Below are 56,714 nucleotides of genomic sequence, written 5' to 3' on the forward strand. Positions count from 1 at the left end.
CTCGAATTTGATGGCGATCACCGGACTATCGATGGCGGGACATGCGCGGGCGGTGGAAAGCCGGGCAGAGGCAGAAAAGATATTGGCCATGATGCCGCTGAAGTATCCCGACAGTCCGCCTCTGCCGATGAAAATGCCTGACCCTGATGAGGTCCGGCTGTTCTGCGTCACTCCGACCGTGATCTCCGTGCTCGACTACTCCAAGGGCTTCGGACACACCGATCTCGTCGCCTGCTGAGCAATTTTTCCAAAAAGGGCCAGGTGCTGCCCTGCCATCATCCGGCAAACCCTCGTAAGGAGCTTTCATGCGCCGTAGATTTGGAGCCGCCGCGGTTTTTCTCGGCGCGTTCGTCATCTGCCAGCCGGGTTTCGCGGCCGAAAACTGGCCCGACTCCGTGGACCAGTATGTCGCGCAGGTTCGCAAGACGATCGACACCACGGACATGGAGGGGTACCTGGCGGTGGTCAATCATCCGAACGGCGCACTGCTGGTCGACGTGCGCGAGGAAACCGAGTTCAAGGCCGGACACGTGCCTGGCACGGTCAACGTTTCGCGTGGGCGTCTCGAGTTCCGGATCTGGAAGCCGCTCGGCTATCCAGGCAAGGTAGAGATGAACCGCAAGATCTATGTGCAGTGCGCGACCGGCGGCCGCGCCACGCTGGCGGCCAAGCAACTGAGGGATATCGGCTTCACCAACGTTACCGCCGTCGTGATGGAATTGGCCGAGTGGCAGAAGAAGGGATATCCCTTCGTCAAGGACGAGTCCAAATAGGACCAGGTGACGTTGCTGGGCGCGAAACCCACCTCGGCGTGTGGCATGACGATGCCTGCGCCCGGGCGCGTGTGAGCGCGGTCGGTAACGTCCGAAAAGTGCCGACAAGCCCCCAACGGGCGTGATGCGCGTCACATTATTGCAGCACTTTATCGCGGTATATTTTCCTTCGAAAACCCGCCGGGACGAAGAAAGGCGAGATCGCCGGTCGTCTCGCCTCTCATCCCCGGCCAGCTGAACTGAATTCGAGCAGAACGCCTGACCAAAGCGGTTCGAACGGCATGACGAGATTGATCGGAGGCGGCGAAAAACGTAAAGATAGGCGGCTGGCGTGCCGCGGCATTTCACGGCCGGCCGCCGGCGATCGATTGCTTTTGGTGTTTTTTGAAGGTGCGAAAGGAGCTGTGCGGTTGAGGATTTAATACCGCGCGGGAACGAGCATGATCAGGCGTCAGGTCTCATGGGCGGCAGTGATCGGAGGGGCCATCCTGTCGATGGTTCTCGCGCCCGGCTGCGCCCTGGCCGAGAAGCGCGTGGCGCTGATCGTGGGAAACTCGACCTACCAGAGCGTTCCGCAGCTTCCCAACCCTTCGCGGGATGCGAGCGCGGTCGCCAGGATGTTCAAGGATGCGGGCTTTGATTCCGTCGACGTCCAACTCGACGTCGGCAACCTCGAATTCAAGCGGTCGATCCGCAAGTTCGAGGCGATGGCGGACCAGGCCGATATCGCGGTGATCTATTACGCCGGCCACGGCCTTGAAATCGGCGGCACCAATTATCTCATTCCGATCGATGCGCGGCTGGCCAGTGACCGCGATGCCGATGATGAGGCGATCCCGCTGGAGCGGCTGGTGGCGACGACCGACGGCGCCAAGCGGTTGCGGCTCGTCATTCTCGATGCCTGCCGCGACAATCCCTTTGTCACCAAGATGCGCAGGGAACGCGCCAATCGTGCGATCACGTCCGGCCTGAGCAAGGTCGAACCCACCAGCACGGATACCCTGATCGCCTATGCCGCCAAGGCCGGCTCGACGGCGGATGATGGCGACGGGCAGCACAGCCCGTTCACCTCGGCGCTGCTGAAAAACCTCACGGTCCCCGGCCTCGATGTCCGGCTGGCGTTCGGCCGCGTTCGCGACGACGTGCTGAAGAGCACCGGCAATCGCCAGGAGCCGTTCGTCTATGGATCGCTCGGCGGCGAAACCATGGCGCTGGTTCCGCAAATTGCAAAACCGGTCGATGCCGAAGCCGGAGCGCGTGTCGACTACGAGCTCGCCGCGCAGATCGGCACAAAAGAAGCGTGGGATTCGTTTCTCGCAAGCCACCCCAGCGGCCTCTATGCGAACCTTGCGCGCGCGCAGAATAATAAATTATCCGCGGCGCAGGAGTCCCACAGCAAGGCCGACGATGCCCGGCGGGAGGCCGAGGAGCAGGCGGCGCTGAAGGCCGAGGAGCTGCGCCGGCAAACCGAGGAGCAAAGCACGCGCCAGACCGCCGAGGCCAGGCAGAAGCTCTCCGAGCAGGCCAAGAAGGAACTGGAAGAGGCCAAGAAGCAGGTCGAGCTTGCACAGCAGCAGGCCGAGGCCGCCCGGCAGCAGGTCGCGGAAGCCAAACGCCAGGCGGTTGCGGAGGCCCAGCTTCAGGTCGAACAGGCCAGCCGCGCCGCCAGGGAAGATGCCGAGAAGGTCGCGACGCTGACGCCGGGCCAGACCACCCCGCAGACGCCGCCGCCTGTGCCACAACTCGGTCAGGCCGACCTCACGCGACTGCTGCAGGCCCATTTGAAGCGCGTCGGCTGCAACACGGGAAACGTCGACGGCCATTGGGACGACAGCTCGAGCAAGGCGCTCGATCTTTTTAACAAGAATGCCAAAACCCAATTCGATATCAAGCTGGCGAGCCTCGATGCCCTCGATGCCGTCCGCAACAAATCCGATCGCGTGTGCCCGCTGATCTGCGGCAAGGGACAGCGCGCGGAGGGTGATCGCTGCGTTCAAATCGAGTGCGGCAGCGGCTATTTTCTGAATTCCGGCGGATCATGCAAGAAGCGCCGCGAGCCGGCGCCGCGCGCGAGGACCGCGAGGAGGTACCCCGCGCCTCAACCATTTGCGCCTCCACCACAGTCCGGTTCGTCCGGTGCTTGCGGGCTCGATTCTTCCGGTCATCGTCAAGCGAATGTGCGCACCTGCTGACATCAGGCGGGTTTTGCCGACCTGTTCTGTAGCGGACTAGGTCCAATAGCGCCCGACAATATCGCCGGTCAGACCAACCTTTTGGCCTTGAACGCAACCATCGAAGCCGCGCGCGCCGGCGAGGCGGGCCGCGGCTTCGCGGTCGTGGCGTCCGAGGTGAAAGCCCTGGCCGAGCAGACCGCGAAAGCGACCGGCGAGATCGGCCAGCAGATCAGCAGCATCCAGGCGGCGACCCAGGAATCGGTGGGCGCGATCAGGGAAATCAGCGGCACCATCGAGAAGCTGTCGGAGATCTCATCGACCATCGCCGCCGCGGTGGAAGAGCAGGGTGCGGCGACGCAGGAGATTTCCCGCAACGTGCAGCAGGCCGCGCAGGGCACGCAGCAGGTTTCCTCCAACATCACCGACGTCCAGCGCGGCGCGAGCGAGACCGGCTCAGCCTCGTCGCAGGTGCTCTCGGCCGCGCAGTCGCTGTCCAGCGACTCTAACCGGCTCAAGCTCGAAGTCGGCAAATTCCTCAACACGGTGCGCGCCGCTTAGACCCCTCGCGCCGGGTTCAGTCGATCAAGCAAACGAGAAGCCGCCTTCGGGCGGCTTTTTCTTTTGGGCGACGGCGCCGGCCGCCATTGGCTTTTCCCCGCATTGCCGGATATGAGGATGTCAACGACGCTGACCGGCTCGGTCGCGATCCAGCGATGGATGGCCGGCGGTCGCGCCGCAGCGCAGCAGGCAGCCTCCGCCAGCCAGATGACAAGAGCTGGAAGTTTTGGGGAAGAAGCATCATGCAATTGCACCGCAGATTTGTCCTGAGCGGCATGTCCTTTCTGTCAATGGCAACCGTGTTGGCCCTGCCGTTTTCCCCGGCTGTCAATCCGGCCGGCGCGGCCGACAAGATCAGAATCGGCTTCCTGCTCAAGACCATGCAGGAGGAGCGCTACCAGCGCGACAAGGCTGCGTTCCTCGCCAGGGCCAAGGCGTTGGGCGCCGAAGTGATCTTCGACTCCGCCAACAACGACGAACAGACCCAGCTCGCGGCGTTCGAAAACATGCTGTCGCAGGGCGCGCGGGTCATCGTCTTGCAGCCGGTCAACACCGGCACCGCCGGAAGCATGGTCACCTCCGCCCACAAAGCCAATGTGAAGGTGGTCGGCTATGATGCGATGCTGGTCAACGGTCCGCTCGACGCCATGGTGATGCAGGACAGTTGGGCCGTCGGCAAGCTTCAGGCCGAGGCGATGGTGGCCTGGCTCAAGGCCAAAAACGGATCAGTTAACGGATCGGTCAAGGGCAATGTCGCGCTGATCCGGGGGCAGCCGGGCGATTCCAACGCCAATGCGATGAGCAGCGGGGTTCTCGAGGTTCTCAAGGCCAACCCCGATCTCAGGCTGGTCGCCGATCAATCGCACGAGGGCTGGTTGCCCGACAAGGCGATGGCGACCATGGAAAACCTGCTGACCAAGTTCGGCAACAGGATCGACGCCGTGATTTGCAACAACAGCGGCATGGCGCGCGGCGTCATCGCCGCCCTCGACGCCCAGGGCCTGGCCAGCGCGGAGAAGGTTTTCGTCGCCGGCTCGGACGCCGATTTCGTCAACATCCAATATGTCGCGCAGGGCAAGGAAGCCGCCGAAATCTGGAAGAAGATCGCCCCGCTCGCCGAAACGGCGGTCGAGGTGGCCGTGACACTCGCGCAGAATCCGGACAAGGATCCCAGCGCGCTGCTCAAGGCCGACAGGGTGATCAACAATGGCGCCGTCGACGTGCCGACCATCGTCACCCCGGTGGTGCTCGTTGACAGGCAGAACCTCGACAGCACGATCATCGCCGAGGGCTTTTACACCCACCAGCAGGTGTACGGAAAATAGATCCGAACGCGCATGTCCGAAGTCGTTCTGAAGATGGAGCAGATCGTCAAGGAATTCCCGGGGGTCAGGGCGCTCGACAACGTCAACTTCGAGGCGCGCGCCGGCGAGGTTCTCGCGCTGGTGGGCGAGAACGGTGCGGGGAAATCGACCCTGATGAAAGTGCTCGGCGGGGTGTGGCCCTATCCCAGCTATCAGGGCGACATTTTCATCAAGGGCGAAAACAGGCGATTTTACACCACCCGCGAAGCCGAGGAATCCGGCGTCGCGATCATCTATCAGGAATTAAATCTGATTCCCGAACTCTCCGTCGCCGAGAACATCTTCCTCGACCGTCAGCCGACCAACCGCCTCGGCGCGATCGATTGGCGCAAGCTGAATTCAGACACCCAGACCCTGCTGGACGAACTCGGGATCCGGGACTTCAAACCCGCCGATCAGGTCAAGCACCTCACGGTCGGCAAGCAGCAGATGGTCGAGATCGCCAAGGCGCTGTCGAAGCGCGCGCGCATCCTGGTGCTCGATGAGCCGACCTCCGCGTTGACCGACCGCGAAGTGGCTGAGCTGTTTCGGATCATCCGCAAGCTGAAGCAGGACGGCGTCTGCATGTGCTACATCTCCCACAAGATGGAGGAGATCAAGCAGATCGCGGACCGGGTCGTGGTGTTGCGGGACGGACAGACCATCGGGGATGTCACCGCCATCACCGACATCACCCTCGACCAGATCATCGCCCGAATGGTCGGCCGTGACATCAAGGACATGTTTCCGGCGCCCGCGCGCCAGCGTGGCGAAAAAATCCTCGAGGTCAGGAATCTCGAAGTCGACCATCCTGACCTGGCCGGCGAAAAGCGGGTCAGGAAAGCCTCATTCTCGGCCTATCGCGGCGAAATTCTCGGCATCGCCGGATTGATGGGGGCCGGGCGAACCGAACTCGTCTCCGCCATCTTCGGCGCCTGTCCGGACGCGACGCATGGCGAGGTGCTGGTCGCGGGCAACAGGATCGACATTCGCTCGCCCGCCGACGCCATTGACCATGGCATCGCGCTCCTGACCGAGGACCGCAAGGCGTTTGGTCTGTTCCTGGGCCAGTCGATCGCCTTCAACACGACGATAGCGTCATTGCCAACCATCAGCTCGCGGTCGATCGGCGTGATCGACGCTGCCCGGGAACGCGCGCTGGTCGAGAAATACGTCGCGCAGCTCGGTGTCAAAACGCACGATATCGACAGCATCGTCGGGACGCTCAGCGGCGGCAATCAGCAAAAGGTCATCCTGGGAAGATGGCTCAATGCGGGCCCGAAGATTTTCATCCTGGACGAGCCGACCCGCGGCATCGACATCGGCGCGAAGGTCGAAATCTACAAGCTGCTGGATCGGCTGGCCGGGGAGGGCGTGGCGATCGTCATGATCTCCTCGGAATTGCCGGAGGTTCTCGGGATGAGCGACAGAATCCTGGTGATGCGGGAAGGCGCCATCGTCGCCGAGTTCACGCGCAAGCAGGCCACCAAGGAAGCGATCATGGAATATGCGACCGGCGCGCGCCGGACGGGGCAGTGACAGGTCATGCGGCAGAACCAGGCGCTCCAGTTCATCAAGACCAACGCCACGCTGATCGCCCTTGTGGTTCTCTCGGTCGCTCTCGCGCTTGCCGATCCCACCTTTTCCACCGCGCGCAATCTGAGCAACGTCGCCCGCCAGGTCACGATCGTCGGCATCGTCGGGGTCGGGATGACGATGGTCATTCTGATCGCCGGTATCGATTTGTCGGTCGGTTCCGTGGTCGGGGTCGCGGCCGTGGTCGTGACGCTGCTGATGCAGGCGGGCATTGCCGCATGGATCGCGGTTCCGCTCACGCTGGTGGTGGTCGGCGGCGTCATCGGAATGTGGAACGGTTTCTGGATCGCGCGTTACCGTATTCCGCCGTTCATCATCACGCTGGGCATGCTGACGATTGCCCGCGGTGTCGCGCTGACGCTGTCCGGCGGCAGTTCGGTTGCGGTCGCCGACCCCCGATTTGCCAGCCTTGGCGGCGGCTACATTCCGCCGGTGCCGACGCTGGTCATCCTTGCGGTGTCAGCGGCGCTCTACGGCACCATGTTGATCCGCGGCCTTGGCGAGCGCTGGAAATCAGGCGGCCGCGGCAAGCTTGACCGGCTGGCGGCGGGTGCCATCATCGCAGCCGTCGGGTTCGCACTCGCCGTCTATGTTTTCGGCAGGGGTGACGGCCTTCCGGTTCCGGTAGCGATCTTTGTCATCATCGCGGCGGCCGCGATATTCGTTCTGGGTCATACCAGGTTTGGCCGGCGTCTTTACGCGCTCGGCGGCAACGAGGAAGCGGCGCGGCTGTCGGGCATCAACGTCACACGGACCAAGATGATCGTCTACGTGACCGTGTCGCTGCTGGCGGCGCTGTCGGGGATCCTGCTGGCCTCACGCCTCAACGGCGCGTCACCCAATCTTGGCACCATGTTCGAACTCGACGCGATTGCCGCCGTGGTGATCGGCGGCACCAGCCTGGCCGGCGGCTCCGGCACGATCGGCGGCACGATCATCGGCGCGCTGATCATCGGCGTTCTGAACAATGGCATGAGCCTGCTTGGCGTCTCCTCGTTCTACCAACTGATCATCAAGGGCCTCATCATCAGTCTGGCGGTCTGGTTCGACGTTCTGCAAAAAAGAAAGTAATGGCCGGCATCCACCCAACGGTGGGGCGGCGTGCGGCGGCCTAACCCGACGGGTCCGCGCAAGGCGCGGCCGATTGACAGGCTCCGGCGTCATCCGCCGGATGCGCGCGCCTAAAGGCTGTGGCGCGGCATTACCTGGTGCTGCTTGCCAACCACTGCCGAGGCGTCGGACGACACGCTCGTGACCACCGGTTCGGTACGATAGCGCGGCAGATGACCCTCGAGCGAGTAGCAAACGCACAGCGCGAGGCTGGCCCAGACCGCCGCACTGAAATACAGCGACATCCAGGCAATCTCGTCTTTCCACTCGGCAAGGTCGTGGGTCACGATCCAGCGCGTGCTGACGTCACGGAGACCCTCGAGAGGCCGCAGACGCGGCTTGCCGCCATCAGCAAGGTCGGCCCGCCACCGGCTCAGATACATCGGAACATCGACGGTCATGAGAAACACCAGATAGGCGGCGATCCCGATGATCGTGATGGCGAGGACGATGCGAACCGCACCGTCGAACTCCGGCAGCAGCCGGCAAAGGCCAATTCCGACCGCGGAGAAGGCCACGGCCCAAATCGAATTTTCGATGGCGTTGCCCAGATAGTGCGTGGTCAGCACCGCATACCACGAGAAACCTTCCGCGATCAGGATCAGCGGCACGATCACCCAGGCGGCGTTCAAGGTGGTGTCCGACCCCGTCATGGTGCCGAGCTGGTGCAGGATAATCGCCCACTGCGCCGCGAAGCAGATCTCGGCCACGGTGGCGACCGAACGGCCGACGACAACGCTCGACAGCCAGGTGTCGAACAGGCAGATCCGCTGAACATCCGCGCGCGGCAGGAACGACCTGAAGGCGCAGCCAAAAACATAGGCCGCGCAGAGCAGCAGCATGAGCTGGATGTCGGACGCGCTGCCGAGGCTGCCGGTCCGCAGAAAGGTGAGCTCGATGCCGGAGCTGCTGCCGAGACCACCGGCCGGCTGTTCGTGGAGCTGGCGGTACAGCAAGAACCAGATCGCGATATTTACGCCGCTGACCGCGGTCAACAGACTCCACCACCAGGCCAGTGGATTCGACCACGCCAGGGAACTTGACTGCGCCCGCCATTCCAGACTCATCGAATGCTCCAACTTTTATCGAGCCGACATTTGAATGTAATAATTCTGTCATAAATCTGCCCGTAGCAATTCTGTCACGAATCGCCGGCGATCACGACACAAATATGTGTGTTGCGGGCGCTTGCGGGATGACGACGGGGTGGTGGCGAGCGCGTCCCAGCTTCGCGCAGGGGTCTGTATGAGTGAAAGGCTCCGCTGCCGAGGCTGACGCAGCCAGGCTCATGACTTCCAAATTGCATGCGCTCGCGACGGTGCGGCGCTGAGTTGACGCGTCACGGCCGCCTGGCAAAATATCGCGCCGCGGCCTCGACGCAGGTCTCGAACACGTCGAGCGCATCGAGGCCGCGCGTTTTGCCGTCGGCCGGAACAAACACCGGGCATCCGCCGCTCTGGACCGCTCCGACAATCATGAGATTGTCCGGCAGGTGGAAGCCCTCGATGTCGAGATCGGCATGGTTTGCGCCAAGCTGTCTGCGCATCCGGGATTCGAAGTTTTCGGCCGTGTTCGAATAGCCAAAGATCGGCTTGCCCTTTCCGAGAAACCAGCCGACCTCGATCAACGTGCCGGCATCGGCGGATGCGCCTGCGAACGGCGTCAGGTTGGCAATGATGAGGTCGCTTCGCTCCATCATCGCGACGTCTTTTTGATAGATTGCCTGCCAGACCTCCAGCTCCGTGGCGGCTGTCCCGGCATCTTCGTTGAGCGGCGGCAAACCGCGCAAACCGAATCGCCGGCATATCTCCACCTTCGTTGCGGCGTGCGCGACCGCATTGGGAAGAAACACGTCGGGCCCCGCCAGATAGGCTGTTGCTGTCATGACCAGTCTCACCACTTCGGATCGGAACGGGCCAGCATAAGCGAAAATCCGGCGGTTCGGCAGCAGAACTGCGCCGCCGGCGGACGCGCAGATATTGCGCGTCGGTCAGCTCATCCAGCAGCTCCTTCAGGAAAAACCGGTGGTCAGTACCTAGCCGGCATGCCGCACCAGCACGCGCATTATCATCCCTAAAACCCTATTGTTCGAAGATCTCGTTGACCGAAACCACCGACAACGTGCCGCCACCGCCGGCATTGTTGACTCCCGATACGGCGTAGATGGTCTTGTCGACCAACGCTGCCGCAAAGCCATGTCGGGGCGTGATCATGCGCGCCGCGCGCGACCACGAATTGGTCTCGGGATCATAGACTTCGTGCGCACGAAATACGCCGCCGAAATCATCGATCCAACCTTCACCGCCGAGAACGTGGATCTTGCCGCCAACCGCCGCGATGCCGGTTCCTGACCGCGCAGTCGGCATCGGCGCCCGCGTAGCCCAGCTGTTGGTTGCGATGTCGTAGGCCTCATTCATCCAGACGTTGGATGACCACCCACCGGAAAAGCAGGAGCCGACGCGCCCGCCGATCGCGTAGATCTTGCCGTCCGCATAAGCGACGCTGTGGTGATTGCGTGGGGTCGGCATCGGCGCCAGACTCGACCAGGTATTGGTATCGGTGTCCAACACCTCCATGGTGCCGAGCAATTCAACATCTCCGCCAGGGGTAAGACCGTTCGGCAGCTGCTTGCCCTGCGGAATGGTTCCACCTCCGATCACGTAGATTTTCTTGCCGACCGCAACTGCGGCAAGCGCGCCACGCGCTGTCGGCATATTCGGGAGTGCCGACCAGGTTTGCGTCTCGGTATCGAAGGCCCACGCCTTGTTTTCCGGGTACCAGCCGCCCTTGCCGCTGTCCGGCAGCCGAAATCCGCCAATGACATAAAACTTGTGACCGATGCTCACGGCTGCACCGTGGTGGACCGGGACAGGATTTGCAGGCAGTTGCGTCCAATCGTTCTTGCCGGGGTCGTACTTGTAGAAAATACCCTGCGGTTTGTTTAGCGGATCCTGTCCGCCGTAGACGAATATCTGCCCGTCGATGGAAGCGCCGAGTACTTCGTTGGCTCCTTGTGGGATTGGCGCGCCGAGCCGCCATTTACCCTGAGCCTGGGCGACAGTCGCAGCACCGGTAAATATTACAGCGAGCAGGATAGCAAAAGCTGTTGCACGGCACATAGATCGTTTGATCACGGTCGCCCCCCTATTTCGCCCGCAATTCACCAGATGGCTCCCAATCCGGGTTACGGTGATTTTGTAAAATTGCGATTTTATTGCCGGAGCCGCGGTAATTTAGGCAGATTCACGGGATCGGCGCCAGCGCTAAAGATCGTGAGGTGCGAAAAGTGCCGATAGCGGTAGCGGCCCGTTAGAGAACCTCGTCGGCAGTAGCGAGCCGCGTCGGCGCGAGATAGGCTGGTTCTTCCGTGCCTATAGATGTGAAAACATAGGCTTGCCTGGCACATCCATTTCCGCCTTGAGGATCGAGCCACTGCCGGACTCGGTGATGAACAGAGTCTTGTTGTCCGTGCCGCCGAAAGCCATGTTCGTGGTGTGGGGCTCGGCGCAGCTTCGAATGCGATAGACCGGCTCTCCCAACGCGTCGACCACCCATACGGCGCCCATGCCGACATGTGCAATGAACAACCTGCCGTCTGCGTCGAGTGCGAGACCGTCCGGTCCGCCCCAGCCGCCGGAAAGCTGAATATAGATGCCGACCTTGGCGACCCCGCCGTCGGGGCTGAGCGGCACACGCCAGACGCAGTTGCCGCGTGTGACGGCAAGAAAGATCATGTTCTCGGCGAGATTCATCACGAGACCATTCGGGCTCGGTACGTTGTCGAGCAGACAATCGAGTTGCCCGCGTGCGGTCAGGCGGAACAGCCGGCCTGTCGGGTCGTGCAGGCCGGTGAGGCCCTGGTCGGTGAAATAAAGATCGCCATTGGCGGCGAAGAAGAGGTCGTTGCACCCTTTAAAGGGCGAAAGGCTTGCACGAACGAGATACGGCCTGACCTTGCCGTTCACCGGATCCATTTCCATGATGCCGTTCTTGTAGTCGGCGATGAAGATCCGGCCGTCCCGGTGGAATTTCAGTCCGTTCGGCCAGCCGTCGTACTCGGCGGCGACATGAAAATCGCCGTCCTGCGTGATTCTATAGATGCGGCCGTTGGGAAGATCCACGCACCACAGATTGCCGCCGCGGTCGAAAGACGGCCCTTCGAGCAGGGAGCGGGTGGGGCCGCCTTTCGGCTGGTAGCGTGCCCAGTCGTTGTTCGGATCGGCCTTGCGAAATTCATTCGGCAAAGTTGCGAAAACGCTGGTTGCGAGGTCCCTGGGCGGATGGAAGAACAAGGGTCGGTCCTTTCTCAGGCAACGCTGGTGGCCATCGCGGCCGTTCCGTCGACCGGTCCAATCGGCGTACGCGCCAGCAGGAACACGGCCAGTGCGCCGAGCACAAGCAGCGTGCCCGCGACGACGAAGGCCATGTTGAAGCTGCCGGTCGCCTGCACGACATAGCCGGTGACGATCGGGGCCGATATCCCGAAGGTGTTTCCGCCAAGGATGAGCAATCCGGTCGCCCGTCCCGAGTCTGCCGGGGTTCTCAGGAGGTCGCCGATCATGGCGATGTTGAGGGCCACAGCCGACGCCACGCCGCCGAGCGCGATGGTGATAAGCACAAGTACGAGATAGACGTTATTAACCAGCGGCGTTAGCAGGATCACCGAACCGAACAGCATCAGCAGCGCCCCCAGGCGCCTCCGACCGCCGCTACGCGCGCTTTCCTCCGTGAGCAGGCTGTCGCTCAGCTTGCCAAACAGCACGGTCAGGATCACCGCGCCGATAAAGGGAAGCGACATCAGCGCGCCGCTCTTCAACATCGACATGCCACGTTCGGTCTGAAGATAATTGGGCAGCCAGGTCAGAAAGAAATACTGGGTGTAGACCGCGCAGCCCTGCGCCAACATCAGACCCAGCATGGAAGTTGATCCGAGCAGGCCGCGCAAGCCGATCGAGGTGCCATCGGTCGCCGCACCCTTTGCACCGCCGTCGCGTTCCCGCAATATGAACGACCGCTCCTCGTTGCTGAGCCAGTTCACCTCTTCGGGTTTTCGGAACCAGATCATCCAGGCCAGCAGCCAGACGAAGCCGACGGCCGCGCAGACAAGGAAGGTCGCGCGCCAGCCGGCAGCGCCGACCAACCAGGCCAAAACCAGACCGCCGATCGCCGGGCCGAAATAGGCACCGCTGTTGAAGAAGGCCGCAAACAGCGCCCGCTCCTTGAGCGGAATCCATTCACGGATGACGCGGCCCGAGGCCGGATAGGTCGTCGACTCGCCGATGCCCATCACCACCCGGGTCGCGATGAGCATGCCAAAGCCGGTCGCCAATCCGGTCAGGGCAGTCGCGATCGACCAGATGCCAATTCCTGCCGCGTTGACCCGCCTTGCTCCGAATTTGTCGACGATCATGCCCATCGGCACCAGGCAGACGACGTAGAGCCAGAGAAAGGAGGAGAAGAGATAGCCGAGTTCAACCTTGGTGATGCCGAACTCTTCGGCAATCGGCGTGCTGGAGACGGACAGCACGATCCGATCGACATAATTGATCGTCGCCAACAAGAACATGAAAAGGTAGACCCAGTATCGACGATGTTTCACGTTTTCCCCCTGTCCGCACTCTGCCGATCGATGGCTTGCTCCACCATCTGTTTGCTCAAGTGTTGTTGCGCTGCTCGCGGGCACGCAGGTTACCCGACAGAGCGCCAATGCTTTCCGGCGTGATCAGGCCAAGGGCACCGGCGACATGCCACCAGCCATGATCGGCCTGACGGATGATCATGCACTCGGCGCTGACGCCCATATACTGGCCCTCGAACGAGTGGCCGACCGCGATGTGCGCCACTTCCTCCGGCAAGCCGACCGTCAGGCAAACATGCATGCCGAACACCGAATGACGAAAGGTCGGAGCGCCGCTGTCGGCCGGAGCAGCCTGCCACCGGTTTCGATTGCCAGGATCAAACTCGTAGGGCTTCCCGACGTCATGACATACCGCCCCGGCGATCAGGATGTCCCAGTCGACTGCGACCGACGGATAGGATTGCGCGAACTCCTCAGCGATCAGCCTGCTCAGACGCACCACACCGCGCACGTGATCGGCCTGCGTTCCCCGGCGCAGCGCCGGCGCGCCCGGATTGCCTTCCGGAGGAAGGTCCGTGATCCGCAGGAAGTCGGAGCAGCATAGCGCATAACTCCAGGCCTCGACGGCGCGCGCCCTGAGGACTTCATTCGGAATCAGAGCGATCTCGGGAAAGTCCTCTGCGACACTTGCCCGCGTTTCGTCGGTAATCGGGCGGCGTAGCCCGGCGTAGTGGTGTTTCATCTTTTTCACCATGATCCGCCTGTGCCCGGGGCCTTTACGCGTATTGCGGCTTGATCGGCCGACGAGTCAGTCCCAGCGTGGCAAGACTGCCGCAGAACAGCAGTACGGCGGCGATACGAAATGCCCACGTGTAGCCGCCGGTACCGGAGACCACATAACCGGTAATGATTGGCGCGATGAGGCCGAACAGATTGCCGCCGAAAGCAGTGATCGCGACAACGCGCGAGACATCGCGCGGATTGCGCAACAGGTCACTCGCGAGCGTGAAGTTCAATCCTGCGCCAGTCGTGGAGCCGGTCAGTACCAGCGTCAGCACGAGCAGCAACTGCCAGAGATTGCCGACCAGCGGCGCCAGCAATATCAGCATCGCCAGCATGGCCATTGCCGCGACGAAATTGCGCCGGCGGCCCGCCTGGATATCCGCCGACGACAGCATGCGATCGCTCGCGCGCGCAATCAGCACACCGAGAACGATCGTGATGAAATATGGGACCGCGGTGAGATATCCCGTGTTCATGGTCGAGAGTTCACGCGTGGACTGGAGATAAGTGGGAAGCCAGGTGAGGAAGAGATAGGCCGTGTATACGAGGCACGCCTGCGTCAGAACCAGCCCCCACACGCTTCGCTGGCCGAGCAGATAGCCCAGCGAGGACGGCTGCGGCCCCTGTGCGGTGCTCGCTCCCATGCCGTCGCGCTCCGCGAGAATTTTCGCCAGCTCCGGCTTCGACAGCCACTTGGATTGTTCGGGCGGGCTGTACCAAATCAGCCAGGCGACCAGCCAAACGAAGCCAAGAATCCCGAGCACGACAAAAGCAGCGCGCCAACCAAACGAATTCACCAGCGCCGCAGTGAGAACCGCCCCGAGCGCCGGCCCAGCGGAAGAGCCGCCATTGAACAACGTCGTCACGAAACCGCGCTCGCGCTCCGGAAACCAGTCCCGGATCACGCGACCGCAGGCCGGATAGGTCGTGGCTTCGCTCGCCCCCATGACAAGCCTGGCAAGAAGGATCGTGACAAATCCGCCGGTGGCTGCCGTAAGGGCGGTCGCGGTGGACCAGATCGCAATGCCGCCGCCGACCATGTTCCTGGCGCCAATTCGCTCGACCGAAAGCCCCAGCGGAATAAGGCAAACCACGTAGGTCCACAAAAAGCCGGAGAACAAATAGCCCATCTCGACCGGTGTGAACCCATACTCGGCGACGATAGGCTTGGCTGCGACCGACAAGGCGATGCGGTCGATATAGTTGATGATGACGACCGCAAAGATCAGCAGAGCGATCCATCCCCGGCGATAGGTCACGTCGTCCCCCCGTTTGGCTGCCGCACCGGCTTGGGCCGGGTTTTTTCTGTATGCGAGCCGGCTGCGAGCTAATATGCATAGGCGAATGCTGTCCAATTAAATGACTTGACCTTGTTTGATAGGATTTTCCAATGAATCACGTCAGCATCGCACAGCTGGAAGCGTTTTACTGGGTAGCTGAACTCGGCTCCGTTCATCGCGCCGCGGCCCAACTGAATGTCACGCAGCCAACATTGTCGCTCAGGTTGCGGAAGCTGGAAGCTGAACTCGCCATGCCGGTCCTGGAGCGGCACGGCCGGGGTGTGCGCGTGACGCGTGCCGGTCATTTATTCCTGCCCAAGGTGAAGCTGGTGCTCGACGCCTATGGGCATCTTCGCAAGGCCGCGTCGCCGACCTCGATCAACGGGCGTTTTCGCATCGGCCTTGCGGAGGGGTTTGCGGTTGCGTGCTTGCGGCATTTGGCCCTCGCGCTTGCGAAGCGATATCCGCTGCTACGTCCGGAATGGACCGTCACCACCAGTTCGACGCTCGAGCAGGAACTGTTGCAGGGCGGTCTCGATTTGGCCGTGCTCGTGGATCCGATCGGCAATCGCGCGCTGCGTCTGATCTCGCTCGGCCCGCAGCCCAATACGTGGGCAGGGACGCCAGCGGTGTCGAAACGAATAGGAACATCTTCGCGCGCGCTGTCCCGCTTCACGGTCATCACCACGCCGCCGCCGACATCAATGCACCGCAATACAGTCGGGTGGTTTGCCTCAGCCGAACAGAAGCCCGGTCCGTTCTGTATCTGCACCAGCGTCAATGCGGCAGCCCAACTCGTCGCCGCGGGTATCGGCATCGGCATCTTTCCGAAGCGGATGATTGAAGCCTATCGCCCTTCGGGTGCTCTTGCCGCCATCGCCGCGAAGCCGCCGCTGACCGTTGGGCGCGTGTATCTCGCCGACCACGTAACGGCCGACCCGGATCGGACCGAGGCAGTGCTGCGGGTGTTGGAAAGCGTCACGGCCAATCTCGGCTACTTCGGCGACAAACGCTAGCCGCAAGAGGCGCATCGTCGAATGAGGCCGAATTGTCCCGCCCTTGATCCCGTTGCGGGCCGTGCTCGAGCGGATCCGCGATCGAACTCAGGTAGCCTCAAGGGTTCTTCGCAGGCGCGCGATCGCGCCGGGCAGGCCGCGCACTTTTATGATCCGGCCGATGCTGTCGTAGTCCTCGGAGAGCACACGTGCATTCTCATACACGTCGCTGAGCAGCCCCTGCTTTGCGTAGGGCAGCACCAGTTGGTCATCCACCATCGCAGCTTCGAAGAATCCGACAATTGTCTCGCGCAGCGCGGCGACGTCCTCGGGTGACTTTGCGGAAAGCAGGATCGCGTCGGGATGCTTTTCGCGCAACGCGGCGCGATCAGCCTCGCTCACGCGATCGATCTTGTTGAGGATCAGCCGCGAGGGAACGGCGTCGGCGCCGATCTCGCGCAGTACGTTGCGGCTCACCTCGAGCTGCGATTGGTAGGTCGGATCGGAGGCGTCAACGACGAACAGCAGCAGCGACGCCTCGAGCGCTTCGGCGAGCGTGGATCGGAATGACGCAACCAGATCGTGCGGCAGCTTCTTGATGAACCCGACGGTGTCCGAGACAAGCACGCGCGGCTTCGCCTCGGGCTGCAGCGTGCGCACCGTGGTATCGAGCGTCGCGAAGAGTTTGTCAGCGACCAGCACCTCGCTGCCGGTGAGCGCTCGCATCAGCGACGACTTCCCTGCATTGGTGTAGCCGACCAGGGCGACCCGGAGCTGGTCGCGGCGCGCGGCCCGACGCTGGTCGTTGTCTCGCTGGATGCCCTCCAGCTGTTCCTTCAGCTCTGCGAGACGGTCGCGGATCTTGCGACGATCAAGCTCCAGATCGGACTCGCCCGCGCCGACGCCCTGCTGCCGCCCGCCGCCCGACGATTCCCGCAAGCGCGGCGAGACGTACTTCAACCGCGCAATCTCAACCTGCAGCTTTGCCTCGCGGCTGTGCGCATGGCGATGGAAAATCTCCACGATCACGCCGGTCCGATCGAGGACTTGCGCACCGGTCGCGCGTTCAAGGTTGCGGGCCTGGCTCGGTGAGATGTCATGATCGACGATCACGAAATCGGGCTTCGGCTGCGCCGCAGGATCAGGCTCCGTCTGCCTGGCGTCAGGTTTCTTGTCGCCAGCGCCATCAAAGCGTTCACGCGCCTTCGATTTCCGGGGTATCGCCATCGATCCGACGATGCCTGTCCCGCCGGTCATCGCCGCGAGTTCCTCAAGCCGCCCTTTGCCGAGCACCGTCCCGCCGCCGATTTCATCGCGCTTCTGCGATATCGTGGCGACGACCTCGTAGCCGAGCGTGTTCACCAGACGGCCCAGTTCCTCGATGCTCGCGGCATGCGCGATGTCATCGACATCCGGGATCTGGATGCCGACGAGGATCGCGCGCGGAACGGGTGGTTTGGTTTGCATGATACGGCCCTTGCCGGCTCCTTCTGGTGTCTGGCTTATGCCTAACACGTTTTCGCGGGTAGCACGGGCGGCTAGGCCGCCCGTGCACCGGCAGCAGGAAGATCGCAGCTTACGCGGCCTTGCGGATCGGGTTCATTTCGCGCCGCCGCGCCGAAACGGCGCAACCGCAGTCGTGGACGGTTCCGGCCTCGATCACAAAGCCGCGCCGTTCCAAAGACTGGCGAAGGGCTTCGTTGGCCGTGGCCTTTTGGGGGTCGACCCAGACGACCAGCACACCGGAGGAACCCAGGAAGTCCACCAGCCAGTCAAGCGCGACCTCAAGGGATTTGGACGTGCGCCGCCGCCAATCGACCAGCGCGACATCGTATTGGCCGGCCGGCTGGCCGCAATTCGCCGTTGCTGCCGTGCGAACATAGCCGCGGCGCTGCAGCTCCAGCATGAGTTCGACGCCCCTGGAGCCGGCAACGACGATTCGGTGCTGCTTCGAGCAACATGCAAGCGCAATCATCGGTTCAACGATGCGATCGCCTGCCGGAGTGGCATGAGAAGTAGTCATGTGTCACCATTCTTGGTTTTGTTGGCGCTGACGCGGTTGCGGGCCGCTGGCCGTGAAGCGGACGCCGCACGCAAACCTGGCCTGAGTGCCAAACGTGGAGCGGTCGCTGTCGCGTGGCCTGCCCACTGATGTTGAGCCTAAAGTACCGGCTGCCGGTCACTGCCTGCAGTGACTATCTCCGCATGCCGGTTTTGCGACGGCGTCTGCAAAATAGGTAAAGTGACATAAAGAAACGAGACGGATGAAAGCGTCATCGTATAATAATCGTATGATGGCCGCTGGGATGACGCGGCCTTGATCGAGTGACGAACCGAGGTGATTGTCTCCGATCGCGGCATCGCTTGCCGTCAAGTCCGGCGGCAAAGATCGGGCACGCGGGACGATAGAGGGAACGATGAAGCTCGCCGCGAACCTGTTCGCCGCCCTGCTTGTGCTGCTGGTGGCGCAGACGGCATCGGCGCCATCCGGTTATGGCGACCCGCGCACCTCTTGTTTGCAAGGTCAATCCTCAAGCGGAATGCCACGCGTTTCCGGTCCAAACCAGATAACGACCGCGCCTATCACATATGCGAACGAGACAGCCGCAGCGGCCGCGGGAAACGAACCGAACTCCGCAACCAGCCATCCGGCGATAAGTGGCCCGATGGCGGTGGCGGACCGCGCGGCGTTCCAGCAAAACCCTTGCCCGGTGGCCCTGACACGGGTCGGAAAGAGTTCGGGCAAATAGACCGCGAACGTCCCGAAACCACCGATCACGAAGTATCCGTAGACCAGCATAAACCAGAGCAGGGTGGGGAGGTCTTTCACAAACCAGAACAGGTAGAGCGAAGAGGCGAGCGCGCAGATGTTGAAGATGAAATATGCGCCGCGCCGACCAAGCGCGTCTGTCATCCAGATAAGGGTCGCATAGCCAAGCACGGCCCCGACCATCATCAGCATGAAGGCATAACTGATTATCGGCACTCCGTTAGTGCCGCCAGAGGCCCGCACGAGCTGCTGTATCCAGCTGGGAAGCAAGGTCAGGCCGCCCCAACAGCCGATCATGACGGAAGATGCAACGATCGCCCCCACGATGGTTCTACGTCGCAAATTCGGCTTGAAGATCGCTGCAAAAGTCTGTCCGGCGGTCGAGCGGCCCTCCTCGCGTTTTCGCACCATGAGCCAGCGGTCCGGCTCTGGAACGAAGAACCGGATCAGGAGACTCAACACGGCGGGCAACGCACCGGCAGCCAACACCCAGCGCCAGCTGATCGGACCAAGGATGAGATTGTCGAGTGCCGCGGCAAAAAATCCGAAGGCAAACGCCATCTGCATGATCTGCATGGCCCGTGCCCTGTGTTTTTCCGGCCAGCTTTCCGCGATCAGCGAAGCGCCCGCGGCCCATTCTCCGCCGATGCCAAAGCCGGCAATCGCCTGCAGCGCCGCCAGTTGAACCCAGTTCTGCGCCAACCCGCTGAGACCGGTGAATACGGCGTAGATCACGATGGTGATCACCATCGTGCGGGCACGTCCGACGCGGTCGGCAACGACCCCGAAAAGGATGCCACCGATACCCCAGCACAGCAGCTTGATAGCCATGATGTAACCGCCGTAACGGGCGATTTCGGCGGGACTGGTAAGATTCGTCAGACTTGCCACGCTCGGATACAGCACGAGCGTGAACAAGTTGAGATCCATCGAATCAAACATCCAGCCCGCGAAGGCCGAGAAAAGGCAAAGCCACTGGTAAGAGGTGATCTTCGAATCGTGAGCGACGTTGGCTTCGGCTGCGTATGCCATTTTACGTTTCCCTGGCGCTGATTGCGCCCCTGTGATCGCGGCTCTTTTTGGCCGTTGCTAATTCTAGCTGCTTATTTCGTTCTCACTTGCCGGGTGAGCTTCAGGCCGCCTGCTTGTCAGTGACGCGACCGCCTATTTCCTCGGTAATGGACTGCGCACACGCCCGCAGAAGATCGAGAATCTGATCTTCGGCCCTCTCATCGAAGCGCTGTTCCGGAATGGTCAGACAAACGTCGCCGACCACTTTGCCGCTTGGCCCAAAAATCGGCGCGGCCAAGCCGACAGCCCCCGGCACGCGATGGCCCCGTGACGTGGCGGCTCCGCGACTCCTTATCGTCTGTAGTTCCATCTGGAGCCGGTAAGGTTCGGTAATCGACAAATCGGTCAAAGGCATCAGCCGGGTACGGTCGATGATCGATTCAATTTCGTTGGCGGACAGGAAAGCCATGATGGCCAGCCCACTGGCGCCGACATGAATCGGCAGCCAGCGGTTCAGTTCAACTGCATAGCGCAGGGCGTGCTTGGACTCGACCCGCGCGACGAAGATCATTTCCTGCTTGAGGTCGTCGTAGATGCCGAGAAGTGCGGTCTCGTTGCAGGCATCCACCAAACGCTGCATGTGCTTCAGCGACGCCTGACGAATGGGTGCCTTGGCCGCCGCTATGTTGGCCAGACGATAAAACTCCACACCTAAAAGATATTTCGAGGAAGCCGGATCCTGGCGAACGAATCCTTCGTCAGCCAAGGCGCTCAACAGCCGGTGCGCACTGCTGGGAGACAAACCGAGAGCCGTCGCCATCTCGCGCACCCCGGTGGAACCGGACGGTTCCTGGATCAGCCAGCTCAGTGCCCGCAAGGCTTTGGTGATGGGATTCCGGTCCATGCGTTCCCTACAAAGAAACAATCGTTCTATTAATTGAACATGAGGATAGCCTCCCGTCAACCGAAACCAATCATTACGATGATCGTTGACAGGATGCGTAGACGGGCTACGCTGTAGTTGGAACAACCGTTCTTTACAAGAGAACAAGATCGCCAGACCTGATCGTAATCAGGCAGCACCGGCTGAAATAGAGCCGCATTCAAAAATTGGAAGTGGGAGGTCTCGATGCCGATGCGTGCGGTCCGAATGGGAGATCGGCAATGAAGCCCGCGCCATTTGAATATCATGCGCCGGCCAGCCTCGATGAAGCTGTCGCCCTCCTTGCCACTTTGGACAACGCAAAAGTTATCGCCGGGGGCCAATCCCTCGTGGCAATGATGAATTTCCGTTACGCCATGCCGGATCATCTCATTGATCTTGGCAATATCGCCAGTCTGTCGGGATTGCATTTCGACGCTCAAATCCTGCGGATCGGTTCGATGACGCGTCAGCGCGAGATCGAATTCTCCGCCGCCCTCGCGAACAAGGTTCCTCTCCTCAAGGCGGCCTTGGCCCATGTCGGACACCGGCAGACGCGCAATCGTGGAACCTTGGGCGGCAGCCTGGCGCATGCGGACCCGGCAGCCGAGCTGCCCACGGTGTGCCTTGCGCTCGATGCCGAAATCGAAATTGTTGGAGCCGCCGGAGCGCGCGTCGTTCCGATGCGCGACTTCACCAACGGCTTCATGACGACCGCACTGGGGTATGACGAGATTCTTGTTGCCGTTCATATCCGGCCTTGGCGGCTGGGGCACGGCTATTCATTCCAGGAGTACGCGCGGCGGCACGGAGATTTTGCGGTGGCCGGAGCGGCAGTCCTGCTCGATGCGAACCACGATGGCGTCATCGAGCGGGCCTCCGTTGCGCTTTGCGGCGTCGCAGATCGTCCCATCCGCCGCGATGAAGCGGAAACGGCCCTGGTGGGGCAGGTTCTGGACGAAAGCATCATCGCGCGCGTCGCCAGTCTGGCTGGAGATGTCGAAGCGACGGGGGACATCCATGGCGATGCAACATATCGGCGGCACCTTGCCCGTGTGTTGACGACACGAGCCCTTCGCGAGGCATCGTCGAGAATGACGACAAAGAAAAGAGAAACGGCGTGACGACAACCCATTCGATTTCCGTCAATATCAACGGGCAGACTTATGCCCGCGTCGTCGAAGCACGCATGACGCTGGCTGATTTTCTCCGACACGAAATCGGCCTGACCGGCACGCATCTTGGCTGCGAACACGGGGTCTGCGGAGCCTGCACGGTGCTGATCGATGGCCGCTCCGCCCGATCCTGTTTGACCTTCGCGGTTCAAATGAATGGCCGAACCTTGACGACCGTGGAGGGGTTGAACGTCGCCGTCGGCCTCAGCCCTCTGCAGCAGGCATTTCAGGAGCATCACGGCCTGCAATGCGGTTTCTGCACGTCCGGCATGCTTATGACTCTAACCGAACTGCTGTCTGACAATCCCGATCCCACAGAGCAGGAAGTGCGCGAAGTGCTCACCGGACATCTCTGCCGGTGCACTGGATACGCCGGCCCGGTGCGCGCGGCGCTCGCCGCCGCCGAACATCTCAAGGGTATCAAGGGAGCCGCGTGATGGGATCGAAGAATTTTGGCGCTCGCGTCACCCGCTTTGAGGATGTCGCCCTGGTCTCGGGCAAGGGCCGCTACGTCGACGACATCCAAATTGCGGGGACTTTGCATGCGGCGTTCCTGCGAAGCCCTCACGGGCACGCCCGGATCAAGTCGATCGACACCTCCGCGGCGCTGCGTTGCGAGGGCGTCCACGCCGTTCTGACGGCGGCGGACCTGCCTGAACGCATGCGCAAGCAGAGAATGCCGCTGCTGCTTCCCAATGCAACGATGTCGACGCTGCGAACGCAGCACAGTCTGGCGGTCGATGAAGTCTGCTATGTCGGGCAGGCGCTGGCGATTATCGTCGCCGACAATCGCTATTTGGCTGAGGACGCTCTGGCTGCGATCGAGGTCGAGTACGAAGTGCTTAAAGCGGTGAGTGACGTCCGTGCGGCGCTTGCCGCCGGCGCCCCACGGGCGCACGCCGATCTCGACAGCAACGTCGTATCCGAGTTCGTGATGAACTACGGCGACGTTGATGCCGCATTTGCGTCAGCCCCTCATGTATTTCGCGAGGAGCTTTGGCAACACCGCGGTGGCGGCATGGCCATGGAAACGCGCGGCGTGCTGGCCCAGGCCGATGTCACGACCGACAGCCTGACCCTCTGGTCTTCCACTCAAACGCCGCACATCGCGCGACGGATGCTCGCCGAAGTCCTTGACGTCGATGTGGAGAGCATCCGTATCATCGCGCCTGATGTCGGCGGAGGTTTCGGACCCAAGGCGATCTTTTACCCGGAAGACGCCGTCGTCGCGCACGCTTCCCGTGCGCTCGGTCGTCCCGTCAAATTTATCGAGGACCGGCGCGAACACTTCCTCTGCGCTACGCAGGAACGCGACCAGTATTGGAACGTAGAGATCGCGGTGGACAATGACGGGAATATCCTCGGTGTCCGCGGCGACATGCTGCACGATACCGGAGCGTTCGTCCCGTGGGGTATTATCATGCCCTACATCGCGGGCGCGACGATGCCGGGTCCCTACGTCGTCCCGGCCTATCGTCTCGCATGCACGGTAGCTTTCACCAACAAAGTGGCAACGACGCCGGTTCGTGGCGCCGGCCGGCCGCAAGCCGTGTTCGCAATGGAAAGGCTGATGGACAGGGTTGCGCGTGAACTCCGGCTCGACCCGGCGGAACTGCGTCGTCGCAACTACATCCGCCCCGAGCAGATGCCCTATTCCGTGGGGCTGATTTTCCGCGACGGAAAGCCGCTGATTTATGATAGCGGCGACTACCCGCGCGGGCACGATGCCGCGCTCGACCTCGCAGGCTATCAGGGTTTTCCGGAACGACAGGCCAGCGCGAGGGCACTCGGGCGCTTCATCGGCATCGGCGTCGCCTCTTATGTCGAGGGAACCGGCCTTGGGCCGTTCGAGGGGGTGACGGTGCGTATTCTTCCCGACGGAAAGGTGCGGGTCACTTCAGGGGCGACCAGCCAAGGACAGGGGACGCGCACTACGCTTGCCCAGATCGTTGCCGATCGGGTTGGCTGTCGGATTGAAGATGTCGCCGTCACGATCGGCGACACCGCAGGAATCGCCAGCGGCGTCGGAGCTTTCGCGAGCCGGCTCGCGGTCAACGCCGGCTCCTCAGCATCGATCGCCGGCGACCATGTACGCGTTTCAATACTGAAACTGGCGTCGCGGGCGCTTGGTTTGCCCGAAAGCGAAATCGATCTGGAGGATGGAAAAGCGATCGGACGAGGCGGCAATCGTCCGGCCATATCATTTGGAGAGCTTTCGCGCGCCGCGCAGGGCATGCCGGGGTTTTCTCTGGACGCCGGTCAGCCGGTAGGCCTCGAACATACCGCTTATTTCGCGCCAACGCAGGCTTCTTACTGCAGTGGGACGCATGTGGCGGAGGTTGAAGTGGATGTGGGCACAGGAGCCGTCAAAATTCTCAACTATTCGGTGGCGCACGATTGCGGCAACGTCATCAATCCGATGATCGTCGATGGGCAGGTGCAGGGCGGCGTCGCCCACGGCATCGGCAACGCACTGCTGGAGTGGATGCAGTATGACGAGAACGCGCAGCCGCTGACCACGACTTTCGCGGACTATCTGCTTCCAATGGCAACCGACGTCCCGACCTGTGCAATCGCTCATGTCGAAACTCCCTCGCCCCTGAATCCGATTGGTGTCAAGGGCGCAGGCGAAGGAGGAACCATCCCGGCCGCGGCCGCGATTATTGCTGCGGTCGAGAATGCGCTGTCACCGTTCGGAGTTCGTTTCGCCGAAACCCCGCTGATGCCCAACCGCATCGTGCAGGCTCTTGAAGAAGCGGGCGCATATGCGCAGCAGGTCGCGTAATTTCGTAACGCCCGGCAAAAGGGTCCATCATGAAGATTCATAACGAATTCTCGGTTCCCGTTCAGCCCGCGGAGGCATGGACGATGTTAAACGACATTCCGCGTGTTGCGCGCTGCGCGCCCGGCGCGAAATTGCTCGAGCAAAGCGAGGATGGAACCTATGCAGGTACAATCTCGGTTCGGCTTGGACCCGTGCTCCTCAATTTCAAGGGCAAGCTGATCTACAAGGAAGTCGATGAGGCGAACCATCGCGTGGCGGCGGAGGCAAGCGGTTCCGAGACCAAGGCGAGAGGGACCGCGCAGGCGAACGTTGTGTTCGCCCTCGTAAGCGCGCCTGAAGGCACCCGCGTGCTTGTCGACACCGATGTACAATTGGCTGGTTCGATTGCCCAATACGGGCGCGGCGCCGCTTTGATCCAGAATACGGCCCAGGTGATCATGAACGAGTTTGCCCGCAACTTCGCGGCCCAACTTGGACCTCAGGACGGCGCCGAAGGCGAAGCGCAGGATCCCGCAAAGCCGATCTCCGGATTAAAGGTGCTGTTTCATGGCGTCCGCAACACGATCAAGGGCTGACTTGACGACGACGTGACGTCACCTGCCTCGAAGGCATTCCTGCCTAAAGCCGTACTCCCGAAAGGACAACGATGGAAAGTGCTCCGTTTTTCGTAATTCACGACGAAGCCAATTTCACGGCCACCATAACGTTGAGCCGCCCGGATCACGGCAACCGCTTGATGACCGAGGATGTCTCGGCGCTAGGGCATGCCATTCGCGAGAGCGGCGCCGATCCCTCGGTCAAAGCCGTCATTATTCGGGCGCAAGGAGAGCACTTCTGTCTCGGGAGAGACCCGGGCCCCGCTCCCGCGAAACCGAAGAGCGCACTGGCCATGCGAACTGGCATCACGCAACCGATTCTGGACCTCTACGAGGATATCCGCGCGACGCCGGTCCCGGTTATCGCGGTCGTGCAGGGCGAGGCGCGAGGATTTGGTTGTGCAATGGTCGGGCAATGCGATCTGTCGATTGCAGCCGAGGGGGCAACGTTTTCTCTCCCGGAAATGGATACAAACCTGCCCCCAACCCTCGCCATCTCGGCCGTACTCGGCAAGGTGCCGCCCAAGCGGCTCATGCACCTCATCTACACAAGGGCGAAAATCGGCGCGGCCGAGGCGCTGGCGCTGGGCTTTCTCAGCGAGGTGGTGCCGGCGGCGGAACTCGACTCCGCGGTTGCAGCCACGCTGGCAAGGCTGACGGATCGCAGCCGGCCGGCGCTCGCGGCCGTAAAGGAATATCTCGCCGTCGCGCCGCACATGGATCCGCACGCCGCTTCCCGGTACGCCTCGACTTTGCTTTCCGTCGTGCTCTCCTCGAAAGATGAGATGTGATGCCTGCGGTCGATATTCGCGACTGACTTCTTGTCGCGCGAAGCGGTCGCCGACCAGATATCCGGTTGTTCGAGGCTGTGGTCACGCTCACCGGTGCCGCGGCTGCTGGCAGCCGATCGCGCTCTGGGCCGCCTTGCGGGCACTGCTCGCCGGTGCCACACTTGCCGTCAAGTCCGACGGCAAAGACCGGGCAAACGGGCATGCGGGACGATAGAGGGAACGATGAAGCTCGCCGCGAACCTGTTCGCCGCCCTGCTTGTGCTGCTGGCGGCGCAGACGGCATCGGCGCAATCCGGTTATCCGAACCGGGCGGTGAAAATCCTGGTCGGCTTCACACCCGGCACGGCTCCCGACCTTGCGGCGCGCATACTGGCCGACCGGTTTGCGGAAGTCTGGGGCGCGCCGTTCGTGGTCGAGAATATTCCCGGCGCCGGCAGCAACATCGCCACCGAGCGCGTCGCCAAGGCGGCCGCCGACGGCTACACGTTGCTGATGGGCGGCAACCCGTCGCTGGTCATCAGTCCGAGCCTGTATGAAACACTGCCATTCGACCCGCTCAGGGACTTCGCACCGATCTCGCAGGTATTCATCGCGGCGAACGTGCTCGCCGTTCCGTCCGTGCTGCCGGTCAAGACCGTGGCGGAACTGGTGGCGCTCGCCAAAGCGGAGCCCGGCAAGCTCTCCTATGGCCATGCCGGCGTGGGCACGTCGCAGCATCTGGCCGCCGAATTGTTCAAATACATGGCGCATGTCGATATTGCAGCGGTGCCCTATCGCGGCACCACGGCGTTGATGCCGGACCTGCTCGCCAACCGGATCACCATGTCGTTCGCCAATATCGTGAACGTGGTGCCGCTCGCGCGCGAAGGCAAATTGCGCGCGCTGGCGATCACCTCGATCAAGCGCTCGGCCCTGGCGCCCGACCTGCCGACCATGGCGGAATCCGGATTCCCTGGCTTCGAGGCCGTGCCGTGGTTCGGGCTGCTCGCGCCGACCGGCACGCCGAAGGATGTTCTGGATAAATTGTTCGGCGAAACCGTCAAGGCCCTGGCGATGCCGGAGGTGCGCAGGAAGTTCGACGAGCTTGGCCTCGAGCCGGTCGGCAACACGCCGGCTGAGTTTACCGCGGTCATCAGGAAAGAAACGCCCGAATGGGCGAAAGTGATCAAGGATGCCGGCATCAAGCTCGCCAACTAGCTCGGCCTTCCAGGCCCAACAGTTTGGAAGAATGTCGACGCGTCGCCATTTGTCGGGATGATTGATACTTGACGCACGAACCCGAACAGAGAGGCGTCGTCAGCGCTTGCCGCGGCCTGACATCCGGGTGAGACGAATCCGGCCATGGGCTCTCGGCAGAAACTGAGCTCCCTTGGCGCTGAGGAAATCGAGCATCGCCTGCGCCGGCGGCAGCAAGATCTTGTCCTTGCGAGAGAGCACGAACCATTGCCGGACCACCGGCAGGCCATCGACGTTGAGCGTAACCAATCGTCGTTCGTCGAGCTCGGAGGCGACGGTGTGCGCGGAAATGAACGCAATGCCGAGTCCGGCGATCACCGCCTGCTTGATGGTTTCGTTACTGCTCATCGCCAGGCCAATTTTCGGGCGGATGCGGGCGGTTTCGAACATTTGCTCCATCAGGCCGCGTGTTCCGGATCCGGGTTCACGCGTCAGGAACGTTTCAGACTCGAGCTGGCTCAGCGCGATGCGGGATTTTCGTGCCAGGCGATGCCCCGTCGGCGCAATGATGACGTGGGGATGATCGCCGATCAGATGCACGTTCATCTCGATGTCTGCCGGAGGCCGGCCCATGATCGCAAAATCGAGATCATAGCCACGTAGCGCCGTGCCGATCTCCTGCCGGTTTCCGATAAAGAGCGTGACATCGATGTTCGGGTGGCGCTTCGAAAATCCGGAGATCATGAAGGGCACGAAATATTTCGCGGTGCTGACGGCGCCGATTGATATGCGGCCCGCGGTTTTCCCCGCCATCATCTCCAGCGAGGTTTCGCAATCCGCAATCGCGGCCTCTATCCGGTTGGTGAGCGCGAGCACTTCGCGCCCGGCATCCGTCAGCAGCATGCCATCGCCGGTCCGCTGGATCAAAGGCAGCCCTGCGAGCGCCTGCAGGTTGCGAAGCTGCAGTGTAACCGCGGGTTGCGTGAGATGGAGCTGCTTGGCCGCAGCGGTGACTGATTTGCTCTTCTGGACCGCGGCCAGCGCACGCAACTGGCGGATCGTCAATTCCCGCAAGGACCGGCCTGCCATGGTCGCCACCATTATAAAGAAAACTTTGGTCTATTAGAAGATAACAAAATTTCCCTAATTCTGCAAATTGCGCTTCGCTACGGGAACGGCTCGCCGAACCGGCGGTGACGGGCGCCCCGGAAGAGGGCACAGGGAGACGGCCATGGACGAACGCATGACGCTGCGTTCACATCTTGATCGCTGTGCGTCGCAGGCGCCGCACGGCATCGCGATGGGCGAAGTGATCGAGGCTGTTGCCGTCGCGGCAATCGAAATGGCTGCGCTGATCGCAGATGGGCCGCTCGCTGGCATCACCGGACGGAATGGCGGCATCAACGCGGACGGCGATCAGCAGAAAGACATCGATGTCATCGCCGACGAACTGATCCGGCGCGCGTTGCGCGGTGCCCCGCTGGCGGCGATTCTTTCCGAGGAAACGCCACTGCCGGAAATCTTGAATGCCGATGCGCCGCTCTGCATCGCGATTGATCCGCTCGACGGATCAGCCAATCTCGAAAACAACATCTCGGTCGGCACCATCTTCTCGATCCGCCCAACGGGCAATGATGTTCTCTCGACTTTCTTTGAGCCTGGCACGGCGCAATGCGCCGCGGGTTTCGTCGTCTATGGCCCACAAACCACGCTCGTTCTCGCGCTCAACGCGCGCGTCGATATCTTCATTCTCGACAGGCGCGCGCGGGAGTTCGTGCTGAGCGCGATGAAGGTTCAGGTCGCGCCTGATACGCCCGAATTCGCCATCAACGCGTCCAATCGAAGGCACTGGTACGGGCCGGTTCGGGCCTACATCGACGAATGTCTGGCCGGTACCAACGGCGACCGCGGCGCGGATTTCAATATGCGGTGGATCGGTTCGCTGGTCGCGGAGTCCCTTCGCATCCTGGTGCGCGGTGGCGTGTTTCTCTATCCGGCGGACGCTCGCCCCGGATATCGCGAAGGACGTCTGCGCCTTCTTTACGAAGCGCATCCGATGGCTCTGGTGATGGAATGGGCGGGCGGCGCGGCGTCGACCGGGCGCCGGCGAATTCTCGAACTTGGTGCCAGAACGCTGCACCAGCGTGTGCCGTTGATCATGGGCTCGGTTCGCGGGGTTCGCGACGTCACTGCCATTCACGGAGGTATCGAGCCGATGTTCGACAACAGCGACGCACCGCTGTTTGCGCGGCGTGGTCTGTTTCTCTGACGGGGTAATCCTTGATGTCGCGCAGTCATCCCATCATTTCGATCACGGGTTCGTCGGGCGCCGGCACGACGTCGGTGAAGAAGACGTTCGAGAATATCTTTCGTCGTGAAAAGGTCGCCGCGGCCTATATCGAGGGCGACGCCTTTCATCGCTACAATCGTTTCGAGATGCGCACGAAAATGGCGGAAGAGGCCGAGCGCGGCAACAGGCATTTCAGCCACTTCAGCCCCGAAACCAATCTTTTCGAAGAGCTGGAGAGATTGTTTCGCGACTACGGCGAATCCGGCACCGGAACGACGCGTCATTACGTCCACGACGATGAAGAGGCCAAGCAATGCGGCGCGGCGCCCGGCACGTTTACCGAATGGGGCCCGTTGCCGGAAGAGTCCGATCTGCTGTTTTATGAAGGCCTGCATGGCGCTGTGGTGACCGACAAGGTCAATATCGCGCAACATGCCGATCTCAAGATCGGCGTTGTACCGGTCATCAATCTGGAATGGATCCAGAAGCTGCATCGCGACCGCAGCGACCGCGGCTATAGCGCGGAGGCGGTGACCGACACCATCCTGCGGCGGATGCCGGACTACGTGAACTACATCTGCCCACAATTCGCCGAGACCGACATCAATTTCCAGCGGGTACCGACGGTCGATACATCGAATCCGTTCATCGCGCGCTGGATCCCGACGCCGGACGAATCGATGGTGGTGATCCGGCTCAGGAATCCGCGCGGCATCGACTTCCCCTATCTGCTGTCGATGATTCCGAACAGTTTCATGTCGCGCGCCAATTCGATCGTGATTCACGGGGCCAAACTCGACCTCGCAATGCAGCTCATCCTCACCCCACTGATCCTGCAACTGATGGAACGCAAGAGGCGCACAGCATGAGTGTTCACGCTCTCCAATCCTTTACCGGCCGCGCGCATGTTGCGCATTCCGAGATGGCGAACGCGATTCGTTTCCTGGCCATCGATGCGGTCGAAAAGGCAAAGTCGGGACATCCGGGCCTGCCGATGGGCATGGCCGACGTCGCCACGGTGCTGTTCTCGCGTTTCCTCAAGTTCGACCCCGTCGATCCGGCGTGGCCCGACCGCGACCGGTTTGTCTTGTCCGCCGGCCATGGCTCGATGTTGCTCTACGCGCTGCTTCATCTGACGGGCTACGAGGCCGTGACGTCGGACCAGCTCCGGGCATTCAGGCAGTGGGGCTCCAAAACGCCAGGTCATCCTGAATATGGCCATACGCCCGGGGTGGAAACTACCACCGGGCCGCTGGGGCAGGGCATCGCGACGGCGGTCGGCATGGCCCTGGCCGAGCGGCTGCTGAATGCACGCTTCGGCGACGAATTCGTCGATCATCATACCTACGTGCTCGCCGGCGACGGCTGCCTGATGGAGGGCTTGAGCCATGAGGCGATTTCACTGGCCGGGCACCTGCGGCTCAACCGGCTGATCGTCCTGTTTGACGACAACGAAATTTCGATTGACGGATCGACGTCGCTGTCTTGTTCGGATGACCAGCTGGTGCGGTTCCAGGCCTCAGGCTGGTCGACCTGCCGTATTGACGGGCACGATCCGGAAGCCATCACCGCGGCGATCGAACGCGCGCGCGGCAGTGACCGGCCATCGCTGATCGCCTGTCGCACGGTGATCGGTTTCGGCGCGCCGAACCGGCAGGGTACCGAAAAGGCGCATGGTGCGCCGCTGGGCGCCGATGAAGTCGCCAGGACGCGCGCTGCTTTGAACTGGCCCTATCAGCCATTCGAGATTCCGCAACAAATCGCCGAGCAATGGCGCACGATCGGGACGCGAGGGCAGGCGGCCCGGCGGAACTGGATCGAGCGGACCAGGCGTCATCACTCTCCTGCGCGCTCGCCGTTTCATGATGCGCTGAATCGGAAATTGCCGTGTGAATACGCCGGCGCAATGGATCAGCTCCGAAACCGCTTCGGCACCGAGCGGCCTACCATCGCTACCCGGCAGGCGTCGCAACTGGTGATCGACGCCATTGCGGAAGTCCTGCCGAACTTGCTGGGGGGCTCGGCCGACCTCACTCACTCCAACCTCACCCGCGCCAGGACGCAGCGGCCGGTGCGGAGCGATTTCTTCGAAGGCGATTATGTTCACTATGGCGTTCGTGAGCACGCGATGGCGGCGGCGATGAACGGCGTCGCGCTGCATGGCGGCTTCATTCCCTACGGCGGCACGTTCTTGACCTTCGCCGATTACAGCCGTCCGGCGATCCGGCTGGCGGCGCTGATGGGTATCCGCGTCATCCATGTGATGACGCACGACTCCATCGGACTGGGCGAGGACGGGCCGACCCATCAACCGGTCGAGCACCTCGCGGCGCTGCGGGCGATTCCCGGCCTGCTGGTGTTTCGGCCCGCTGACGCCATCGAAACCGCGGAAGCCTGGGACTGCGCGCTGCGCGCGGAGACCACCCCCTCGGTGCTGTGCCTGTCTCGGCAGGCGCTGCCGGCGTTCCGCGACGCGACGGCGGACGCCAATCTGGTGGCCTACGGCGCTTATGTGGTGGTCGAGCCGGAGCAGGGCCGTGACGTCACCCTGATCGCGACGGGCTCCGAGGTCACGATTGCCCTGGTGGCCGCCCAACTGCTCGAACAGAACAACATCCGCGCCGCGGTCGTCTCGGCGCCGTGCTTCGATCTGTTTCGCCAGCAATCGCGCGAATACCGCACCGCCGTGCTGGGACGCGTGCCAAGGATTGGCGTCGAGGCCGCGGTCGAGGGCGACTGGGGGCGTTGGCTCGGGGACAGCGGCGAATTCGTCGGCATGAGCGGTTTCGGCGCCTCCGCGCCGGCGGAGGTGCTGTATCGCGAATTCGGCATCACCGCGGAGGCCGTCGCGGAAACCGCCCGGCGCTGCCTCGCGCGGTCGAGAATGGCGACGACCCACACATGACGCGTTTCGCGCGACAAGGAAGGACACGGAGACGGCGATGGCACGAATTACCCTGAGGCAGCTATTGGATCATGCGGCCGAGCACGACTACGGCGTGCCGGCATTCAACATCAACAACATGGAGCAGGGCCTTGCGATCATGGAAGCGGCGGCGGGCGTCGATGCGCCCGTCATTATCCAGGCTTCGCGCGGCGCGCGCTCCTATGCGAACGACATCATGCTGTCGAAGATGATCGACGCGCTGGAGGAGATGTATCCGCAGATTCCGCTCTGCCTGCATCAGGACCACGGCAATGAGGAGGCCACCTGCGCCACCGCGCTTCAACACGGCTTCACCTCGGTCATGATGGACGGCTCGCTCAAGGCCGATGCCAAGACCCCGGCGGAGTATGACTACAACGTCGATATCACCCGCCGCGTGGTCGAGATGGCTCACTGGATCGGCGCCTCGGTGGAAGGTGAACTGGGCGTGCTCGGCTCACTCGAACGTGGCGGCGGCGAACAGGAGGATGGCCATGGCGTCGAAGGTAAGGTCGGCCACGATCAGTTGCTGACCGACCCCGATCAGGCGGTCGATTTCGTTCGCGCCACCAGGGTCGACGCGCTGGCGATCGCGATGGGGACCTCGCACGGCGCCTACAAGTTCTCGCGCAAGCCGGACGGCGAGATCCTCGCCATGAAAGTGGTCGAGGAAATCCACCGCCGTCTTCCGAACACGCATCTGGTGATGCACGGCTCGTCCTCGGTGCCGCAGCCGCTGCAGGACGCGTTCAATCAATTCGGCGGCGAGATGCCGCAGACCTGGGGCGTGCCGGTCGAGGAGATCGTCCGCGGCATCAGGCACGGCGTCCGCAAGGTCAATATCGACACCGACTGCCGGTTGGCGATGACCGCGGCATTCCGGAAAGTCGCGACCCAGACCAAAAGCGAATTCGATCCGCGGAAATTCCTCAAGCCGGCGATGGACCAGATGCGCGAGCTCTGTCGCGAGCGTTTCGAGCAATTCGGCACCGCCGGCCACGCCAGCAGGATCAGGGTGATGCCGCTATCGAACATGGCCAGGCGCTATCGATCCGGCGCGCTTGATCCGCGCATCGGAAATATCGCGTCCGCCGCCGAATGACTGGAAAACCTTTCGATCCGGATTTCGCCGGTCAGCACCATTGAGGAGAATATCATGAACGAGCAATCGATGACCGTCCGCGGCAAGGATCGCTACAAGTCCGGCGTGATGGAATACAAGAAGATGGGCTACTGGGAGCCCGACTACGAGCCGAAGGACACCGACATCATCGCGCTGTTCCGGGTGACGCCGCAGGATGGCGTCGATCCGATCGAGGCCTCGGCGGCGGTGGCCGGCGAATCCTCGACCGCGACTTGGACGGTGGTATGGACGGATCGTCTCACGGCGGCGGAGAAATATCGCGCCAAATGCTACCGCGTCGATCCCGTGCCGAATTCGCCGGGGCAATATTTCGCCTACATCGCCTATGATCTCGACCTGTTCGAGAACGGATCGATTGCCAATCTGTCGGCCTCGATCATCGGCAACGTGTTCGGTTTCAAGCCGCTGAAGGCGCTGCGGCTCGAGGACATGCGGCTGCCCGTGGCCTATGTGAAGACGTTTCAGGGCCCGGCGACCGGGATCGTGGTCGAGCGCGAACGCATGGACAAGTTCGGACGTCCGCTGCTTGGCGCCACCGTGAAGCCGAAGCTCGGCCTGTCGGGGCGCAACTACGGGCGCGTGGTCTATGAGGCGCTAAAGGGCGGGCTCGACTTCACCAAGGACGACGAGAACATCAATTCGCAGCCGTTCATGCACTGGCGCGAACGGTTTCTCTATTGCATGGAGGCGGTCAACAAGGCCCAAGCGGCGTCCGGCGAGATCAAGGGAACCTATCTCAACGTCACCGCCGGTACCATGGAAGACATGTACGAGCGTGCGGAGTTCGCCAAGGAGCTCGGTTCTGTCGTCATCATGATTGATCTGGTGATCGGTTACACCGCGATCCAGTCGATGGCGAAATGGGCGCGCCGCAACGACATGATCCTGCATCTGCATCGGGCGGGGCATTCGACCTACACACGGCAACGAAACCACGGCGTATCATTCCGCGTGATCGCGAAATGGATGCGGCTCGCCGGCGTCGATCATATTCACGCCGGAACGGTTGTCGGCAAGCTCGAAGGCGATCCCGCGACGACGCGCGGTTACTACGACATCTGCCGCGAGGACTTCAATCGGATGCAGCTCGAGCACGGCGTGTTCTTTGATCAGAACTGGGCCAGTCTCAACAAGCTGATGCCGGTGGCGTCAGGCGGCATTCACGCCGGCCAGATGCATCAATTGCTCGACCATCTCGGTGAAGACGTGGTGCTGCAGTTCGGTGGCGGCACCATCGGTCATCCCATGGGAATCCAGGCGGGCGCCACCGCCAACCGTGTCGCTCTGGAAGCGATGATTCTCGCCCGCAACGAAGGCCGCGATTATCTGCATGAAGGCCCCGAGATTCTCGCCAAGGCGGCACAGACCTGCACGCCACTGAAATCGGCACTGGAGGTCTGGAAGGACGTCACCTTCAATTACGAGTCCACCGACATGCCGGACTATGCCCCCACCGCCAGCGTCTCGATGTAAGGAACAGGATCATGCGCGTCACCCAGGGTTGTTTTTCATTCCTGCCCGATCTCACCGACGAACAGATTTCGCGGCAGGTCCAGTATTGCCTCGGCAAGGGCTGGGCGGTGAACATCGAATTCACCGACGATCCGCATCCTCGCAATAATTTCTGGGAAATGTGGGGGCTGCCGATGTTCGATCTCCATGACGCCGCGGGCGTGCTGATGGAACTGAACGAATGCCGCAAGGTGTACGGCGACCGCTACATCCGGATGTCGGCCTTCGATTCCAGCCACGGCTGGGAGTCGGTGCGGCTGTCGTTCATCGTCAACCGGCCGAAACAGGAACCCGGCTTTCGTCTCGATCGCCACGAAGCGAACGGCCGCAACATCCGCTACACCACGAAATCGTATGCTGTCGACCGTCCCGAGGGCATGCGCTACGGTGACAAATGAATTCGCCAGTCAGCCCATCGGCCGTCCCGCAAGATGCGGACCAGACCCCGCCGCTCGAGCGGGTCGACCTGCGCCGCGAGTTCAACGACGTCGGCATCGGCGAGGTACTCGACCAGCTCGACCGGGAGCTGATCGGCCTGAAGCCGGTCAAAACGCGCATTCGCGAGATCGCCTCGCTGTTGCTGATCGAACGAATCCGCAAGCGCATGAACCTGACGTCGGAGGTGCCGACATTACATATGTCTTTCACTGGAAATCCCGGCACCGGCAAGACCACGGTGGCCCTGCGGATCGCCAGCATCCTGCACAAGCTCGGCTTTATCCGGCGCGGCCAGGTGGTGTCGGTCACCCGCGATGAACTGGTGGGGCAGTATATCGGGCACACCGCACCGAAGACCAAGGAGATATTGAAGAAGGCAATGGGCGGAGTCCTGTTTATCGACGAAGCTTATTACCTGCATCGGCCCGACAACGAGCGCGACTACGGGCAGGAAGCGATCGAGATCCTGCTGCAGGTGATGGAATCGCAGCGTGAGAATCTGGTGGTGATCCTCGCCGGTTACGGCGACCGCATGGAAAAATTCTTCGCCAGCAATCCCGGCTTCCGCTCCCGGATCGCCCACCACATCGACTTTCCCGACTATTCCGACGACGAGTTGCTGGCGATCGCGGCATTGATGCTGCACGATATGAATTACAGGTTTAGCCCCGATGCGCGCCAGGCGTTCATTCGCTACATCAGCTTGCGCAAGGCCCAACCATTGTTTTCCAACGCACGTTCGATCCGAAACGCGCTCGATCGCATGCGGCTGCGCCAGGCCAACCGGCTGGTCGCCGACCTCGACCGCGTCCTGACCGCCAGCGACATCATGTCGTTGGAGGCAACCGATGTGCTCGCCAGCCGGGTATTCTTGAGCAGCCCTGGCGGGTGAAATCGACGTGGTGAGAGCCCGAAGTTCAAGGTCCTAACGCGCGTTCGGTTTTGCCCCCCGGCTCAATCGGCAGATCGATTCTGACCGGCCGCCGTTGGGGCAAAGCGGTCGTTTCGCAAGCGAGCCGGAAGCCGTTGCGCTGGACTTTGCACTTAGATTTGAATCGCGTCCCGACAGCCGATCGTCTATGGTGTGCTTATGTCGCGCCTCGTATTTCTGTCGATTGCTATCGTCCTGTCGCTGCTGCCGGTCGTCGCGCCGGCTGCGCCAGCTCATAAACGTCCGGCGCCAGTCTGGCATGGCTACGGCTTCCTGCCGGGCTATCATCAGCCGCTGAGCAACAGCCTTCCACTTTACGCCCAGAAAGATGCGATGCGGCGCCAGGCGCGCCACAACCGGCGCCCCTGGTATATCGATCCAATCCCACGGTATTACGGGTACGATGACGAGTGGCACTATTTCGGCCGGCCCGGCTTTTACGGTGGTCGCTACAATGGCGGCACCTTCGGCCCTTGCTGGACGCGGACGCCGATCGGGCCGGTCTGGAATTGCGGCTGATCAAGCTTAAAGACCGCGCGCCTGTGCATCCGCTTGCCGGCAACGGCGGCTGATGGCGCGAAGCGGACGGTCGGCGCGGCACGCACTGACTACCCCGAGGCTCGCAAGATTGCATCGGTAATGAAAGCGACACGCAGAACGATCGCCGCCTGATCGAATTCTTAGCAACGTAAGCTAACCGTTAACTTCGTTCCGAAATTCCTTGGAAAGCACCGGGACTGCATACTGATACCCTGCAAGGCAAACAGGGTGCCGATTTGTCAGTCACGCTCGAAACAGTCGAAGCCTTCATGGGGCGCGGAAGGCGCACGATCGTATTCCCTGCTGCACTGGAACGACAGTTCGAGCAAGACACGCAAGAGCGGCGGTGCGCGCGACTTAGAGTAGGTATCCTTGTTTCAGCCGTCCTGTATAATTTCCTCTTGATCGCCGATTGGCTGCTCGTTCCTGATGTGCTTCGCGTTGCTACGCTGCTTCATCTCGGCCTGGTCACGCCGTGGATGCTCTTTGCCGCCTGGGCGATGACCAAGCGCCCGCCACCCTTCGTTCGCGAATGTTTGGCCGCCAGCGTTCCGCTGTTCATCATTCTGCAGATAGACTACGGCTTTGCGTCCACGACAAGCGAAAGTGCCGCGCATTATCAGTACGTTGTCATTCCGACTCTTCTATACGCGAACGTATCGCTGCATCGATTGCCATTTCGTTTTGCGCGCTTCGTAACTGCGGCCGTCATAATTTGTCATGCGGCCGTCGTTCTGTCGGCCAACTACATTTCCAATCCGGTCGCGGTCATGATCCTGGTCCAACTCGCGATCTGCGCGTATATCACTCTGGTTGCCAACTACACGATGGAGCGCGATTTGAGACGCGCTTATCTATTCTCCCTGCGAGACCGCCTTCGCCATTCGCTAGCCGATGCAGCATCAAGGCGCGATTCCCTCACCGGTCTGGCGAACCGCCATCACCTGGAAATCGAGCTGCGCCGGCTGTGGGCGGCGAATGGCGAACCACATCCAATGGTGTCGGTCATTTTGATGGACATCGACCACTTCAAGCGGCTCAACGACAGATACGGCCATGGCGCGGGCGATCTCTGCCTGAAGCGGCTGGCTGCGATCCTGATCGCCGAGGTCGGCGCTGGGTCGGAAGTGGTGATCCGATACGGCGGCGAAGAATTTCTGATAGTGCTGCCCGCGGTGCAGTTGGTTGATGCGATGCGGGTCGCCGAAAGGATTCGAAGGTCGGTCGAAAAGGCGACCATTCCAAACGAAGGGCCTGGCTTCGGAATCGTCACTGCGAGTTTCGGCGTCGCGTCGGCTTATGTTAACGAACTCACGGGAGCGGAGCTGATTGCCGCCGCGGATACGGCTCTCTATGCGGCAAAGCAAAAGGGACGAAACCAGGTGTGGCCGCCGCTTGCGGCACCAGGCGGCACCTCAAACATCGAACAGGTATCGTTTCGGGATCGCGCCTGAATTCCCGCCGTTGCTCCGATGCCGATCATAGTCGCTCCCTAAGCTATCGCCCTTTTCTGTGCGTGCCATGGCCTCTTCAGCGATACCCGCGGCGGGTTTTCGCACATGAAGTCAATGTCAGTTTGTCGAACGGCCGCTGTTGGCGCGAAGCGGACATTTTCGAATATCGGCTGCGTCCGGTGCGGGCGGGTTACGAGATCGCCATGATCTCAAGTTCCTGACCGGATGTACCGACGACATCCCCAACAGCTTTGCCCATCAGAAGCCGTGCCACCGGGGATACGAAGGAAACAGAACCGGCCTTGGGGTCCGCTTCGTCCTCACCCACGATATGATATTTCTGCACGCGCCCATCCTCGCGCCTGAAGGTCACCGTGCTCGCAAAGGCAACAATATCGGTTGACGTAGTCTTGGGGACCACCTGAGCCGACCGAACTCTGGCGGCAAAGTAGCGCACATCGCGCAAGGGGATGGCTGCCTGGCGCCGCCGTTCATTGACGTCTTCGATCTTCTGCGCGGTCTCAAACGCCTCGCGCGCCTGCTGGAGCTGAAGTTCCAGAGCCTTCAATCCTGATTCCGTCACAAGGTTCGGATGAGGTGAAACCGGGCGGTCGGGCAGCAGCGTTTCTGACGCGGTTTCGGCACTGTCTTCCTTGGTGAAAGCAACGCTCAAGCTCGGACTCCTCTGAAGGGACTAGGCCGGAAAATGTCTGGTCAGTGATGGCAACAGGCTCAGCGCCAGCCGAGAGCCGGAGCCACGTGGGTCAGGATCGATTCAATGACGTGAGTATTGTAGGCAACGCCGAGTTGGTTCGGCACGGTCAAGAGTAACGTGTCGGCCTCCATGATGGCCTCGTCCTTTTTGAGCTGCTCAATCAGAACGCCCGGCTCGGCCGCATAACCGCGGCCGAAAATCGCCTGGGTCTGCGGGTCGATAAAGCCGATCTGGTCATCATCTTCTCCACCACGGCCGAAGTAAGTACGATCGCGATCGTCCATGATCGCGACAATGCTGCGGCTAACGGACACCCGTGGCTCGCGCTGGTGGCCTGCCTCCTTCCAGGCCGAGCGGTAGGCTCTGATCTGGGCAGCCTGCTGGATGTGGAAAGGCTCGCCAGTTTCGTTGTTCTTGAGCGTCGAACTCTGCAGGCTCATGCCCAGCTTCGCTGCCCATATGGCCGTGGCGTTCGAGCCGGCTCCCCACCAGATGCGATCACGCAGCCCCGAGGAGTGCGGTTCAGGACGCAGCAATCCCGGCGGGTTTGGAAACATCGGGCGCGGACTGGGCTGCGCGAAGCCTTGGCCGCGCAGCACGTCGAGAAAGACCTCTGCATGGCGTCGACCCATATCGGCATCGCTCTCGCCCTCGGCCGGTTGATAGCCGAAATACCGCCAGCCATCGATGACCTGTTCGGGCGATCCTCTGCTAAGGCCAAGCTGCAGGCGTCCCCCCGAGATCAGATCGGCCGCGCCGGCGTCCTCGGCCATGTAGAGTGGGTTCTCATAGCGCATGTCGATGACCGCGGTGCCTATCTCGATGCGGCTGGTCTTCGCGCCGACGGCTGCCAGCAAAGGGAAGGGTGAGGCGAGTTGGCGGGCGAAGTGATGAACGCGAAAATAGGCGCCGTCGGCGCCCAACTCCTCAGCCGCGACGGCCAGGTCGATGGATTGCAGGAGCGCGTCCGCCGCCGAGCGGGTCTGCGACTGGGAAGAGGGCGTCCAGTGCCCGAACGATAGGAATCCGATGTTTTTCATACCGGCAATCTATGCTTTTCCCGTCAATTTGCGACCCAGACTGTGAGCGGGGCTGCCCCCTCGCACCGAGCGCGGACCAGACTGCTCGTCGCCGTCATGAGGGGCGATGCCAACTTCGGCGGACGCCGGCCGCCGGCGCGACGCGGGCATCGACCAAAATATCGTCTCAATTCAAAGCTTTCCGCAACATTTTTGTTACGTTAGGGGTGCGCCTACGATCAGCCCGGCTCTGTCAAACATGGACTGGTTCGAGCACCTCATCTGTGGAGTGAACCGCTCCGCGCATCAGGCATTGTCTTGCCGCATGGAACGAGGACGGTTGCCCGGGATGAATCATAAAAAGGATTGGTGGCGGTACGCCGTCTTCTATCAGGTCTATCCGCGGTCGTTCCAGGATTCCAATGGCGACGGGGTGGGCGATCTCAGAGGGATTATTGAACGTCTGCCCTATTTGCGGTCGCTCGGCGTTGACGCCCTGTGGCTATCGCCGATCTTTCCCTCGCCAATGGCTGATTTCGGTTACGACATCTCGGACTATACCGGCATTGATCCACTGTTCGGCACCATGGATGAGTTCGATGCGCTGGCCTTTGCGGCGCATCACAGCGGCCTCAGGGTCATCCTCGATCTGGTGCCGAACCACACTTCCGATCAGCATCCATGGTTCGTCGAAAGCCGGGCCTCGCGCGACAATCCCAAACGCGACTGGTATATCTGGCGCGATGGCAAGCCGGAGGGCGGGCCGCCGAACAACTGGCTGTCGGAATTTGGCGGATGTGCCTGGCAGCATGACGAGGCGACCGGCCAGTATTACTACCACGCCTTCCTGGCCCAGCAGCCGGATCTGAACTGGCGCAATCCCGCGGTGCGGGCGGCGATCTATGACATGATGCGCTTCTGGCTCGGCAAGGGTGTCGATGGATTCCGGGTCGATGTGATCTGGCACCTGATCAAGGATGCCGAATTTCGCGACAACCCGGCCAATCCGCACTTCGTCGAAGGCCGGCCGCCGCATGAGAAAATCCTCACGCAATACTCGACCGACCAGCCGGAGGTGCACGGCGTCATCGCCGAGATGCGCCGCGTCATCGACGAATTCGATGATCGCGTCCTGATCGGAGAGGTCTATCTGCCGCTGCACCGTCTCGTTGCCTATTATGGCAATAATCTTTCCGGCGCCCAGATTCCGTTCAATTTCCTGCTGCTGTCGACGCCCTGGAACGCTCGGTCAATTGAAAAGACCGTGGCCGATTACGAATCCGCGTTGCCAGCCGGCGCGTGGCCGAACTGGGTGCTCGGCAATCATGACCGTCCGAGGGTCGCGAGCCGGGTCGGAAAGGAGCAGGCGCGCGTGGCGGCGATGCTGTTGCTCACCTTGCGGGGAACACCGACGCTTTATTATGGCGACGAGATCGGCATGCATCAGGTCGCGATCGCGCCCGACCAGGTGCGCGACCCCTTTGAGAAGAATGTGCCGGGTATTGGCGTCGGTCGCGATGGTTGCCGCACGCCGATGCAATGGGACGCAACGCCTGGCGCGGGATTTTCGACCGCCAAACCATGGTTGCCGTTGGCGGATGACTACAGGCATGAAAACGTAGCTAATCTGGATGCCGACATCGGCTCCATTCTCAGTCTCTACAAGGCATTGATCGCGCTCCGAAAGAAATTTCCGCAGCTTGTGACCGGTGCCTATCAGCCGGTCGCGGCACGGGGCGATATCCTGCTCTATCGCCGCGAAGGTGAGGGCGGCGCCGTCGTCATTGCGTTAAATCTTGGTCCCGAGCCGGTTTCCGTCGCCTCGGGTTCGATCGGGTTTGGGCGCGAAATCGTGCTGTCGACATTTCTCGATCGCGAGGGCGAGAAAATACAAGGCGCGCTCGATCTGCGCGGCAATGAGGGCGTGATCCTGGGCGGGTCGGCTCAGGCGGGGTGACTGGTCCTGCCTGCGGCATCCGTGTTGATGTCGCTGCGTTTGAGCAAATAGTCGAGGCCGCCGATGCGATACCAGCGGTATCCGTAGCCTTCCAGCATCAGCCTGTGGCGGCCGCCTTCGTCGGCATGGCTGTGGTCTTCGGTCAGTAGATTGACCAGAAGCTTTCCGGCCTCGCCCGGAAGACCGGACGCAAATGCGATTTCGCGCGGCTTCTCGTCGAAATTGTGCACGAACAGGACCGAGTTGTTGCGCCAGTCGTAGCGAAGGACCAACACCGCCGGATCACGCACCGATATCACCTTGAAGTCGCCCCAGCCGACTTCCGGAACCTCTTTGCGCATCCGAACGATTCGTTCGGTCCAGTTCAGCATTGAGTTCGGGTCGCGTCTCTGTTTGGCGGCGTTGACGTGTTCGTAGCCGTAGGGTCCCTTGTCGATCACGGGTGAGCAAGGCCGGTCGCTTTCGGTGAAGCCGGCATGCGGCTCCGTCGACCACTGCATCGGCGTTCGGGCGCAATTTCGCTCGGGCAGGTCGAGATTGTCGCCCATCGCGATTTCATCGCCATAGCGGATCACCGGCGTCCCCGGAAGCGTACACATCAGGCTGTAGGCCAATTCCAGCCGCCGCCTGTCACCGCCCAGCATAGGTGCCAGCCGGCGGCGAATGCCGCGGTCGTAGAGCTGCATGTTCTTGTCGGGGCCAAACGCCTTGAACACGGTCGCGCGCTGCGCCTTGGTGAGGCGGCCGAGGTCGAGTTCGTCATGGTTGCGCAGGAATAATCCCCACTGCGCGGTCGCAGGCCGCGGCCTGGTCGCCGTCAGCGATTTCGCCAGCGGCCTCGTATCGGCAGAAGCCAGTGCGTAGAACAGATGCTGATTGACTTGGAAATTGAACATCATGTGCATGCGGTCGCCGTCGCGTCCGAAATACTCCATGTCGGTTTCCGGCAGCACATTGGCCTCGGCAAGGATGATTGCGTCGCCCTGCCGCCACTGCAGGAATTCGCGGAACGAGCGGAGCATGTCGTATTGTTCGACCGGTTTGCGTACCTTGGCGCCCTTAGTGGCGATCACGAACGGTACCGCATCCATGCGAAAGCCGGAGACGCCGAGCTGAATCCAGAAGCCCATGATCTTCAGGATTTCGGCCTGCACATGCGGGTTCGAGGTATTCAGATCGGGTTGGAAGTCGTAAAAGCGATGGAAATACCAGGCACCGGCTTCCTTATCGCGTGTCCAGGTGGATTTCTGCACGCCGGGAAATACCATGCCGGTGTTGGCGTTGGCCGGCCGCTTGTCGGACCACACATACCAGTCGCGATAGGGTGAATCCTTGGAACGTCGCGCGTCGCGAAACCAGCCATGCTGATCCGAGGTGTGGTTGACCACGAGATCGATGATCACGCGGATGCCGCGCTGCCGGCAGCCATGAGTGAATTCGACGAAGTCGCCCAGCGTGCCGTACCGCGAGTCGACGCCGTAATAATCCGAGATGTCGTAGCCGTCGTCCTTGCCGGGAGACGGCTGGAACGGCATCAGCCAGATTGCCGTAATGCCGAGCCCGTTCAGGTAATCCAGACGGCGCAACAGGCCGCTGAAATCACCAATGCCGTCGCCGTTGGCATCCATGTAGGTGCCGACCGACAGGCAATAGATCACGGCGTTCTTGTACCAAAGATCATCGATCAAGGTGGCCCCCAACGGTCCGCGATCTCATCTCAGCGGGCACTGGATAAGCGGTGAGAGGCTCTCAGGTTCCGGTGAAACCCGGGCAACAGAAGCAATCTGATGGGCTGGGAGTCTGGCTCAAAATGCAGCCAATGAAATGGGGCGTCATGTCGAAGGTCGTCATGCCCGGCCTCCGCTGTGGATCGGTGGGTGCGCGCCGGTCCACATGCGAAATCCGCCGATAAAGGCGTAGGCATTGTTGCCGGCCCGGCATCCTTTCGGCAGCTTGTGCAGGTGCATGAGATTTCCGCCGCCGATGACGACATCCTCGGGTTCGGTGGCCGCGACCAATCGTTCGATCACATCCTTGACGAGCTTGCGCCAGCGCTTTTTGCCGGCGCGTTCGAGACCCTTCTCGCCAACGCAGTCTTCGTAGGTGCCCTTCTTGTAGGGCAAATGGCCGAGCTCCATCGGTTCGACAATGCCGTTCACGATCATCGCAGAGCCGAGTCCCGTTCCCAATCCCAGGAACAGCATCCTTCCGCCCCGATAGCTGCCGAGAGCCTGCATCGCCGCATCGTTGACCACCTTTACCGGCAGGCCGAATGCCGAAGCAAAATCGAATCCGGTCCAGCCAGCTCCGAGATTGCGAGGCTCGGCGACGGGACGGCCGTGGAGAACCGGTCCGGGAAAGCCGACCGAGACCACGTCGTAAGCCCAATCCTTGGCAAGTTTCTTGACGTCGCCGACCATTTGCCGGGCCGTCATTTTTGGCCCGGAAACGATCTCCCGCTGCTGCCTCTGGCCGGTGGCCAGTATTTTGACGTGAGTCCCTCCGACATCGACGGTCAGGATTTTCATGCACGAAGCTCGCTATCGGTCATCTGCATTGGCGGCAACTTGTGGGATCAAGTTTCAGGCTGCATCAAACCACCGCCTGAGGACGAAGCTCACAACGTCTGCCATTGTCGAGGAACCTGCAGAAATTGAAAAAGTTCCGTCTGTGGAACAGCCACTGGACGGGTCAACAAGGCCGACCACCGGCCTTTTCCAAATCGTCTATTTTGTCGATGGCGGCCTGGCTTGCTGCACCAAAATTAGCGGCTGTTGACGCCGTTGTTCAAAGGCATGCCTGGCTGCCCGAGCGCCTCTGGTGCAAAGTGGACATGGCGAGGTGTCGTTTGATCGGTAACAAGTGCAGATCAAGGCATAACGAGGGTTATGACACCGTCGTCGACGACCCTGCTGTTGATCCCGTCGCGGGCCATCGACTCGATGATAGACCATTTCTGCCGAAAGAGAGCCGACGCTTCGTGTATGTTTGACGCGTCCACCCTTACACAACAGGCCCGCCGTCCACTCTGGTTCGCTATCTGAAAGAAGAAGGTGTAGCCAGTCGACTCCCCGTCGCCATTAATCGGCGTTCGTTCTTGTCGCATTCAGTATCCCCTGGGATTTGCGTCGAACAGGAGCAGACTGCATTTTAAATTTTGATCTTCGTGCGGCGCGATTGTGACGCCGAAAAAATTAGATCGCAGTGTTGTAAAAATCCGACACTTGGAACGGAAGCCGCGTAGCAGCGGAAAAAACGACATCGATTGGCTGCACGGCAGGAGAGACGTTGCTTTCCGCGGTCAAAGACGTCCGCTAGGTCGCATCCAGCGTGTGAACCCAGGCCTCGGGATAGAGCGCGTAGGCGTCGCCCCGCCGTCGAAGCCGCGAGAATGCCGGGAAATGCAGGTGCATTCCGGCGATCAGCACACCGTCAGCGCAGACCCGGTCGAACATGCGTTTGCGCGAAGCCGCAGCCGCGGCGAGATCGGTATCGAACGCCATGCCGGCTTCGGGAAACGCGGTCTGCACCTCCGGCACGTGCACCGTGTCGCCCCAGATCATCAGCTGATCGTTGCCCGATGCGATGAGATAGGCGGTGTGGCCCGGGGTATGCCCCGGACTCGGCACCGCGGTCACGCCGGGAAATACCTCGCCCTGCCGGAATAACCGCGTGCGGCTCTTGTAGGGCGCGACCTGTTCGCGGCCCGCAAGGAAATAGAGCTTTCTCGATCGCTCATCGACCTTCGCCATCGCGCCATCGTCGAACCAGTGCGCCGGTTCGTTCTCGTGCATGACCAGTTCGGCGTTCGGAAAGAACAGTTGGCCGTTCGTCATGTCGGTCAGGCCGGCGGAGTGATCGGGATGCATGTGAGTGAGCAGCACCGTGTCGATCGACTTCGGATCGATGCCGGCGGCCGCGAGGTTGCGCTGAACGAAGCCGGCGGTAGGCTGGAGATAATCGCCGGACCCGGTGTCGACGATCGCCACGCGGCCCTTTGAATGGATCAGGAAGGTATTGACGCTGGTTCGCCGCGCCGGCCGGAACGCATCGCGCAGCACCTGATGCGCCTGTTCGAGATCGACATTGCGCATCACCTCGAGGTTGCCGTCCAGATAGCCGTCGCTGACGGCCGTGACGACAATATCTCCGATCCTGCGATGATAGACGCCGGGAATCTGCTGTGCGGGGGGTGGGGTCATGCGGGAAAACCTTGGTCCGATAAAGCGATTGGCAGGTTCGATCAGGCGCCGGCCGTTCTCAGGAATTCGTCGACGCAATCGTAGATCAGCTCGGGCGTTTGCACCGCCATGTAGTGTCCGGTGCGCAGTTCGATGTAGCGAGCGCCGGGGATGGCTTTGGCCACGCTTTCAGCCAGCGGCGGCGGGCGCACGCGATCGAATCCGCCGCCGATCACCAGCACCGGACAACGCAGCCTGGCCAGTTCGCCTTGCATGTCGAGGCCTGCCAGCATCCGCCAGATCGTGGCATAGCTCAGGGGATCATTGCCGAGCCATCGCGCCCGATATCGCTCAAAGCGCCTGACGTCACCGCGAAGCTCCGGGGCATAGCCATTGAGCATCGCATCCTCGACGGCGAATGCCATGCCGTTGGCCTCGATCTTTGCGACGCGCTCAAGCGCCGCGGCGCGTCGATCCGGCGCGACGGCGGTAGCCGGGCTGCCGACCGCGACGGCGCTGGTGCGCTCAGGGTACCGGGCGGCGAAATGAAGGGCGATCGCACCGCCGACGGCGATACCCGCAAGCGCCACCTGGCCGGCGATCCCGAGCGCATCGAGCAGCGCGGCGATATCGTCGGCCATCGTGTCGATGCCAAGCTCGCCACGCACCTTCTGCGACAGTCCAGCCCCGCGGGTGTCATAGCGCAATACGCGGCGAGAACCCGCGAACCGTGGCGCGATGTCGTCCCAGCTTTCGAGCGTGCCGCCCATTTCGTGCACCAGCACCAGCGTGCGGTCACCGTTGCCGCTGAGCTCGTAGCGTAGCCCGACGCCTCCCAGTTCAACGAAATCCATTCTTTGTTCCCGGTTTCTTTGACTACCCCGGATTGGCCTTCAATCCCGCCGCCTCGATGCCGGCGATGGCGCAGATCTCGTCATTGTCGGAGGTGTCGCCGCTGACGCCGACCGCGCCGAGCAGTACGCCGTCCTTCTGGATCAGCACGCCGCCGGGCACCGGCACCAGACGTCCCTGCGCCAGTGTGTTTACCGCGCTGACGAAATAGGCCTGTTCCTGCGCCCGCTGGAACAGCGCGCGCGAACCCATGCCCATCGCCAGCGCGCCATAGGCCTTGCCATGGGCGATCTCGCTGCGCATCAGGCTGGTGCCGTCCTGGGCCGCGGTGGCTTTGACGCAGCCGCGCGCGTCGAGAACGGTGATGACCAGCGGCTTCAGTTTTTTCTCGACGGCTTTGGCGAGCGCTACATCGAGAATCTTGCGGGCGACGTCGAGGGTTAGTTCAGCCATGGACAGGTTCCTTTTTGATGGGGGAGGGATAAGGGTTTGAGCGCGCGCTGTCGAGGCTCATCGCCAGCGCGCGGGCGACGTGAATGGCGGCACGGTTGGTGCCGTCCTTGATCTGGTGCCGGCACGACGTGCCGTCGGCGATCACCAGCGCGCTCGCATCGGCGCCGCGCACGGCAGGCAACAGCGAGAGTTCGGCCATCTCCATCGAGGTCCGGTAGGTGTCGGCGCCGTAGCCGAACGCGCCGGCCATGCCGCAGCAGCTCGATTCGATGGTTTCGACCTGCAGTTCCGGAATCAGCCGAAGCGCCTGCTCGACCGATTTGAACGCGCCGAAGGATTTCTGATGGCAATGGCCGTGCACCAGCGCCTGGCCGGCGATCGGGCCGAGCGACAGCCGCAAGTGGCCCGCGCCGGCCTCGCGGACCAGAAACTCCTCGAACATCAGCGCCTGCGCGCTGACGCTCTTCGCGGTTTCGTCGGAACGCAGCGACAACAATTCGTCGCGAAGCGTCAGCAGGCAGCTCGGCTCCAGACCGACGATGGGAACGCCGCGCGCGGCGAATGGCGCATAGGTCGCAACCAGCCGGTCGAGTTCGGTGCGGGCGTGATCGACCAGGCCCGCCGAGAGAAACGTCCGCCCGCAGCACAGCGGCCGGCCAGCGTCGGCGGGCCTTGGAAGGTGGACGCGATAGCCGCCGGCGACCAGCACGCGCAGCGCGGCGTCGAGGTTTTCACGCTCGTAAGCGCGGTTGAAGGTGTCGGCGAACAGCACGACCTCGCGTCCGTCGGCGGGGCCGAAGACTTCGCTCGCGGGCTCGAAAATATCCCGCCGCCATTCCGGCAATGCGCGCTGCGCGCTGATGCCGGCGACGCGCTCGAGCATCTTACGCAGCAACGGGCTGTTGTTGCGCCAATTGGCGAGCGGGGCGAGGCGCGCCAACAACGGCGCATAGCGCGGCAGAAAACCCACCAGCCGGTCGCGCAACGAAAGCCCGTGTTTCGCCCGCCGCGCCGCAAGCACCTCGATCTTCATCTTGGCCATGTCGACGCCGGTCGGGCACTCGTGCCGGCAGGCCTTGCAGGACACGCAGAGCTTCATGGTGTCCATCATCGCATCGGAGGCAAGCGCGTCCGGTCCGAGCTGGCCGGAGATCGCCAGCCGCAGCGTGTTGGCGCGGCCGCGCGTGACGTCTTTCTCATTGCGGGTGGCGCGATAGGACGGGCACATCACGCCGCCCTCGAGCTTGCGGCAGGCGCCGTTGTTGTTGCACATCTCGACCGCGCCCTGGAACCCGCCGGCGGCGCCGGGATAGGCGGACCAGTCGAGCGCCGTCTTGAACTCGGTGACGCGGTAATCCGGCGGATAACGAAACAGCGACCGGTCGTCCATTCTGGGCGCGTCGACGATCTTGCCGGGATTGAGCACCTTGTCCGGGTCGAAGCGCGCCTTGACCTCGCGGAAATCGGCGATGATTCTTGAGCCGAACATGGTCTCGTGGAATTCCGATCGCACGATGCCGTCGCCGTGCTCGCCGGAATGCGAGCCCTTGTATTCCCGCACCATCACGAAGGTTTCTTCGGCGATGGCGCGCATCGCCTTGACGTCCTTATCGAGCTTCAGGTTCAACACCGGGCGCACATGCAGGCAGCCTTCGGAGGCGTGCGCGTACATGGTGCCGCGGGTGCCGTGTCTGGCGAAGATGGCGTTGAGCCGCGCGGTGTAATCGGCCAGATGCGGCAGCGGCACCGCGCAATCCTCGACAAAGGAGACCGGCTTGCCCTGCTGCTTCATCGACATCATGACGTTGAGGCCGGAGGTGCGGAAATCCGATATCGCCGTCTGGGTCGCGGGCTCGACCACATCGACGACCCCGCCCCATTTGCGTTGCGGATTGCTCCAGGAAAAGCCGAGATCGCCGATCAATTCGGAAAGCTGTTTCAGTTTCTGCAGATTGTCGGCCTGATCCTCTTCGGCGAATTCGACGATCAGGAGCGCGTCGGGATCGCCGCGCACGGTCGCATCGATCACCGGGCGGAACATCGCAATATCGCGGCCAAGCGCGATCATGGTGCGATCGACCAGTTCCACCGCGATCGGCCGCAGTTTTACCAGATGCTGGGCGGCGTCCATGGCCTCATAAAAGCTGCCGAAATGGCAGACGCCCAGAACCTTGTTGCGGATCACCGGCCATAGCTTCAGCTCGACCTGGGTGGTGAAGGCCAGCGTTCCTTCCGAGCCGACCAATAGATGCGCCATGTTGTTGGGCGCGTTGCGCGGCACCAGCGCATCCAGATTGTAGCCGCCGACCCGGCGCTGCACCTTTGGGAATTTGTCGGCAATCTCAGCCGCCTCGCGCGCGCCGAGCGCCAGCATGTCGCGAAACAGGTCGAGGCGACTGTCGCTCGAATTCGATGGTGCAGGATCCCGCGCGACTTCGCCGAAATGCAGCGTGGTCCCGGAGGCGAGCGCCGCCTCCATCGACAGCGTATTGTCGCGCATGGTGCCGTATCGCAGCGATCGCCCGCCGCAGGAATTGTTGCCGGCCATGCCGCCGATGGTGGCGCGCGAGGCGGTGGAGACGTCGACCGGAAACCACAGGCCGTGTTTCCTGAGCTGGCGGTTGAGATCGTCGAGCACGATGCCCGGTTCGACCACGCAGGTTCGGCTTTCAGCGTCGAACGAGATGATGCGGTTGAGATGTTTGGAGAAGTCGATGACGATGCCGTCATTGACGGTCTGCCCGCATTGCGAGGTGCCGCCGCCGCGCGGCGTGACGGTCCGCCCGGCCTCGCGGGCAATGGCCAGCGCCCGCAGCGCCTCGTCGATGCTGCGCGGCACCACCACGCCTGCCGGCATGATCTGGTAGAACGAGGCATCGGTGGCGTAGCGGCCGCGATTGAACGGATCGAACAAGACGTCGCCCGTGATTTCGCGCTTCAGCCGCTGTTCAAGCTTTGATGAGCCGCTGTCGGTCATTCCATCCCACCTGCCGGCAAACATGGTCCTTCTCGTATTTGGCCGAGTGATAAATGCAATCCGCCAGGCTCGCTTTTCTGATTTGAATGCAAAAATTCGGATTGGGCCTGCTGACGAGGCTATCAGGCAGGCTCGGAAGCCGCCATGCCGTCCGTCTTCAGATGTTCGACCGCGGCGGTCCGCTTGTTACGCAGGTGCTTGAACAGGATGTCGCTGAGTTCGCTTCCCGCGCGGCGACGCAGCGCGTCCAGGATGGTCTCGTGCTCGCGCATCGCTTCGCCCCAGCGCTCACGCTTGCGGGCGAAATTGGCGGAATAGCGCACCCGGCGAATCCGCCCCGCGAAGTTCGCATAGGCGCTCTTGAGTGCCGCGTTGCGCGAGGCTTCGACGATCTTCTGGTGGATCAGCTGGTTGACGTGGAAATAGCCGTGCATGTCGCGGTGCAGGTAGAAGCCATACATCTCGTAATGCAGCCGCTCGATCTCGGCGATTTCGGCATCGGTAATGTGTTCGCAGGCCAGCCTTCCCGCGAGACCCTCCAGCCCGCCCATGACGTCGAACAGTTCGCCGAGATCCTGCTCGCTCAGGGGCCGCACGCGGGCGCCCCGGTTGGGCAACAGCTCGACCAGACCTTCGGATGCCAGCACCTTCAGCGCCTCACGCAACGGCGTGCGCGATATCTTCAGCATCTCGCAAAGCTGGCGTTCGGGAACGCGGCCACCTTCGGCAATGCTGCCTTCGACGATGTAATCCCGCAGCCTTGTCAGGGTTTCGTCATGCAGCGACTGGTCTTCCCGCGCGCGATCCGGTCCGCCGCCCAGGGCTTGCGCGGTCAGGGCTTGTGAAGTGGTGTCGTCTGGAATCAGGGGTTTCATGGCTGGAACCTTACGCCGGGACGGGGGAGGGCGCCGATCAAAATTGTACACAATTTATCAGTTGCTGCCACGGAAATCGAATGCAATATGTTGGGAAGTCGAACAGAGGAGGGATCCGTGACACAGCACCAGGGACGCCATTTCCTGCAAATTCCCGGTCCGAGCCCGGTGCCGGACCGTGTGCTCCGCGCCATGGATATGCCGGTCATCGACCACCGCAGCGCCGAGTTCGCCGAACTCGGCAAGGCGGTGTTCGCGGGCTGCCAGAAGATCTTCCAGACCAAAGGGCCCGTGATCGTTTTCCCCTCCTCAGGCACCGGCGCCTGGGAAGCGGCCATCGTCAACACGTTGTCGCCGGGCGACAAGGTGCTGATGGTCGAGACCGGCCACTTCGCGACGCTGTGGCAGCAGATGGCGGCGCGCTGGGGTATCGATGTCGAGTTCTTAGCCGGCGACTGGCGCCACGGCGCCAACCCCGCCGACATCGAGGCCAGGCTCGCCCAGGACAAGGCGCATGCCATCAAGGCGGTCATGGTGGTGCACAACGAGACCTCCACCGGCGTCACCAGCCGGATCGGCGAGATCCGCGCCGCGATCGACAAAGTCGGTCATCCCGCGCTGCTGCTGGTGGATACGATTTCCTCGCTCGGCTCGGTCGACTTCCGGCACGACGAGTGGAAAGTCGACGTCACCGTCAGCTGTTCGCAGAAGGGCTTCATGCTGCCGCCGGGGCTCGGCTTCAACGCGATTTCGGAAAAGGCCCGTGCCGCCGCCAGGACCAACAAGATGCCGCGGTCGTATTGGGACTGGGAGGAAATGCTCAAGCCAAATGCCAACGGCTTCTTCCCCTACACGCCCGCCACCAATCTGCTTTACGGGCTGCGCGAAGCCATTGCGATGTTACTTGAAGAGGGGCTCGATAACGTATTCGCCCGTCACAAGCGCCTTGCCGCCGCGACGCGCGCGGCGGTGGCGCATTGGGGGCTCGAAGTGCTGTGTCAGGAGCCGGCGGAATATTCCCCGGTGCTGACCGCCGTGCTGATGCCGCCGGGCCACGACGCCGACAAGTTCCGCAAAGTGGTGCTGGAGAACTACAACATGTCGCTCGGCTCGGGGCTGTCGAAGGTCGCCGGCAAGGTATTTCGCATCGGCCATCTCGGCGAGTGCAATGAGCTTACCCTGCTGGGCGCGTTGTCCGGCGTGGAGATGGGTCTGTCGGCGGCCGGCGTGCCGCATCGCTCTGGTGGCGTCGACGCCGCGATGAAGGCGCTGGAAGAGCCGACCCAATCGAACTCCACGGGCCATCTGAAGGTGGTAAAGACCTGAGGCGACGCGAACGATCAGCGCGATTTGTGTCGATGGGCTGGCGCCGTCATAATAGCAATAAGAGCGAGTTCGGGAGGCAGTAAATGCGGCTTCGGTTCAAGCCCACCCACGTCGTGCTGGCGATGCTCTGCATCATGTATTTCATCACCTATGTCGACCGGGTGAACATCGGCACGGCCGCCAGCGAGATTCAAAAGGAGCTCCACCTCAGCAACACCCAGTTGGGTCTGGTGTTCTCGGCCTTTGCCTATCCCTACCTGCTGTTCCAGGTGATCGGCGGCTGGGTCGGCGACCGCTTCGGACCACGAAAAACCTTGTTCTGGTGCGGTCTTATCTGGGCGGCTGCAACCATCATGACAGGCTTCGTCACCAGCCTGCTGACGCTGTTCATCGCCCGCGTTGCCCTCGGATTTGGCGAGGGCGCGACTTTCCCGACCGCCACGCGCGCCATGCAGTACTGGACGCCTGCGAACCGAAGAGGGTTTGCCCAGGGCCTCACGCACGCCTTCGCGCGCCTCGGCAACGCCGCGACGCCGCCATTGATCGCGGTATTGATGGCCTGGCTGACCTGGCGCGGCTCGTTCATCGCGCTCGGACTGGTCAGCCTGCTGTGGGGCGTGGTCTGGGTCTGGTATTTCCGCAACGAGCCCAAGGACCATCCCACCATTACCGCGGCCGAACTGGCTTCGCTGCCGCCGCGTCCGGCCAATATGCGGCCTCAGGTGCCGTGGGGACCGCTGATGCGCCGGATGTGGCCGGTCACGCTGACCTATTTCTGTTACGGCTGGACGCTGTGGCTGTACCTGAACTGGCTGCCGCTGTTCTTCAAGAACAACTACAGCCTGGATATCAAGAATTCGGCGCTGTTTGCTTCCGGTGTGTTCTTCGCCGGCGTGGTCGGCGACAGCCTCGGCGGCATTCTGTCGGATCGCATTTTCAAGCGCACCGGCAACGTCCGCTTCGCGCGGTTGAGCGTCACGGTGACCGGCTTCGCCGGCGCGCTGCTGTCGTTGTTCCCGATCCTGTTCATCCACGACATCACGGTCGTCGCGCTGTGCCTGTCCGGCGGATTTTTCTTTGCCGAGTTGATCATCGGCCCGATCTGGTCGGTACCGATGGACATTGCCCCGAAATATTCCGGCACGGCGGCAGGTCTGATGAACAGCGGCTCGGCGCTGGCGGCGATCGTTTCGCCATTGGTGGCAGGCTACGTGATCGACGTGACCGGTAACTGGTATCTGCCGTTCCTGATGTCGATGGGGCTGTTGCTGCTCGGAGGCTTCTGCGCGTTCCTGATGCACCCCGAGACGCCGTTCGAGCCGGGTGACGTGAGTTTGTCGGCGCCACGACCCGTCGCCGCGGAATGACCGGGAACGTATTGCGCCGCCAATTGCCGCCGGGCGCCTGAGAGCGCCAGTCCCGCAGGGCCTCACGGCCATGCGTATTCGTCTTGGCAAGCCAAGGGGTTACCCTTACGTATGCATTGACGGCATCTCCCGGGCGGGGGACAAGCCCGCCAAATAGTGATATTCGACCCACGCGAAACAGAATCCCCGGGGAAGGACGCCAGATGACCGTGCACACTGGAAGGCATTTTCTACAGATTCCAGGACCGACCAACGTGCCCGACCGGGTGCTGCGGGCCATGGACATGCCGACCCTGGATCATCGCGGTCCCGAATTCGCCGAGCTGGGTTACAAGGTGCTGGCCGGAATGCAGCGCGTTTTCCGCACCAAACAGCCGGTCATCATCTATCCGGCGTCGGGCACCGGCGCTTGGGAAGCCGCGATCGTCAACACGCTGTCGCCAGGCGACAAGGTGCTGCTGGCCGAGACCGGCCAGTTCGCGGTGCTGTGGCGCGGCATTGCCGACAAGTTCAAGCTCGACGTCGAATTCCTGCCCACCGACTGGCGGCGCGGCGCCGATGTCGACCAGATCGAGGCCAGGCTTGCCGCCGATCGGGCGCACAAGATCAAGGCCGTTCTGGTCGTGCACAACGAGACCTCGACCAGCTGCGTCACCCATCCGCTCGAGGTTCGCAAGGCCCTCAATCGCACCAAGCATCCGGCGCTGCTGATGGTCGATACCATCTCCGGTCTCGCCTCGCTCGAATATGAGCATGACGCCTGGGGCATCGATATTTCCGTCGCCGGGTCGCAAAAGGGCATGATGCTGCCGCCGGGCCTGAGCTTCAACGCGGTCTCGGAAAAAGCGCTGGCGGCCTCCCGGGCCAACGCCTCCTTGCGGTCCTACTGGGACTGGCACGACATGATCGAGATCAACAAGCAGGGCACCTTCCCCTACACGCCGGCGACAAATCTGCTGTTCGCGCTGAAGGAAGCCATCACGATGCTGGAGGAGGAGGGGCTCGACAATGTTTTCGCCCGGCACCAGCGTCACGGCGCGGCGAGCCGGGCGGCGGCCAAGGCATGGGGCCTGGAGCTTGTCTGCCTCGACCCGCACGCCTATTCGCCGGCGCTGACCGCGGTCATGGTTCCGGACGGACACGATGCCGACGCCTTCCGCAAGGTGGTGCTGGAGAACTTCGACATGTCGCTGGGCACCGGGCTTGGAAAGCTCAAGGGCAAGGCGTTCCGGATCGGCCATATCGGACACTTCAACGACCTGATGCTGATGGGGACGTTGTCGGGCGTTGAGATGGGGCTGGATCTCGCCAAGGTGCCGCATCGCAGCGGCGGCGTGAACGCCGCCATGGAGGTCCTGAAAGGACGCGACGTGGTGCCGATGCCGAAATCAAAGGCTGCCGTCGGCTGAACCGGTAGACGAACTTCGCGGCGCGCGTTTGGCGCAGGCTTTGCAAGCCCTTGCGCGAAGCTCCTGGAATTGAACTTCAAAGAACCGAACGCCAAAAAGACTGAAAGTCACAAGAACAGAAAGAGCGTGCAATGGACGCCCCGGTACAAAAGACTGAAGACCTGATCTACACCGTCGATGATGGCATCGCCCGTCTGACCTTCAACCGTCCGCAGGCGCGCAATGCGTTGACCTTTGCGATGTACGAACAGATGGCGGCGATCTGCGAGACCGTCAACGCCGACCGCTCGATCAAGGCGATGATCCTGACCGGCACCGGCGACAAGGCGTTCGCCTCCGGCACCGATATTTCGCAGTTCCGGGCCTTCAAGACCGCGGAGGATGCGCTCGAATATGAGGAGCGGATCGATCGCGTGCTGGGGGCCCTGGAAAGGGTCCGGGTGCCGGTGATCGCAGCCATTGCCGGCGCCTGCACCGGGGGCGGGGCGGGGATTGCCGCCTGCTGCGACATCAGGATCGGCACCGCGACGACACGGATCGGCTTTCCGATCGCGCGCACGCTCGGCAACTGCCTGTCGATGTCCAATATCTCCAGGGTCGTCGCGCTGGTCGGGCCGGCGCGGACCAAGGACCTGATTTTCACGGCGCGGCTGATCGAGGCGCCCGAGGCGCTGGCGCTGGGCTTGCTCAACGAGATCGTGCCCGACGTCGAAACGCTGCAGCGCCGCGCCAGTGAGACCGCCAAGCTGGTCGCCGGCCACGCGCCGATCACGATGGAGACCGCCAAGGAAGCGGTGCTTCGCGTTCGCCGCACGCTGTCGCGCGAGGAGGGCCGGGATCTGGTGCTGCGCGCCTATATGAGCGAGGATTTCCGCGAGGGTATGGATGCCTTCCTCAACAAGCGCACGCCCCAGTGGAAGGGCAAATAGGCG

General features: G+C 62.1%; 47 protein-coding genes and 2 pseudogenes. 28 read left to right on the top strand and 21 right to left on the bottom strand.

Annotated elements, in window-relative coordinates:
* The 7 genes and pseudogenes from E8A46_RS23565 to E8A46_RS23595 all read left to right on the top strand — a co-directional run.
* Positions 1–238 (top strand): annotated as a pseudogene (locus tag E8A46_RS23565) (pyridoxamine 5'-phosphate oxidase family protein); the annotation flags it as partial.
* A 67-nt stretch (positions 239–305) separates the two neighbouring features.
* Positions 306–773: a rhodanese-like domain-containing protein gene (locus E8A46_RS23570; protein WP_291566384.1), complete on the top strand. Its 468-nt coding sequence runs from the start codon at positions 306–308 to the stop codon at positions 771–773.
* A 440-nt stretch (positions 774–1,213) separates the two neighbouring features.
* Positions 1,214–2,965 carry a caspase family protein gene (locus E8A46_RS23575; RefSeq protein ID WP_291566386.1) on the top strand — a complete coding sequence of 584 codons (1,752 nt, stop codon included), beginning with the start codon at positions 1,214–1,216 and terminating at the stop codon, positions 2,963–2,965.
* Between the two features lie 60 nt (positions 2,966–3,025).
* Positions 3,026–3,505: pseudogene (locus E8A46_RS23580) on the top strand (methyl-accepting chemotaxis protein); the annotation flags it as partial.
* 275 nt (positions 3,506–3,780) lie between these two features.
* The gene (locus E8A46_RS23585) at positions 3,781–4,830 is read left to right on the top strand and encodes a substrate-binding domain-containing protein (protein ID WP_291566388.1); all 1,050 of its coding nucleotides are present in this window, start codon (positions 3,781–3,783) and stop codon (positions 4,828–4,830) included.
* A 12-nt stretch (positions 4,831–4,842) separates the two neighbouring features.
* Positions 4,843–6,387, top strand: coding sequence for a sugar ABC transporter ATP-binding protein (locus E8A46_RS23590; protein ID WP_291566389.1), 1,545 nt, complete (start codon positions 4,843–4,845; stop codon positions 6,385–6,387).
* Between the two features lie 6 nt (positions 6,388–6,393).
* Positions 6,394–7,515, top strand: a complete 1,122-nt coding sequence (locus E8A46_RS23595) for an ABC transporter permease (protein WP_291566390.1) — start codon at positions 6,394–6,396, stop codon at positions 7,513–7,515.
* A gap of 110 nt (positions 7,516–7,625) precedes the next feature.
* On the opposite strand, the gene E8A46_RS23600 is transcribed toward E8A46_RS23595, so the two are convergent.
* From E8A46_RS23600 to E8A46_RS23630, 7 genes are all read right to left on the bottom strand, one after another.
* On the bottom strand, positions 7,626–8,621 hold the full coding sequence (locus tag E8A46_RS23600) for a hypothetical protein (RefSeq protein ID WP_291566392.1): 996 nt from the start codon (positions 8,619–8,621) through the stop codon (positions 7,626–7,628).
* A gap of 272 nt (positions 8,622–8,893) precedes the next feature.
* Positions 8,894–9,439 carry a nucleoside 2-deoxyribosyltransferase gene (locus E8A46_RS23605; RefSeq protein WP_291566394.1) on the bottom strand — a complete coding sequence of 182 codons (546 nt, stop codon included), beginning with the start codon at positions 9,437–9,439 and terminating at the stop codon, positions 8,894–8,896.
* Between the two features lie 196 nt (positions 9,440–9,635).
* Complete coding sequence (locus tag E8A46_RS23610) at positions 9,636–10,688, bottom strand: kelch repeat-containing protein (protein WP_291566396.1); 1,053 nt, start codon at positions 10,686–10,688, stop codon at positions 9,636–9,638.
* Between the two features lie 237 nt (positions 10,689–10,925).
* Positions 10,926–11,846: an SMP-30/gluconolactonase/LRE family protein gene (locus E8A46_RS23615; protein ID WP_291566398.1), complete on the bottom strand. Its 921-nt coding sequence runs from the start codon at positions 11,844–11,846 to the stop codon at positions 10,926–10,928.
* A 14-nt stretch (positions 11,847–11,860) separates the two neighbouring features.
* Positions 11,861–13,153 carry an MFS transporter gene (locus E8A46_RS23620; RefSeq protein WP_291566399.1) on the bottom strand — a complete coding sequence of 431 codons (1,293 nt, stop codon included), beginning with the start codon at positions 13,151–13,153 and terminating at the stop codon, positions 11,861–11,863.
* A 55-nt stretch (positions 13,154–13,208) separates the two neighbouring features.
* Positions 13,209–13,874 carry an HD domain-containing protein gene (locus tag E8A46_RS23625; protein WP_291566401.1) on the bottom strand — a complete coding sequence of 222 codons (666 nt, stop codon included), beginning with the start codon at positions 13,872–13,874 and terminating at the stop codon, positions 13,209–13,211.
* Between the two features lie 34 nt (positions 13,875–13,908).
* Complete coding sequence (locus tag E8A46_RS23630) at positions 13,909–15,174, bottom strand: MFS transporter (protein WP_291566403.1); 1,266 nt, start codon at positions 15,172–15,174, stop codon at positions 13,909–13,911.
* 131 nt (positions 15,175–15,305) lie between these two features.
* Between E8A46_RS23630 and E8A46_RS23635 the strand changes: the two genes are divergently transcribed.
* Complete coding sequence (locus E8A46_RS23635) at positions 15,306–16,211, top strand: LysR family transcriptional regulator (protein WP_291566405.1); 906 nt, start codon at positions 15,306–15,308, stop codon at positions 16,209–16,211.
* Between the two features lie 87 nt (positions 16,212–16,298).
* Here the strand turns inward: E8A46_RS23635 and hflX are convergent, their stop codons facing one another.
* From hflX to E8A46_RS23655, 4 genes are all read right to left on the bottom strand, one after another.
* Positions 16,299–17,657, bottom strand: coding sequence for a GTPase HflX (hflX, locus tag E8A46_RS23640; RefSeq protein WP_291566408.1), 1,359 nt, complete (start codon positions 17,655–17,657; stop codon positions 16,299–16,301).
* Positions 17,658–17,766: 109 nt separating this feature from the next.
* Entirely contained in the window at positions 17,767–18,096 is a 330-nt protein-coding gene (locus E8A46_RS23645; protein ID WP_291566411.1) for a hypothetical protein, read from the bottom strand.
* A 618-nt stretch (positions 18,097–18,714) separates the two neighbouring features.
* Positions 18,715–19,992: an MFS transporter gene (locus E8A46_RS23650; protein WP_291566412.1), complete on the bottom strand. Its 1,278-nt coding sequence runs from the start codon at positions 19,990–19,992 to the stop codon at positions 18,715–18,717.
* Between the two features lie 100 nt (positions 19,993–20,092).
* Positions 20,093–20,875, bottom strand: coding sequence for an IclR family transcriptional regulator (locus E8A46_RS23655; RefSeq protein ID WP_291566415.1), 783 nt, complete (start codon positions 20,873–20,875; stop codon positions 20,093–20,095).
* Between the two features lie 260 nt (positions 20,876–21,135).
* Here E8A46_RS23655 and E8A46_RS23660 point away from each other — a divergent pair, with 260 nt between their 5' ends.
* The 6 genes from E8A46_RS23660 (at position 21,136) to E8A46_RS23685 (ending at position 27,437) form a co-directional block, all read left to right on the top strand.
* Positions 21,136–22,017, top strand: a complete 882-nt coding sequence (locus tag E8A46_RS23660) for a xanthine dehydrogenase family protein subunit M (RefSeq protein WP_291566417.1) — start codon at positions 21,136–21,138, stop codon at positions 22,015–22,017.
* Complete coding sequence (locus E8A46_RS23665) at positions 22,014–22,505, top strand: (2Fe-2S)-binding protein (protein ID WP_291566419.1); 492 nt, start codon at positions 22,014–22,016, stop codon at positions 22,503–22,505. The genes E8A46_RS23660 and E8A46_RS23665 overlap by 4 nt, the downstream gene beginning before the upstream one ends.
* A complete protein-coding gene (locus E8A46_RS23670) occupies positions 22,505–24,853 on the top strand; it encodes a xanthine dehydrogenase family protein molybdopterin-binding subunit (protein ID WP_291566421.1) in 2,349 nt (782 codons plus the stop codon). Before E8A46_RS23665 ends, E8A46_RS23670 begins: the two co-directional genes overlap by 1 nt.
* A gap of 29 nt (positions 24,854–24,882) precedes the next feature.
* On the top strand, positions 24,883–25,428 hold the full coding sequence (locus E8A46_RS23675) for an SRPBCC family protein (protein ID WP_291566423.1): 546 nt from the start codon (positions 24,883–24,885) through the stop codon (positions 25,426–25,428).
* Between the two features lie 71 nt (positions 25,429–25,499).
* Entirely contained in the window at positions 25,500–26,240 is a 741-nt protein-coding gene (locus tag E8A46_RS23680) for an enoyl-CoA hydratase-related protein (protein WP_291566425.1), read from the top strand.
* Positions 26,241–26,462: 222 nt separating this feature from the next.
* Positions 26,463–27,437 carry a tripartite tricarboxylate transporter substrate binding protein gene (locus tag E8A46_RS23685; RefSeq protein WP_291566428.1) on the top strand — a complete coding sequence of 325 codons (975 nt, stop codon included), beginning with the start codon at positions 26,463–26,465 and terminating at the stop codon, positions 27,435–27,437.
* A gap of 99 nt (positions 27,438–27,536) precedes the next feature.
* On the opposite strand, the gene E8A46_RS23690 is transcribed toward E8A46_RS23685, so the two are convergent.
* Positions 27,537–28,505: a LysR family transcriptional regulator gene (locus E8A46_RS23690; protein ID WP_291566430.1), complete on the bottom strand. Its 969-nt coding sequence runs from the start codon at positions 28,503–28,505 to the stop codon at positions 27,537–27,539.
* A gap of 142 nt (positions 28,506–28,647) precedes the next feature.
* Here E8A46_RS23690 and E8A46_RS23695 point away from each other — a divergent pair, with 142 nt between their 5' ends.
* The 9 genes from E8A46_RS23695 to E8A46_RS23735 all read left to right on the top strand — a co-directional run bounded on the left by E8A46_RS23695 (position 28,648) and on the right by E8A46_RS23735 (position 38,651).
* Entirely contained in the window at positions 28,648–29,685 is a 1,038-nt protein-coding gene (locus E8A46_RS23695) for a class 1 fructose-bisphosphatase (RefSeq protein ID WP_291566432.1), read from the top strand.
* A gap of 14 nt (positions 29,686–29,699) precedes the next feature.
* Entirely contained in the window at positions 29,700–30,575 is an 876-nt protein-coding gene (locus tag E8A46_RS23700; RefSeq protein ID WP_291566434.1) for a phosphoribulokinase, read from the top strand.
* Positions 30,572–32,611: a transketolase gene (gene tkt / locus E8A46_RS23705; protein WP_291566436.1), complete on the top strand. Its 2,040-nt coding sequence runs from the start codon at positions 30,572–30,574 to the stop codon at positions 32,609–32,611. Before E8A46_RS23700 ends, tkt begins: the two co-directional genes overlap by 4 nt.
* A 37-nt stretch (positions 32,612–32,648) precedes the next feature.
* On the top strand, positions 32,649–33,734 hold the full coding sequence (fba, locus tag E8A46_RS23710) for a class II fructose-bisphosphate aldolase (protein ID WP_291566438.1): 1,086 nt from the start codon (positions 32,649–32,651) through the stop codon (positions 33,732–33,734).
* 54 nt (positions 33,735–33,788) lie between these two features.
* The gene (locus E8A46_RS23715; RefSeq protein ID WP_291566439.1) at positions 33,789–35,249 is read left to right on the top strand and encodes a form I ribulose bisphosphate carboxylase large subunit; all 1,461 of its coding nucleotides are present in this window, start codon (positions 33,789–33,791) and stop codon (positions 35,247–35,249) included.
* Between the two features lie 11 nt (positions 35,250–35,260).
* Positions 35,261–35,686, top strand: coding sequence for a ribulose bisphosphate carboxylase small subunit (locus E8A46_RS23720; RefSeq protein WP_291566441.1), 426 nt, complete (start codon positions 35,261–35,263; stop codon positions 35,684–35,686).
* Entirely contained in the window at positions 35,683–36,618 is a 936-nt protein-coding gene (cbbX, locus tag E8A46_RS23725) for a CbbX protein (RefSeq protein ID WP_291566443.1), read from the top strand. Before E8A46_RS23720 ends, cbbX begins: the two co-directional genes overlap by 4 nt.
* 198 nt (positions 36,619–36,816) lie before the next feature.
* A complete protein-coding gene (locus E8A46_RS23730) occupies positions 36,817–37,176 on the top strand; it encodes a hypothetical protein (RefSeq protein ID WP_291566445.1) in 360 nt (119 codons plus the stop codon).
* A gap of 257 nt (positions 37,177–37,433) precedes the next feature.
* The gene (locus tag E8A46_RS23735; RefSeq protein WP_291566447.1) at positions 37,434–38,651 is read left to right on the top strand and encodes a GGDEF domain-containing protein; all 1,218 of its coding nucleotides are present in this window, start codon (positions 37,434–37,436) and stop codon (positions 38,649–38,651) included.
* A gap of 190 nt (positions 38,652–38,841) precedes the next feature.
* Here the strand turns inward: E8A46_RS23735 and greA are convergent, their stop codons facing one another.
* Positions 38,842–39,324 (bottom strand): transcription elongation factor GreA, encoded by a 483-nt coding sequence (gene greA, locus E8A46_RS23740; protein WP_291566449.1) that lies wholly within the window; start codon positions 39,322–39,324, stop codon positions 38,842–38,844.
* Between the two features lie 59 nt (positions 39,325–39,383).
* Complete coding sequence (locus tag E8A46_RS23745; protein ID WP_291566452.1) at positions 39,384–40,406, bottom strand: LLM class flavin-dependent oxidoreductase; 1,023 nt, start codon at positions 40,404–40,406, stop codon at positions 39,384–39,386.
* A gap of 328 nt (positions 40,407–40,734) precedes the next feature.
* On the opposite strand from E8A46_RS23745, the gene E8A46_RS23750 reads away from it, so the two are divergent.
* Positions 40,735–42,342, top strand: a complete 1,608-nt coding sequence (locus E8A46_RS23750; RefSeq protein ID WP_291566454.1) for an alpha-amylase family glycosyl hydrolase — start codon at positions 40,735–40,737, stop codon at positions 42,340–42,342.
* Here E8A46_RS23750 and E8A46_RS23755 read toward each other — a convergent pair.
* The 7 genes from E8A46_RS23755 to E8A46_RS23785 form a co-directional block, all read right to left on the bottom strand.
* Entirely contained in the window at positions 42,330–44,030 is a 1,701-nt protein-coding gene (locus E8A46_RS23755) for an alpha-amylase family protein (protein WP_291566456.1), read from the bottom strand. The genes E8A46_RS23750 and E8A46_RS23755 overlap by 13 nt on opposite strands.
* 159 nt (positions 44,031–44,189) lie before the next feature.
* Positions 44,190–44,870 carry an ROK family protein gene (locus E8A46_RS23760; RefSeq protein WP_291566458.1) on the bottom strand — a complete coding sequence of 227 codons (681 nt, stop codon included), beginning with the start codon at positions 44,868–44,870 and terminating at the stop codon, positions 44,190–44,192.
* 786 nt (positions 44,871–45,656) lie between these two features.
* Positions 45,657–46,544: an MBL fold metallo-hydrolase gene (locus E8A46_RS23765; RefSeq protein ID WP_291566460.1), complete on the bottom strand. Its 888-nt coding sequence runs from the start codon at positions 46,542–46,544 to the stop codon at positions 45,657–45,659.
* Positions 46,545–46,585: 41 nt separating this feature from the next.
* Positions 46,586–47,377, bottom strand: a complete 792-nt coding sequence (locus E8A46_RS23770; RefSeq protein ID WP_291566462.1) for an alpha/beta fold hydrolase — start codon at positions 47,375–47,377, stop codon at positions 46,586–46,588.
* Positions 47,378–47,399: 22 nt separating this feature from the next.
* Complete coding sequence (locus E8A46_RS23775) at positions 47,400–47,828, bottom strand: heme-binding protein (RefSeq protein ID WP_291566464.1); 429 nt, start codon at positions 47,826–47,828, stop codon at positions 47,400–47,402.
* Positions 47,821–50,805, bottom strand: coding sequence for an FAD-binding and (Fe-S)-binding domain-containing protein (locus tag E8A46_RS23780; protein WP_291566475.1), 2,985 nt, complete (start codon positions 50,803–50,805; stop codon positions 47,821–47,823). The genes E8A46_RS23775 and E8A46_RS23780 overlap by 8 nt, the downstream gene beginning before the upstream one ends.
* Before the next feature lie 122 nt (positions 50,806–50,927).
* Positions 50,928–51,680 carry a GntR family transcriptional regulator gene (locus tag E8A46_RS23785; RefSeq protein ID WP_291566466.1) on the bottom strand — a complete coding sequence of 251 codons (753 nt, stop codon included), beginning with the start codon at positions 51,678–51,680 and terminating at the stop codon, positions 50,928–50,930.
* A 117-nt stretch (positions 51,681–51,797) separates the two neighbouring features.
* On the opposite strand from E8A46_RS23785, the gene E8A46_RS23790 reads away from it, so the two are divergent.
* The 4 genes from E8A46_RS23790 to E8A46_RS23805 all read left to right on the top strand — a co-directional run bounded on the left by E8A46_RS23790 (position 51,798) and on the right by E8A46_RS23805 (position 56,711).
* A complete protein-coding gene (locus E8A46_RS23790) occupies positions 51,798–53,006 on the top strand; it encodes an alanine--glyoxylate aminotransferase family protein (protein ID WP_291566468.1) in 1,209 nt (402 codons plus the stop codon).
* Between the two features lie 83 nt (positions 53,007–53,089).
* A complete protein-coding gene (locus E8A46_RS23795; RefSeq protein WP_291566469.1) occupies positions 53,090–54,373 on the top strand; it encodes an MFS transporter in 1,284 nt (427 codons plus the stop codon).
* A gap of 203 nt (positions 54,374–54,576) precedes the next feature.
* A complete protein-coding gene (locus E8A46_RS23800) occupies positions 54,577–55,782 on the top strand; it encodes an aminotransferase class V-fold PLP-dependent enzyme (protein ID WP_291566471.1) in 1,206 nt (401 codons plus the stop codon).
* 131 nt (positions 55,783–55,913) lie between these two features.
* Complete coding sequence (locus E8A46_RS23805) at positions 55,914–56,711, top strand: enoyl-CoA hydratase/isomerase family protein (RefSeq protein WP_291566473.1); 798 nt, start codon at positions 55,914–55,916, stop codon at positions 56,709–56,711.
* The last annotated feature ends 3 nt before the right edge of the window (positions 56,712–56,714 follow it).

The organism is Bradyrhizobium sp. (assembly GCF_004799445.1).
Classification (GTDB): Bacteria; Pseudomonadota; Alphaproteobacteria; order Rhizobiales; family Xanthobacteraceae; genus Bradyrhizobium.

Excerpts from the sequence above, each read along its gene's own strand:
- E8A46_RS23570 (WP_291566384.1), top strand. The coding sequence starts at position 306 with ATGCGCCGTAGATTTGGAGCCGCCGCGGTTTTTCTCGGCGCGTTCGTC.
- E8A46_RS23575 (WP_291566386.1), top strand. The coding sequence starts at position 1,214 with ATGATCAGGCGTCAGGTCTCATGGGCGGCAGTGATCGGAGGGGCCATC.
- E8A46_RS23585 (WP_291566388.1), top strand. The coding sequence starts at position 3,781 with ATGTCCTTTCTGTCAATGGCAACCGTGTTGGCCCTGCCGTTTTCCCCG.
- E8A46_RS23590 (WP_291566389.1), top strand. The coding sequence starts at position 4,843 with ATGTCCGAAGTCGTTCTGAAGATGGAGCAGATCGTCAAGGAATTCCCG.
- E8A46_RS23595 (WP_291566390.1), top strand. The coding sequence starts at position 6,394 with ATGCGGCAGAACCAGGCGCTCCAGTTCATCAAGACCAACGCCACGCTG.
- E8A46_RS23600 (WP_291566392.1), bottom strand. The coding sequence starts at position 8,621 with ATGAGTCTGGAATGGCGGGCGCAGTCAAGTTCCCTGGCGTGGTCGAAT.
- E8A46_RS23605 (WP_291566394.1), bottom strand. The coding sequence starts at position 9,439 with ATGACAGCAACAGCCTATCTGGCGGGGCCCGACGTGTTTCTTCCCAAT.
- E8A46_RS23625 (WP_291566401.1), bottom strand. The coding sequence starts at position 13,874 with ATGAAACACCACTACGCCGGGCTACGCCGCCCGATTACCGACGAAACG.
- E8A46_RS23635 (WP_291566405.1), top strand. The coding sequence starts at position 15,306 with ATGAATCACGTCAGCATCGCACAGCTGGAAGCGTTTTACTGGGTAGCT.
- hflX (WP_291566408.1), bottom strand. The coding sequence starts at position 17,657 with ATGCAAACCAAACCACCCGTTCCGCGCGCGATCCTCGTCGGCATCCAG.
- E8A46_RS23645 (WP_291566411.1), bottom strand. The coding sequence starts at position 18,096 with ATGCTGGAGCTGCAGCGCCGCGGCTATGTTCGCACGGCAGCAACGGCG.
- E8A46_RS23650 (WP_291566412.1), bottom strand. The coding sequence starts at position 19,992 with ATGGCATACGCAGCCGAAGCCAACGTCGCTCACGATTCGAAGATCACC.
- E8A46_RS23655 (WP_291566415.1), bottom strand. The coding sequence starts at position 20,875 with ATGGACCGGAATCCCATCACCAAAGCCTTGCGGGCACTGAGCTGGCTG.
- E8A46_RS23660 (WP_291566417.1), top strand. The coding sequence starts at position 21,136 with ATGAAGCCCGCGCCATTTGAATATCATGCGCCGGCCAGCCTCGATGAA.
- E8A46_RS23670 (WP_291566421.1), top strand. The coding sequence starts at position 22,505 with ATGGGATCGAAGAATTTTGGCGCTCGCGTCACCCGCTTTGAGGATGTC.
- E8A46_RS23675 (WP_291566423.1), top strand. The coding sequence starts at position 24,883 with ATGAAGATTCATAACGAATTCTCGGTTCCCGTTCAGCCCGCGGAGGCA.
- E8A46_RS23680 (WP_291566425.1), top strand. The coding sequence starts at position 25,500 with ATGGAAAGTGCTCCGTTTTTCGTAATTCACGACGAAGCCAATTTCACG.
- E8A46_RS23685 (WP_291566428.1), top strand. The coding sequence starts at position 26,463 with ATGAAGCTCGCCGCGAACCTGTTCGCCGCCCTGCTTGTGCTGCTGGCG.
- E8A46_RS23690 (WP_291566430.1), bottom strand. The coding sequence starts at position 28,505 with ATGGCAGGCCGGTCCTTGCGGGAATTGACGATCCGCCAGTTGCGTGCG.
- E8A46_RS23695 (WP_291566432.1), top strand. The coding sequence starts at position 28,648 with ATGGACGAACGCATGACGCTGCGTTCACATCTTGATCGCTGTGCGTCG.
- E8A46_RS23700 (WP_291566434.1), top strand. The coding sequence starts at position 29,700 with ATGTCGCGCAGTCATCCCATCATTTCGATCACGGGTTCGTCGGGCGCC.
- tkt (WP_291566436.1), top strand. The coding sequence starts at position 30,572 with ATGAGTGTTCACGCTCTCCAATCCTTTACCGGCCGCGCGCATGTTGCG.
- fba (WP_291566438.1), top strand. The coding sequence starts at position 32,649 with ATGGCACGAATTACCCTGAGGCAGCTATTGGATCATGCGGCCGAGCAC.
- E8A46_RS23715 (WP_291566439.1), top strand. The coding sequence starts at position 33,789 with ATGAACGAGCAATCGATGACCGTCCGCGGCAAGGATCGCTACAAGTCC.
- E8A46_RS23720 (WP_291566441.1), top strand. The coding sequence starts at position 35,261 with ATGCGCGTCACCCAGGGTTGTTTTTCATTCCTGCCCGATCTCACCGAC.
- cbbX (WP_291566443.1), top strand. The coding sequence starts at position 35,683 with ATGAATTCGCCAGTCAGCCCATCGGCCGTCCCGCAAGATGCGGACCAG.
- E8A46_RS23730 (WP_291566445.1), top strand. The coding sequence starts at position 36,817 with ATGTCGCGCCTCGTATTTCTGTCGATTGCTATCGTCCTGTCGCTGCTG.
- E8A46_RS23745 (WP_291566452.1), bottom strand. The coding sequence starts at position 40,406 with ATGAAAAACATCGGATTCCTATCGTTCGGGCACTGGACGCCCTCTTCC.
- E8A46_RS23750 (WP_291566454.1), top strand. The coding sequence starts at position 40,735 with ATGAATCATAAAAAGGATTGGTGGCGGTACGCCGTCTTCTATCAGGTC.
- E8A46_RS23760 (WP_291566458.1), bottom strand. The coding sequence starts at position 44,870 with ATGAAAATCCTGACCGTCGATGTCGGAGGGACTCACGTCAAAATACTG.
- E8A46_RS23765 (WP_291566460.1), bottom strand. The coding sequence starts at position 46,544 with ATGACCCCACCCCCCGCACAGCAGATTCCCGGCGTCTATCATCGCAGG.
- E8A46_RS23770 (WP_291566462.1), bottom strand. The coding sequence starts at position 47,377 with ATGGATTTCGTTGAACTGGGAGGCGTCGGGCTACGCTACGAGCTCAGC.
- E8A46_RS23775 (WP_291566464.1), bottom strand. The coding sequence starts at position 47,828 with ATGGCTGAACTAACCCTCGACGTCGCCCGCAAGATTCTCGATGTAGCG.
- E8A46_RS23780 (WP_291566475.1), bottom strand. The coding sequence starts at position 50,805 with ATGACCGACAGCGGCTCATCAAAGCTTGAACAGCGGCTGAAGCGCGAA.
- E8A46_RS23785 (WP_291566466.1), bottom strand. The coding sequence starts at position 51,680 with ATGAAACCCCTGATTCCAGACGACACCACTTCACAAGCCCTGACCGCG.
- E8A46_RS23795 (WP_291566469.1), top strand. The coding sequence starts at position 53,090 with ATGCGGCTTCGGTTCAAGCCCACCCACGTCGTGCTGGCGATGCTCTGC.
- E8A46_RS23800 (WP_291566471.1), top strand. The coding sequence starts at position 54,577 with ATGACCGTGCACACTGGAAGGCATTTTCTACAGATTCCAGGACCGACC.
- E8A46_RS23805 (WP_291566473.1), top strand. The coding sequence starts at position 55,914 with ATGGACGCCCCGGTACAAAAGACTGAAGACCTGATCTACACCGTCGAT.